The sequence below is a fragment of the Helicobacter bilis genome, assembly GCF_900198365.1.
Classification (GTDB): Bacteria; Campylobacterota; Campylobacteria; order Campylobacterales; family Helicobacteraceae; genus Helicobacter_A; species Helicobacter_A bilis_B.
This window is the reverse complement of sequence record NZ_FZMS01000041.1, coordinates 1-55,847: the sequence shown is the minus strand read 5'-3', so window position 1 is coordinate 55,847 and position 55,847 is coordinate 1. Positions and strand designations below refer to the sequence as shown.

The 55,847-nt window shown below is 34.5% G+C and carries 57 protein-coding genes and 1 pseudogene; 26 read left to right on the top strand and 32 right to left on the bottom strand.

What is annotated here, in order from left to right:
- Window positions 1-274: 274 nt before the first annotated feature.
- The 4 genes from C6H08_RS06390 to C6H08_RS06375 form a co-directional block, all read right to left on the bottom strand.
- Window positions 275-2,281 carry a hypothetical protein gene (locus tag C6H08_RS06390; RefSeq protein ID WP_034579099.1) on the bottom strand — a complete coding sequence of 669 codons (2,007 nt, stop codon included), beginning with the start codon at window positions 2,279-2,281 and terminating at the stop codon, window positions 275-277.
- Window positions 2,278-4,593 (bottom strand): hypothetical protein, encoded by a 2,316-nt coding sequence (locus C6H08_RS06385; RefSeq protein WP_034579098.1) that lies wholly within the window; start codon window positions 4,591-4,593, stop codon window positions 2,278-2,280. Before C6H08_RS06385 ends, C6H08_RS06390 begins: the two co-directional genes overlap by 4 nt.
- Window positions 4,594-4,664: 71 nt before the next feature.
- Window positions 4,665-5,012 (bottom strand): hypothetical protein, encoded by a 348-nt coding sequence (locus C6H08_RS06380; protein WP_034579096.1) that lies wholly within the window; start codon window positions 5,010-5,012, stop codon window positions 4,665-4,667.
- Between the two features lie 14 nt (window positions 5,013-5,026).
- Window positions 5,027-5,707, bottom strand: a complete 681-nt coding sequence (locus tag C6H08_RS06375) for a F0F1 ATP synthase subunit A (protein WP_004088563.1) — start codon at window positions 5,705-5,707, stop codon at window positions 5,027-5,029.
- Between the two features lie 255 nt (window positions 5,708-5,962).
- On the opposite strand from C6H08_RS06375, the gene C6H08_RS06370 reads away from it, so the two are divergent.
- The 8 genes from C6H08_RS06370 to C6H08_RS06335 all read left to right on the top strand — a co-directional run bounded on the left by C6H08_RS06370 (window position 5,963) and on the right by C6H08_RS06335 (window position 13,061).
- Entirely contained in the window at window positions 5,963-6,208 is a 246-nt protein-coding gene (locus C6H08_RS06370; protein ID WP_034565472.1) for a hypothetical protein, read from the top strand.
- A 570-nt stretch (window positions 6,209-6,778) separates the two neighbouring features.
- Window positions 6,779-7,444 (top strand): amino acid ABC transporter permease, encoded by a 666-nt coding sequence (locus C6H08_RS06360; protein ID WP_034565475.1) that lies wholly within the window; start codon window positions 6,779-6,781, stop codon window positions 7,442-7,444.
- Complete coding sequence (gene yidD / locus C6H08_RS06355; RefSeq protein ID WP_324761514.1) at window positions 7,329-7,838, top strand: membrane protein insertion efficiency factor YidD; 510 nt, start codon at window positions 7,329-7,331, stop codon at window positions 7,836-7,838. The genes C6H08_RS06360 and yidD overlap by 116 nt, the downstream gene beginning before the upstream one ends.
- Before the next feature lie 17 nt (window positions 7,839-7,855).
- Entirely contained in the window at window positions 7,856-9,568 is a 1,713-nt protein-coding gene (yidC, locus tag C6H08_RS06350) for a membrane protein insertase YidC (protein ID WP_034579094.1), read from the top strand.
- Between the two features lie 55 nt (window positions 9,569-9,623).
- Window positions 9,624-10,955: a Jag N-terminal domain-containing protein gene (locus tag C6H08_RS06345; RefSeq protein ID WP_034579092.1), complete on the top strand. Its 1,332-nt coding sequence runs from the start codon at window positions 9,624-9,626 to the stop codon at window positions 10,953-10,955.
- On the top strand, window positions 10,955-12,307 hold the full coding sequence (gene mnmE, locus C6H08_RS06340) for a tRNA uridine-5-carboxymethylaminomethyl(34) synthesis GTPase MnmE (RefSeq protein ID WP_034579089.1): 1,353 nt from the start codon (window positions 10,955-10,957) through the stop codon (window positions 12,305-12,307). The genes C6H08_RS06345 and mnmE overlap by 1 nt, the downstream gene beginning before the upstream one ends.
- Before the next feature lie 42 nt (window positions 12,308-12,349).
- Window positions 12,350-12,496: an aldo/keto reductase gene (locus C6H08_RS12310; protein ID WP_267892886.1), complete on the top strand. Its 147-nt coding sequence runs from the start codon at window positions 12,350-12,352 to the stop codon at window positions 12,494-12,496.
- A 10-nt stretch (window positions 12,497-12,506) separates the two neighbouring features.
- Entirely contained in the window at window positions 12,507-13,061 is a 555-nt protein-coding gene (locus C6H08_RS06335) for an aldo/keto reductase (RefSeq protein WP_324761515.1), read from the top strand.
- A gap of 245 nt (window positions 13,062-13,306) precedes the next feature.
- Here the strand turns inward: C6H08_RS06335 and C6H08_RS11950 are convergent, their stop codons facing one another.
- A complete protein-coding gene (locus C6H08_RS11950; protein WP_233708511.1) occupies window positions 13,307-13,507 on the bottom strand; it encodes a fluoride efflux transporter FluC in 201 nt (66 codons plus the stop codon).
- Between the two features lie 14 nt (window positions 13,508-13,521).
- A complete protein-coding gene (locus tag C6H08_RS11945) occupies window positions 13,522-13,680 on the bottom strand; it encodes a hypothetical protein (protein WP_233708509.1) in 159 nt (52 codons plus the stop codon).
- A 189-nt stretch (window positions 13,681-13,869) separates the two neighbouring features.
- Between C6H08_RS11945 and C6H08_RS11280 the strand changes: the two genes are divergently transcribed.
- Complete coding sequence (locus C6H08_RS11280; RefSeq protein ID WP_158656822.1) at window positions 13,870-14,028, top strand: hypothetical protein; 159 nt, start codon at window positions 13,870-13,872, stop codon at window positions 14,026-14,028.
- Window positions 14,013-14,297, top strand: coding sequence for a hypothetical protein (locus tag C6H08_RS06325; protein ID WP_233708508.1), 285 nt, complete (start codon window positions 14,013-14,015; stop codon window positions 14,295-14,297). The genes C6H08_RS11280 and C6H08_RS06325 overlap by 16 nt, the downstream gene beginning before the upstream one ends.
- Before the next feature lie 310 nt (window positions 14,298-14,607).
- Here C6H08_RS06325 and C6H08_RS06320 read toward each other — a convergent pair whose 3' ends face one another.
- The 3 genes from C6H08_RS06320 to C6H08_RS06310 are packed head-to-tail and all read right to left on the bottom strand — an operon-like array spanning window position 14,608 to window position 15,669.
- Window positions 14,608-15,036: a hypothetical protein gene (locus C6H08_RS06320; RefSeq protein ID WP_034579087.1), complete on the bottom strand. Its 429-nt coding sequence runs from the start codon at window positions 15,034-15,036 to the stop codon at window positions 14,608-14,610.
- A complete protein-coding gene (locus C6H08_RS06315) occupies window positions 15,029-15,247 on the bottom strand; it encodes a hypothetical protein (protein WP_138196191.1) in 219 nt (72 codons plus the stop codon). Before C6H08_RS06315 ends, C6H08_RS06320 begins: the two co-directional genes overlap by 8 nt.
- Window positions 15,248-15,252: 5 nt before the next feature.
- On the bottom strand, window positions 15,253-15,669 hold the full coding sequence (locus C6H08_RS06310) for a hypothetical protein (RefSeq protein ID WP_104686141.1): 417 nt from the start codon (window positions 15,667-15,669) through the stop codon (window positions 15,253-15,255).
- 271 nt (window positions 15,670-15,940) lie between these two features.
- On the opposite strand from C6H08_RS06310, the gene C6H08_RS06305 reads away from it, so the two are divergent.
- The 6 genes from C6H08_RS06305 to leuS all read left to right on the top strand — a co-directional run bounded on the left by C6H08_RS06305 (window position 15,941) and on the right by leuS (window position 22,189).
- On the top strand, window positions 15,941-16,312 hold the full coding sequence (locus tag C6H08_RS06305) for a diacylglycerol kinase (protein ID WP_034562645.1): 372 nt from the start codon (window positions 15,941-15,943) through the stop codon (window positions 16,310-16,312).
- An 18-nt stretch (window positions 16,313-16,330) separates the two neighbouring features.
- Window positions 16,331-17,545: an MlaE family ABC transporter permease gene (locus tag C6H08_RS06300; RefSeq protein ID WP_004085797.1), complete on the top strand. Its 1,215-nt coding sequence runs from the start codon at window positions 16,331-16,333 to the stop codon at window positions 17,543-17,545.
- Window positions 17,542-18,309: an ABC transporter ATP-binding protein gene (locus tag C6H08_RS06295; protein WP_034562648.1), complete on the top strand. Its 768-nt coding sequence runs from the start codon at window positions 17,542-17,544 to the stop codon at window positions 18,307-18,309. Before C6H08_RS06300 ends, C6H08_RS06295 begins: the two co-directional genes overlap by 4 nt.
- Window positions 18,310-18,319: 10 nt before the next feature.
- Window positions 18,320-19,087, top strand: coding sequence for an MlaD family protein (locus C6H08_RS06290; RefSeq protein WP_034580465.1), 768 nt, complete (start codon window positions 18,320-18,322; stop codon window positions 19,085-19,087).
- 10 nt (window positions 19,088-19,097) lie between these two features.
- Window positions 19,098-19,670 carry a hypothetical protein gene (locus tag C6H08_RS06285; protein WP_034580467.1) on the top strand — a complete coding sequence of 191 codons (573 nt, stop codon included), beginning with the start codon at window positions 19,098-19,100 and terminating at the stop codon, window positions 19,668-19,670.
- Window positions 19,671-19,732: 62 nt separating this feature from the next.
- Window positions 19,733-22,189, top strand: coding sequence for a leucine--tRNA ligase (leuS, locus tag C6H08_RS06280; RefSeq protein ID WP_034580469.1), 2,457 nt, complete (start codon window positions 19,733-19,735; stop codon window positions 22,187-22,189).
- A 179-nt stretch (window positions 22,190-22,368) separates the two neighbouring features.
- Here leuS and C6H08_RS06275 read toward each other — a convergent pair whose 3' ends face one another.
- The 7 genes from C6H08_RS06275 to C6H08_RS06245 all read right to left on the bottom strand — a co-directional run bounded on the left by C6H08_RS06275 (window position 22,369) and on the right by C6H08_RS06245 (window position 29,303).
- Window positions 22,369-23,094, bottom strand: a complete 726-nt coding sequence (locus C6H08_RS06275; RefSeq protein WP_080732141.1) for a GTP-binding protein — start codon at window positions 23,092-23,094, stop codon at window positions 22,369-22,371.
- 29 nt (window positions 23,095-23,123) lie between these two features.
- Window positions 23,124-23,837 (bottom strand): UMP kinase, encoded by a 714-nt coding sequence (pyrH, locus tag C6H08_RS06270; protein WP_034562654.1) that lies wholly within the window; start codon window positions 23,835-23,837, stop codon window positions 23,124-23,126.
- A 284-nt stretch (window positions 23,838-24,121) separates the two neighbouring features.
- Window positions 24,122-25,240 carry a hypothetical protein gene (locus tag C6H08_RS06265; RefSeq protein WP_034580470.1) on the bottom strand — a complete coding sequence of 373 codons (1,119 nt, stop codon included), beginning with the start codon at window positions 25,238-25,240 and terminating at the stop codon, window positions 24,122-24,124.
- Window positions 25,241-25,437: 197 nt separating this feature from the next.
- Complete coding sequence (locus C6H08_RS06260; protein WP_034580472.1) at window positions 25,438-26,412, bottom strand: DUF2393 family protein; 975 nt, start codon at window positions 26,410-26,412, stop codon at window positions 25,438-25,440.
- A 13-nt stretch (window positions 26,413-26,425) separates the two neighbouring features.
- Window positions 26,426-27,157, bottom strand: coding sequence for a bifunctional phosphoribosyl-AMP cyclohydrolase/phosphoribosyl-ATP diphosphatase HisIE (hisIE, locus tag C6H08_RS06255; protein WP_233708507.1), 732 nt, complete (start codon window positions 27,155-27,157; stop codon window positions 26,426-26,428).
- A gap of 38 nt (window positions 27,158-27,195) precedes the next feature.
- On the bottom strand, window positions 27,196-28,275 hold the full coding sequence (locus C6H08_RS06250; RefSeq protein WP_034562660.1) for a prohibitin family protein: 1,080 nt from the start codon (window positions 28,273-28,275) through the stop codon (window positions 27,196-27,198).
- Window positions 28,276-28,376: 101 nt separating this feature from the next.
- On the bottom strand, window positions 28,377-29,303 hold the full coding sequence (locus tag C6H08_RS06245; protein WP_004084424.1) for a branched-chain amino acid transaminase: 927 nt from the start codon (window positions 29,301-29,303) through the stop codon (window positions 28,377-28,379).
- A 278-nt stretch (window positions 29,304-29,581) separates the two neighbouring features.
- Here C6H08_RS06245 and C6H08_RS06240 point away from each other — a divergent pair, with 278 nt between their 5' ends.
- Both C6H08_RS06240 and C6H08_RS06235 read left to right on the top strand, forming a co-directional pair.
- Window positions 29,582-30,265, top strand: coding sequence for a response regulator transcription factor (locus tag C6H08_RS06240; RefSeq protein WP_034580474.1), 684 nt, complete (start codon window positions 29,582-29,584; stop codon window positions 30,263-30,265).
- Complete coding sequence (locus C6H08_RS06235) at window positions 30,259-31,248, top strand: sensor histidine kinase (protein ID WP_034562665.1); 990 nt, start codon at window positions 30,259-30,261, stop codon at window positions 31,246-31,248. The genes C6H08_RS06240 and C6H08_RS06235 overlap by 7 nt, the downstream gene beginning before the upstream one ends.
- 24 nt (window positions 31,249-31,272) lie before the next feature.
- Here C6H08_RS06235 and flgA read toward each other — a convergent pair whose 3' ends face one another.
- Complete coding sequence (gene flgA, locus C6H08_RS06230) at window positions 31,273-31,941, bottom strand: flagellar basal body P-ring formation chaperone FlgA (RefSeq protein WP_034562668.1); 669 nt, start codon at window positions 31,939-31,941, stop codon at window positions 31,273-31,275.
- A 160-nt stretch (window positions 31,942-32,101) separates the two neighbouring features.
- Between flgA and C6H08_RS06225 the strand changes: the two genes are divergently transcribed.
- The gene (locus C6H08_RS06225; RefSeq protein WP_004084473.1) at window positions 32,102-32,431 is read left to right on the top strand and encodes a hypothetical protein; all 330 of its coding nucleotides are present in this window, start codon (window positions 32,102-32,104) and stop codon (window positions 32,429-32,431) included.
- Window positions 32,432-32,525: 94 nt separating this feature from the next.
- Here C6H08_RS06225 and C6H08_RS06220 read toward each other — a convergent pair whose 3' ends face one another.
- The 7 genes from C6H08_RS06220 to C6H08_RS06190 form a co-directional block, all read right to left on the bottom strand.
- A complete protein-coding gene (locus C6H08_RS06220; RefSeq protein ID WP_034562670.1) occupies window positions 32,526-33,401 on the bottom strand; it encodes a DMT family transporter in 876 nt (291 codons plus the stop codon).
- A gap of 1 nt (window position 33,402) precedes the next feature.
- Window positions 33,403-33,792, bottom strand: a complete 390-nt coding sequence (locus C6H08_RS12305) for a phosphotransferase family protein (protein ID WP_104686140.1) — start codon at window positions 33,790-33,792, stop codon at window positions 33,403-33,405.
- The gene (locus tag C6H08_RS06210) at window positions 33,735-34,934 is read right to left on the bottom strand and encodes a sugar phosphate nucleotidyltransferase (protein ID WP_104686139.1); all 1,200 of its coding nucleotides are present in this window, start codon (window positions 34,932-34,934) and stop codon (window positions 33,735-33,737) included. Before C6H08_RS06210 ends, C6H08_RS12305 begins: the two co-directional genes overlap by 58 nt.
- 82 nt (window positions 34,935-35,016) lie before the next feature.
- Complete coding sequence (locus C6H08_RS06205) at window positions 35,017-35,604, bottom strand: type I phosphoribosyltransferase (RefSeq protein WP_034562672.1); 588 nt, start codon at window positions 35,602-35,604, stop codon at window positions 35,017-35,019.
- On the bottom strand, window positions 35,605-36,249 hold the full coding sequence (gene tmk / locus C6H08_RS06200) for a dTMP kinase (protein WP_034562674.1): 645 nt from the start codon (window positions 36,247-36,249) through the stop codon (window positions 35,605-35,607).
- Complete coding sequence (gene coaD, locus C6H08_RS06195) at window positions 36,246-36,749, bottom strand: pantetheine-phosphate adenylyltransferase (RefSeq protein ID WP_034562676.1); 504 nt, start codon at window positions 36,747-36,749, stop codon at window positions 36,246-36,248. Before coaD ends, tmk begins: the two co-directional genes overlap by 4 nt.
- A 16-nt stretch (window positions 36,750-36,765) precedes the next feature.
- Complete coding sequence (locus tag C6H08_RS06190; RefSeq protein ID WP_034562678.1) at window positions 36,766-37,167, bottom strand: hypothetical protein; 402 nt, start codon at window positions 37,165-37,167, stop codon at window positions 36,766-36,768.
- Between the two features lie 232 nt (window positions 37,168-37,399).
- On the opposite strand from C6H08_RS06190, the gene thyX reads away from it, so the two are divergent.
- The 5 genes and pseudogenes from thyX (at window position 37,400) to C6H08_RS06165 (ending at window position 41,661) form a co-directional block, all read left to right on the top strand.
- On the top strand, window positions 37,400-38,104 hold the full coding sequence (thyX, locus tag C6H08_RS06185) for an FAD-dependent thymidylate synthase (protein ID WP_052092644.1): 705 nt from the start codon (window positions 37,400-37,402) through the stop codon (window positions 38,102-38,104).
- A gap of 23 nt (window positions 38,105-38,127) precedes the next feature.
- Window positions 38,128-39,729: a GspE/PulE family protein gene (locus C6H08_RS06180; protein ID WP_034580476.1), complete on the top strand. Its 1,602-nt coding sequence runs from the start codon at window positions 38,128-38,130 to the stop codon at window positions 39,727-39,729.
- Complete coding sequence (locus tag C6H08_RS06175; RefSeq protein WP_034564403.1) at window positions 39,710-40,519, top strand: outer membrane beta-barrel protein; 810 nt, start codon at window positions 39,710-39,712, stop codon at window positions 40,517-40,519. Before C6H08_RS06180 ends, C6H08_RS06175 begins: the two co-directional genes overlap by 20 nt.
- Before the next feature lie 499 nt (window positions 40,520-41,018).
- A pseudogene (locus tag C6H08_RS06170) lies at window positions 41,019-41,368 on the top strand (TM2 domain-containing protein).
- A 53-nt stretch (window positions 41,369-41,421) separates the two neighbouring features.
- A complete protein-coding gene (locus tag C6H08_RS06165; protein ID WP_034580478.1) occupies window positions 41,422-41,661 on the top strand; it encodes a hypothetical protein in 240 nt (79 codons plus the stop codon).
- A gap of 421 nt (window positions 41,662-42,082) precedes the next feature.
- Here the strand turns inward: C6H08_RS06165 and hypD are convergent, their stop codons facing one another.
- The 4 genes from hypD to C6H08_RS06140 form a co-directional block, all read right to left on the bottom strand.
- Complete coding sequence (hypD, locus tag C6H08_RS06160; RefSeq protein WP_034562684.1) at window positions 42,083-43,189, bottom strand: hydrogenase formation protein HypD; 1,107 nt, start codon at window positions 43,187-43,189, stop codon at window positions 42,083-42,085.
- Window positions 43,190-43,502: 313 nt separating this feature from the next.
- Window positions 43,503-44,360: a cheVAW transcriptional regulator CheP gene (locus tag C6H08_RS06150; protein ID WP_080732142.1), complete on the bottom strand. Its 858-nt coding sequence runs from the start codon at window positions 44,358-44,360 to the stop codon at window positions 43,503-43,505.
- 325 nt (window positions 44,361-44,685) lie between these two features.
- Entirely contained in the window at window positions 44,686-46,236 is a 1,551-nt protein-coding gene (locus C6H08_RS06145; protein ID WP_104686138.1) for a flagellin A, read from the bottom strand.
- A gap of 354 nt (window positions 46,237-46,590) precedes the next feature.
- Entirely contained in the window at window positions 46,591-47,760 is a 1,170-nt protein-coding gene (locus C6H08_RS06140; protein WP_034563940.1) for a DHH family phosphoesterase, read from the bottom strand.
- A 217-nt stretch (window positions 47,761-47,977) separates the two neighbouring features.
- Between C6H08_RS06140 and C6H08_RS06135 the strand changes: the two genes are divergently transcribed.
- Window positions 47,978-48,724, top strand: a complete 747-nt coding sequence (locus tag C6H08_RS06135) for an NYN domain-containing protein (RefSeq protein ID WP_034563938.1) — start codon at window positions 47,978-47,980, stop codon at window positions 48,722-48,724.
- Between the two features lie 280 nt (window positions 48,725-49,004).
- Here C6H08_RS06135 and C6H08_RS06130 read toward each other — a convergent pair whose 3' ends face one another.
- The 3 genes from C6H08_RS06130 to panC all read right to left on the bottom strand — a co-directional run bounded on the left by C6H08_RS06130 (window position 49,005) and on the right by panC (window position 52,131).
- Complete coding sequence (locus C6H08_RS06130) at window positions 49,005-49,859, bottom strand: transporter substrate-binding domain-containing protein (RefSeq protein ID WP_034563936.1); 855 nt, start codon at window positions 49,857-49,859, stop codon at window positions 49,005-49,007.
- Between the two features lie 149 nt (window positions 49,860-50,008).
- Window positions 50,009-51,286, bottom strand: coding sequence for a hypothetical protein (locus tag C6H08_RS06125; protein ID WP_034579641.1), 1,278 nt, complete (start codon window positions 51,284-51,286; stop codon window positions 50,009-50,011).
- A 59-nt stretch (window positions 51,287-51,345) separates the two neighbouring features.
- Window positions 51,346-52,131, bottom strand: a complete 786-nt coding sequence (gene panC / locus C6H08_RS06120) for a pantoate--beta-alanine ligase (protein ID WP_034579990.1) — start codon at window positions 52,129-52,131, stop codon at window positions 51,346-51,348.
- A gap of 976 nt (window positions 52,132-53,107) precedes the next feature.
- Between panC and C6H08_RS06115 the strand changes: the two genes are divergently transcribed.
- Window positions 53,108-54,763 carry a methyl-accepting chemotaxis protein gene (locus C6H08_RS06115; protein WP_034563933.1) on the top strand — a complete coding sequence of 552 codons (1,656 nt, stop codon included), beginning with the start codon at window positions 53,108-53,110 and terminating at the stop codon, window positions 54,761-54,763.
- Between the two features lie 263 nt (window positions 54,764-55,026).
- Here the strand turns inward: C6H08_RS06115 and C6H08_RS06110 are convergent, their stop codons facing one another.
- Complete coding sequence (locus C6H08_RS06110; protein ID WP_104686137.1) at window positions 55,027-55,734, bottom strand: outer membrane beta-barrel protein; 708 nt, start codon at window positions 55,732-55,734, stop codon at window positions 55,027-55,029.
- Window positions 55,735-55,847: the final 113 nt, after the last annotated feature.

Here is a 55,847-nt window from a genome sequence, read left to right as displayed (position 1 = left end):
GGGTGGTGTTTTAGGGGATAGTGGGGTAAATTGATTTATAAGTTTGACTTGAAATAATGTTTATGTTGTGGCTGTTTTAGATTCTTTGCCATAGATGTTACAATGCAGGTTGCATTTTCGAGTAGAAATTTATTGTAAAAGAATGTGTATTTAATGGAGGGGGTGATTAGCGTGTTTGGGTTGCAGAGTTTTAATATAATTTCAGACTTAGAATAGGAAATTAGATCTACCAATGATTCTAAAACCCTCCAAAAATCTTCCACATAGTCCTTAATTATTCATTATTTATGTTTATCTCGCTTCCATTCTCAATGGCGTTTTCTAAAATCTTTGTGCCGTTTTTAAGTGTTTGACGCAAGTCCATGATTTCTCGTATTTTGTTGCGGATAGTTTTTTCATTTTCTTTTGTGATTTGTGAAAGTTGTTTTGGGATAGAATCAAAAATTGTGTGTGAGATAGGCAGGGAACAAAAAATTTGCTCAATTTTTTCAGGTAAAAACTCTAAAATGCAATCTTGTAAAAATGCTTTGTCAAGTGGGGTTGTGCGTATCTTATTATCTTGTTTTACTAAGGCTTTGTCTGCGTGAAACTTCTGGTCTATACGCAATATTAAGCATTCAAGTAATATGGTCTTTGTGGCTTCTACCCATACACTTATAGTTGTAATATCTGTGTGCATTTTTAACAGAGAATCATCTATCATTGCTTTATGTTGCTGCGTAAAATCTTGGAAAATTTTTAGCTGGAATTCTTCAAGGTTTATATAGCTATCCGTGCTAATATAGCTTGGCTTTTTTTGTAGGATAATATGATGAGATTCTTCTACCCATTCTTGCAATACTCGCTCAAAATTTTGCATAATATCTCGCATACTTTGCTTGATATAGGAATCAAGTCGCATAAGCTTTTGTAATAAATTTTTATGTTTTCTTGCTAAAAGGCTTTTAGAATCTTTTATTTCTCTTAGTAGTTCATCTTTGTTGAGTTGAAAGCTCTCATATACAATGCGGCGATTCGTCAATATATCAAGGAATTTTGGTTGATTTGGTCTAGTCTTTATTTTAATTGTTTCTAAGTTATCTAACACACTTTCTACAATGCTGTCTAAATACCTTTTTAAGCCCTTCGCAATGCTAACAAAAATTTCATAATTATAATCATTAATAAGCTTATTTAGCCTAGTGATAAAGTGCTTACTTGCCTTATGATAGGCTAAATCCAGCTTTTTATAATGCTGAAAAATGATTTTGTAATGCTTATCTATATTTTTATTTTTTTCAAGTGCTATTTTAAGGATAGCATTTCCCCTTTTTAGCTTTGCCCTTTGCAAGACTGCTTGTATGTTCTCTAAAATATCTTGCATGATTGTATTTTGTGCTGAATCTTGCTTTAATGTATCTTTTTGGGCGTAAAAAGATTCTATTAGAATCTTTGTTTGGTCGAGTGCGGATAGGATATTTTCTGGTGTTTTTATCTTGCCTGATAGTTGCTGTTTGGCAAGATTATTAAGAATTTTACATAACGCAAACTTCTCATCAAGCCTGTAAAACTCAAGTAGATTCCATAAATGCAAGTCATGGATAGATTGCAGACTATATTGAGAGATGAGTTGTTTTCTATGTGTGGATACTTGCTCTAATATTCCATGCTCTTCTTTCTCTTTTTTATCATAGGCGATTATAGCTATACTTGGCTTTTTCTTGATGATTTTTAATAACTCTTCTTTTTTGAGTTTTTCTGGCTTATTTAATACCCATAGAATGCAATCAGAATCTTTTATTGCATTAAGCGTTTTTTTACTGCTAAAATCACTCTCTTTTATAATCACGCATTCTTGCAATAAATCTACATTCACAAAGACTTCAAAATACTCAATAGATTCTAAATTACTAGAAGAACAATCAAGCGTGTGTAGATTTACATTAATGCTATTTTGTTTGTAATATGCCCTTGCAAATGAGACTTGAGAAAAACGAATGATAAATTTTTTCTGTGCTAAAGAGTTGTTTAAGGGTATAAGAGAATCTTTAAAAAGCACATTTAAAAAGGCAATCATGCTAAGATGGCAATCGCCCACAAGCTGCATTGTCAAAGGGCTTTTATATTGTTCTTTTAGCTGTTTGTAGCACTGCTTTATCTCTTGTGTGGGGTGCAATTTTGGCATATTGATGATTCTTTCTGCTTGTTTTATTTCTTGCAGTATATCGCCTGTGCCCTCCTTGCTAAGATTCTTATCATATAAATCATCATATTCTTGTATAAATTGCTTTAATAAGCTCATTTATTCCCTCCATATACAAGCATTGAAATGAGTGTATCAAAGTCTTCTTTCTCTTGTTCTTTATATTCTTCAAAATAGTGGATAAAACAAGATTCTAAGATATATTCAAGTCGCTCTAATTGGGTATTAAAAAGATTTATTTTATTATGAAAAAGTGTATTGATATTTTGTTCTAACAATAAGAAATAGTAATCAAAATTTTCTTTCAAAGGCTTTATGACAGAATCTTCTTGTATATCTGCCTTTTTAATCGTATTGGGCAATAAAATATCAAGGCGATAGGAAAGGTGTTCTACTACAATGGCGTTGCTATCATCAAAAAAGTCGGCTTTAATGCTGCTTGTATATCGCATGAAAATAAGCTCTAGAATCTTTTTATGCTCGTTTGTTTGTGCAAACTTTGCAATAGAATCTGTATTATTTGGATGCAACAAAGTTGTTATCTCATGTAATTCTTTAATCGCAAAAAAGTATTCCTGCAAGATTCTAGCAAGCTCCCTTAGTCCTACAATAAGGCTTTGTATCATAGAAGTTTTTAACTTCTGTATGTCGATATTTCCACGCTTTTTTGTTTCATAATTTAGGGCTTGTATGAATTGTGAATACAGATTATCACGCAAGTTTGCAAATGCGTCATAAAAGGAATAATATTGTGCTGGAAGTCTTTTTAAAACTTCTTTGCATAGGGATTTTATGTGATTTATTTGTGTTTTTATCTTATCTTTGTTTATGGAATCTATTTGCCTAGATTCTATAGGGAGTTTGCAAAGCTTTAATATATTTTCTAGCATTTGGATATTAAAATGTGTTGATGGGGTGTTAAATATATGTGTGAAAAGCATAGATTCTAGCTCTAAAATCCCACTCGTTGCTATATCAAATCCACTTTCAGAAGCACTTGCCCCACATCTCATTGAGTGGGCTACCCCTGCGGTAATGAAGTGAAAATGCAGCTTTGCAAGACTTTTTTGTCTTTCTTTTTGTGCGTGTTTCAACCGCTCTTCTAGTGCATTTTGTATTTTTTGGCAAAGGCTTTGTTTCTTTCGCAGGGTCATATTTGCCTTGTCAATATGCGTTACAATAAAATGAATATGAGAGATATTCTGCTTTTTTACTAAACGCAGTAATATAGCAATGATTTTATCAAAAGATAATACCGCATTTAACTCATTAAGATTAGCTAAATACAGAATCATATCGCTTTTTGCGGTATAGTCATACACTTGCAAATGGCGAAAAGTCTGGGGTATGAGTGAGGGGGTATTAATAAATCTCATAAACTGCAACAACACATAATCCTGTGGGACAATAATGCGATCTACAATAGCGATTTTATTATTCTTAAAATATGAATCATAGATTTTTTCATATTTTATTTTTTCACTCCCATTTTTTAAGCAATCATGAAAGGTTTCTTGCAAGTTCTTATAATGTTTTGCTGTATCTGTTATAGGTGATTCCTGCAGGGTTTGCAAATCATTTAAGTGCATATAGACTACACTAGCTGGACCCTTACCATAATGGTATTCAATGGGTGCTTTTGCTTCCAATGGCATGTTAGATTCAGCAGATTTTTTACCATCATAAAGCATGGTTGCTAGAAGTGTTGATTTTCCTGTTTTTTGTCCGCCTAAAACTACGACTTTTTTAGTGAAATCTTCTTCACAAAAAAAGACTAGATTCTTAGTCCATGAGAGTTTTTTTAGAATCTTCTTTACTTTCGCTATGGCATTAAATTGATTAAAAAGTGGCGTTTTGTCTGGGGATAAATGTATAAAAGAGTTTGCAAACGCTTTATTTGTGCTTGTCTTTTCTTGTGATTCTGTAATATCGCTCTGGGTTAATACCTCGATACATTTCTGCTCATGGAAGCTTATAATGCCATGTTCTCGCAATAGCTTTATATGCTTTATAACTTGCTTCATGCCTCTAGAATCAATATGGTGTAAAATACTTGCCTGTAAATATTTAATATAACTTAAATAATGTTTTGTAGGCATGGACACAAACTTTTTACAGCAGACTTTACAAAGTGTAAGAAAGCTTGGAATCATCATAAAAGTATTGAGATTATTCTCATTGCAGGCAAGCAATAAACTAGCAGCTTCGTATATATCATAGTCTTTTAATTCTTCAGCATTTTTTAGTATTTGCAAAGGATTTTCTAAAAGTATATAGTGTGGGGAATCTTGCACATAAAGTAGATTAAAAAAAGTTTGCATTCTTTTACTTGGGTCTTGTGGCATTAATGCTAGATAGTCATGCAAGATCGCAATATGCTGTGTATTTTTATCCTTCTTTTTTGTTTTCATAGCCCAACCCCTTGCTATATAACTAAAAAATGCTTACTTCACATAACCACACACAATGAGACTCTATATACCTATTTTTCCACATCTTGCGTATATGTTGCTTGTGTGGTTTGCAAAAGTCCATCTTGCGAAATGCTATCTTGTGAGATTCTATTTTGCAAATATTGCTCTTGTAAATCTTGTGTTTCTAAAGCTATGCGTAACATTTCATCAGCAAGTTTTATACACATAATGCAATAACGCACAATAGCGGCAAGGAAAATAAAAAAAGCAAAAACACATACAGCAAATAATATTGCTGGAAAAAAATCAGGTGTAATAAGAAAGGTAAGAGTTGCCCCAAAAAGTGCTACACCAAAGAGAAAACCACAACAAAACTCCATCGCCGCCAAAAAGCGTCTCATTTCGGTTTTATACATTGTCTTTGTAGCTTTTAATGCTCATCATCCAATAAAACAGCACTTGCCAAATATACATAAGTGAGAATCATAAATACAAATGCCTGCAATACAGCCATAAACATAAGGATTCCAAATGGTAAAAGTGGCACGACCCAAGGGACGAGCTGCAACATTACAAGTAAAAACATATCATCACCGCGTATATTCCCAAATAAACGGAATGATAGCGAGATAATACGAGAACAATGTGAGATAATCTCAACAGGGAAAAGCAATGGTGAAAGTAGCTTTATAGGACCCGCAAAATGTCCAAAATATTTACCAAAACCATTTGCCCTAATGCCCTCAAAGTGGTAGTAAAAAAACACTATTAGCGCTAAAACTAAAGTGAAGCTAATACTTGCAGTAGGTGCTTCAAATCCCGGAATCATACCTATAACATTACAATAAAATACTAAAATGCCTATCGTCCCGGCTAAAGGAAAATATTTGCGTGCCAACTTCTCACCTAAAGAATCCTTACCAATATAAAGCATACCGCCAATAATCCACTCATAAAAGTTCTGCATACCTGTCGGCACAGCTTGTAGCTTTCGCACAGCAAACATGCTAATGCCAATAGTTACAGCCGCACATAAAATAGTGTAAAAGATTGTAATAAACGCATGGTCGGTGCTGATTAACCCCGCAAATGTAAAGAGTCTTTCTTCCATGTCTATCCTTTTTTATAAAAACAATAAGCTGGATTCTATCTAAAAAACACTTAAGAATAGCTAAAAACTGCATAACAAGTGATGGTAAAATCACAAGATATATAATGGTTATAATTACGAAACATGAACTTCAAAACTACCGAACATATTTTAATTTAGAGTGTGATTTTGTATAGCTTGTCATTTTATATTCTTGTCAAAAAGGAATAGAATTATCTATGTTTAGCTCTATATGCAAATAGTGAGGCGATAGGTATGTATTTTGTCTATCATCTCAATATTTTTGCTCTATTTTTTGCTGTGTTGTTTTATCGCAAAAGTGCATTCTTAGTAGGGCTTCCTTTATTCTTTGGATATTGTGTTAGTATAATCATGCTATTTTTATTGAATCGCCCTATGCACTCTTATGTAAAAATTTTTAGCGTATTGTATGACTTTGGCATGGGCTTAATCTTTGTTTTATGTGCGTTTGCAAGTCATAGAGAGATTGAAAAGATATAGGGCATTAGACGGGCAGAACCTTATTGTTGAGTTTAGCTTAGGTTTTTTATTTTTATCCTTGGTGTGCTAGTAAGTCTTATATTGTTGTATGGGCTATCTCTATTGTTTAATTCATATAAGGCATTTTTGTATTTTTTGATAGTAGAATCTCTTGCTTTAGGGTTATTTTTACTTTATTTTTTTTGCAAAAAATGTTTATGTGTTATTGAATCTTTTAGGCAAAGTAAAAAAGAGAACACAAGAAAAATTTTATTGTTTAGTTTTTATAATCGGTGGTATAGCATTGGTGCTGAATTTCTTACCTTTCGTAGTGGAATGTTTTAAAAGGTTATAAGAGTTTTTATTGATATAGAATCTTTACTATCAAAACACATAAAAGACTTTTAATCTAGGCTTTTTAGCTATTTAGGCAAAAGTTTATAGAAACTAAATTACTTGATAGATTCATATTTTCACATATAACATGTATTTCATTTTTCTTCATATTTACTATTATGGATTAAGGGATATAAAATCTGTTATAATTGCATGTTTCAATTAATATTAAATTAAAAAATATAAAGGCATAAAGTGGGAGAACTCTTTAGTCTAACAACACTATGGCGGGTTTTAGATGGCGTTGGTGTTTTGCTGTTTGTAGCATTGATTAGCATTATTTTTTCAGTTGTTGGTGGGCTTATTATGGGGCGACTTATGATTGTAAAAAGTAAAATTATGCAGTATATTTGTAGATTCTTTTTAGAATCTGTGCGGATTGTGCCGCTTATCGCATGGCTTTTTATTATCTATTATGGCATACCTAGTAGCTTTGACTTGCATATCAGTGCGATTTCTTGTGGGATTATTGTCTTTAGTATGTGGGGGATTGCTGAAATGGGTGATTTAGTCCGTGCAAGTATCCTTAATATACCAAAGCATCAAAGAGAGTCTGCTCTTGCCCTAGGATTTAGCACATGGCAGATTGAATATTACATAATTATCCCTCAAGCCCTAAAAGCCCTTATGCCCTCAAGCATAAATCTCTTTGGCAGAATCATTAAAACCACTTCGCTTTTACCACTTATTGGCGTTGTCGAGCTTTTAAAAGTAGGGCAGCAGTTGATTGAGGTTGTTGGGCGACATGACACAAGTGTTAATTTTATTGTATATGGAGCAATACTGCTTATTTATTTTATGCTTTGCTATCCATTTTCTTATATTGGAAACTATCTTGAGAAAAAATTTATCACGCAATAATCCTTGCTTAAATAAACAAAAAAGCCTAAATACAATAGCCATGTATTTAGTAAGATTCTATCGATATGTTATTTCGCCTTTGCTTGGGGCTAATTGTCGTTTTTATCCATCGTGTTCTTCGTATGCTTTATTGCTTTTGCGATTTGATAATGTTTTTATTGCGAATGTAAAGATTCTTTTAAGAATCTTTCGTTGTAATCCTTTTTTTCGTGGTGGGTTTGATTTTCCAAGCGTATATTTAAGTCAAAGGGCATTTGAAAATATAAAATTGTATCAAACTAGTTTAGCAAAACCTTATATCAAATCTATACCAAAAACGACATATTTTTTTGTAGATTCACATTCTTATTTGCTTAAATTGAAAAAATTTTATATAATTTCGATTCATTTATAAAATATTAAGGGTTTTTAGTGGATAAACAAAGTAATTTAAGGCTGATTTTAGCGGTTGCCATTTCATTTGCAGTTATTGTGATATGGTCAAAGTTTTTTGCACCAGAGCCACCGATAAAAGAGCCACAAGCAGCAAATCGAGTAACAGATTCTAGTGTTAAAAGTGAAAATGAGGTGATCCCACAAAGTGCGATAAATACAAATACAATCACACCGCCAACAAATAACAGCGATATGAAGGGGATTCCAACTTCTGTGCCACAAATAAAAGAAAATCTCGTGCGTATAGAATCACAAGATTTTGATATGGATATTGATACATCAGGTGCAATTACGCAGGTGTATCTCAAGGCGGATAAATACACACAGCCACATCAAGAGGGCATTTTTACACATATTGGGCGACTTTTTGGTATGGTGAGCGGTGAGAATAAAAAGCTTGATAGACTGCCTTTATTAGCCGATAATGTGCCACTATATCCATTGCAAATGATTTTTACTGATGAGAATTATAGAAAAAAATCAAGTGAGATAAAATATAGCACAGACAGATCGCATATCGTGCTTACAGATAAAGCAGAAACTCTTACTTTAACGCAGGATTTAGGCGATTTAGTGGTAAAGAAGATTATCACTATTGAGCCAAATATGACCTATAAAGTCCAAATAGAGTTAAGCAAACAGACACAATATCTAATAAGTAATGGTATGCGTCCAAATGCAGATTCTGAAAGCTATGTATTCCACGGCGTAGTATTGCAAAAAAATAATGGCTCGATTGAAAAAATAGAAGATGGAGACGCAAAAAATAAGGGAGAAAACTTTGATGATGCACTCTATGTAGCAAGTGTAGATAGATATTATACAAGCCTTTTATTTAATATTGATAAGCCGCTTTCACTTAGCATTGGTGCTTTTAGCAAGGGACTGCCCACCCCTTTCATTAATGTAAGCAGTGCTAATGAAGTATTGCATGGCTATATAGGACCAAAAGATTATAGAGTTTTAGAATCTATTAATCCGCATTTAACAAGCGTTGTAGAATATGGCAGAATCACTTTCTTTGCAAAATATATTTTTGCATTGCTTGATTTCTTATATCAATATATTGGCAATTGGGGTGTTGCCATCATTGTTTTAACAATCATTATACGCATTATCCTATTCCCATTAAGCTTTAAGGGCATGGTGGGTATGCAAAAGCTAAAAGAATTAGCTCCCAAAATGAAAGATTTACAAGCAAAATATAAAGGCGATCCGCAGAAATTGCAAGCTTCAATGATGGAGCTTTATAAAAAACATGGCGCAAATCCGCTTGGTGGCTGTTTGCCGCTTGTATTACAAATCCCTGTGTTTTTTGCTATTTATCGCGTTTTGTATAATGCAGTTGAGCTTAAAAACGCACCGCTTATGTGGTGGATACACGACTTAAGTGTTATGGATCCTTATTTTGTATTGCCTTTGCTTATGGGACTTTCTATGTATTTACAACAAGCCCTTACGCCCACAACTTTTACAGACCCTATGCAAGAAAAAGTGTTTAAATGGCTACCTGTTATTTTTACATTCTTTTTAATCACCTTTCCAGCAGGGCTTATACTTTATTGGACGATTAATAACCTTATTTCTATTATCCAGCAACTTGCTATTAATAAAATGCTAGAATCTAAAAGGCAAAAAGAGATTGAAGAGCATACCCACAAAAAACATACACATAAAACAAAAAAATAGGCAATAATATGTTACAATATGGTAAATGAAATAACAAATATTAAGGAATTTATAAATGAAAAGATTTAGTGCAAACACGCTTGATGCTGCATTGATAGAAGCTACAAAGCATTTTGACTGCTCATTGACACAAATAGAATATGAAGTTATCCAGAATCCAAGTAGTGGATTTCTAGGATTTTTGAAAAAAGAAGCAATCATCGTTGCCACAAAAAAACATAATATCAATACCGCAAATACAGAATCTACAAAGCCACTTGAAACAAATATAGATAGTATGAATAGCACAACTTCACTCAACACCGAAACAACACAAGACACCAAAGAATCTTCTACAACAATTTCTGCAATAGATTCTAAAGATTCTAAAATCAATACTAGCGACAATAGCTTATCAAATAATAAACATATTGAAAACATGGAAAACAATAATCAAACAGACTTGAACGCCAAAGAATACACAAGTAAAGATAGTGATGAAACACCGACAAATCGCACTTACATAGCCAAAGATTTACAAACAAATAAAGACAATAACACTAAAGCTTATGCAAATGAGTCTAAAGCCGACACGCTAAATAAGGGACCACAAGAGAGTAAAGCCCAAGAGTTTAAAACAAGAGAAAGCCAAATATTAGAATCTCAAATAACAAAACCCAAAACGACAGAAATTAAAACAAGAGAATCTAGCATAACAGATTCTAAGCCCACACAAACTCATGCAAACACAAAAGAAATAAAGCAAAATACTTCCATACCACATAAAAAGTCTATTGATGAGAGGGTGCAAGGCGATTTTGATTCTACATTTTATGATAAAGATTCTAATGTAGCGTGGCAGGATAGCACACAAAGTAATGCAGAGCAAAAAAAGGATATAGAATCTATTTGTAAAGAAGTCCAAGACGAACTTACTGAACTGCTTTCTTACTTGCCACTAAAGCTTAATAAAATCCATGTAGAGCCTTATGATGATCATACGCTTTTCATTCTTATTGATGGGCTTGATGCAGCTTTACTCATCGGACAGAAAGGCTATCGTTACAAGTCTCTTAGCTATTTGCTTTTTAACTGGATTCATACTTGTTATGGTTTAGGTGTGCGACTTGAGATAGCACAATTTCTAAAGAATCAAGAAGAGATGATGAGGGCGTATCTTGGTCCTATCATTGAAAATGCAAAGGTAAATGGTAAAGCACAGACAAAGCCACTAGATGGTGTCCTAACACACATTGCATTAAAAATGTTACGCGATGCCCTGCCAAATAAATATATTGTTTTTAGAGAAAATGCCGATGGGGAAAAATATATCAGCATTAGCGAATTTATAAGCAACAATAATATGCGAAACAATATACATGGCTTTGGGAATCTTCCTAAATATTAATGAATACAATTGTAGCTATATCAAGTGCGCTTGCAAAAAGTGCTATTAGCATTATCCGCCTTAGCGGAGATGAAGCCTTGCATATTGCTTCAAAATTGCTTAAAAAAGACGCTTTAGAAAATCTATTAGTCCCCAGAAAAGCCACACTTCATAGAATCTATAATGAAAAAGGCGAAATGTTAGATAAAGCCATTGTGATTTATTTTAAATCCCCAAAAAGTTTTACAGGTGAAGATATTGTGGAGTTTCAAAGTCATGGCGGCATTTTAGTAGCAAATGAGATTCTAAAAGCATGTTTAGCCTTTGGTGCGACTTTGGCTAAAGCTGGTGAATTTAGTATGCGAGCATTGCGTAATAATAAGCTTGATTTAGTAGAGTTGGAAGCAACACTTGCCCTAATAAACAACACAAATACAAACCTAACAAAGCTTTTAACACGAAATATGGATGGCAAACTAAGTGAAATGTTGGAATCTGTGCGACAAGAGATATTAAATATTATCGCACAAATTGAAGTGAATATCGATTATAGTGAAGAGGACTTAGACAAAAATATATTATCTAAAAGTGTTTCTACCCTGCTTTCAATACAAGCGAGATTCCAAGCTATACTTGATTCAAGCAAACATTATCAAAAATTACAAGATATAAAGCTTTGCATTATAGGAAAACCAAATGTTGGTAAAAGCTCTTTGCTTAATCTCTTATTAATGCAGGATAGGGCGATTGTAAGCGATATGGCCGGGACGACAAGGGATACCATTACAGCCATGCTTGATATTTGTGGGAATCTTGTCTCACTCACTGATACTGCCGGCATACACACAAGCACAGATTCTATTGAAATGCAGGGCATAGAAAAAAGTATGAAGAGTGCAAGAGAGAGCGAGATAATCCTTTGTGTGTTTGATATTTCAAAACCTATGAATAAGGAAGATTTCGAAATACTAGACTTTTTAAAAAGCGAATGCAGTAATAAATCTGTTTTAATCGTATTAAATAAAAATGATTTAGCTAGGCAAAATACCCATGATTTTACACCCTTTCAAACAATCACTCTAAACACAAAAGATGAAAATAATGCTAAATTGTTAAAAGAGAAAATTGCCAACTTTTTAACTATGGAGATTGATAATAATACCTTTGTGCTGACAAATGCCACACAAAGCAATCTTTTAGAATCTGTGTGCAAAAATCTTAGCATTGCAAAGGAATTGCTGATAAGTGGATCACTAGAACTTGCAAGTTTTGAATTACACCAGACTTTGCAATCACTAGGCTCTATGACAAAGCCCTATGATGTAGAAGATATGCTAGATTCTATGTTTTCACAATTTTGCGTTGGTAAGTGATATTATACACACCTAATATGGAATCTAAACAATGGAATCTTTATGCCAATTCTTGGGTTTGGCACACTCAAATTAGGCAATCAAAAAGAAACACAAAAATATGTAGAACAAGCATTAGAAGTGGGATTTAGACTTTTTGATACCGCACAAAGTTATGGCAATGAATCTGGCGTGGGGGTAAGCGGTTAAATCTAGCGGGATTAAAAGGGAAGAGCTTTTTATCACTTCTAAGCTTTTTAAAGCCTATGCGACAGAGGATAAGGCAGGAAAAGCCTATGATGAAAGCTTAAAGAAATTGCAAATTGATTATGCGGATTTATATCTTATCCACCAGCCTATAAATGATACTTATGGTGCGTATAGGGCGATGAGTAAGCTTTATAAGCAAAAGAGAGTTAGGGCTATTGGCGTGAGTAACTTTAGCAATGCTAGACTAATGGATTTTGTGCAAAATTTTGAAATCACCCCCGCTGTAAATCAAATAGAGTGTCACCCGCATTTTCAGCAGATACAAGCCCAGCGATTTTGCCAAAAACTTGGAGTGCAAATGGAAGCGTGGAGTCCTCTAAAACAAGCACGAGATAATATATTGCAGGATAAAACCTTGTGTGAAATAGGCAGCAAATACAACAAAACTCCCGCACAAGTGATTCTAAGATGGATAGTCCAAAGAGGCATTGTAACCATACCAGCTAGTAAAAATATAGCCCATATGAGAGAAAATTTTAATATTTTTGATTTTTTCGTTAGATAGAGTGGATTTGCTTAAGATAGCCAAGCTTGACACACCGCATAGAATGCTTGATCACGCCAATCCAGACACGATAAAATGGCTCAATGAAAGAGAAATCGGCACAACTTTGAAAAGATAATTGCTTAATGCTTTAAAAGAGATGTTTGAGTGAAGTTTGCTTTGATGCAAATCCAAAGCAATATAAGCGAGTATAAACACATTTGCAAAAGTATGTGAAAGGCTAGAATCTTAAAGCCTTATAGAATCTAGCCCTTAAACACATAGCCTAAATACACGCATAAGATTCCACATATATTAGAGAGTAGCATATAAAGCATTGCGGTAAGGATACAATGATTTTGCAGGAGTTTTAGCACTTCTAGGCTAAAGGTAGAAAATGTGCTAAATCCCCCGAGCAAACCGATAGTAAGAAATGCAAATAAGAGTGAATCTTGCCCCTTTATCATCGCCACACATAGCCCTATGCCAAAACACGCCAACATATTGATACAAAAGTCGCTATGAAGCTATAATGCAGATATTGACTTGGCAAAATAGATACAACACCATAGCCTACATAAAAGCGTAACGCCGCCCCTATACCACCACCTAGGCTGATAAGTGCGAGTTTGGTTAGCATTTGTGTCCTTTTTGTGTGAAATTTTCATACTATAATACAAGAAAATATGCAAAAAACAGAAAGGCAAAACTATGATAATTCTAATCGGTGGGGAAAGCCATACAGGCAAAACGCTTTTGGCACAAAGGTTGCTTGAAATCTATCATTACCCTTATATGAGTTTAGATCATCTAAAATGGGCTTTATAAAATGATTAGAAAATCCACCTTTAGTGTGGAGGAAGATTCTAAAATCACCGCATTTTTATGGAATATCGTAGTTGGCATTATTGAAACTTGCATAGAAAATGAGCAAAATCTCATACTAGAAGGCATAAATTTAACGCCAAAAATGTGCGAAATTTGCTAGATTCTAAGCCCTTTGCACCTATAAAAGTGCTGTTTCTTATCTTTTCAAAGCAATATATTTTAAAGCATTATCACACAATAAAACTCAAAGAAAATACCATAGAAAAACGCAAGGAATCTTATGTGGCTAGTAAAGAGCAGCTTATAAAAGAGCATAGTGCGTTAAAAGAGCAATGCAAAAAATATAAACTCCCCTTTGTTGAGATACAAGAAGAGTATGAAAATGAAATGCAAGGCGTGGTTGTGATGTGGGCAATGAGTGATAAATAAATGTAGATTCTCAAATATATTGTGGTGGCTAAGGTGGATTCATAAAGGCAATGAACACCGACTCACTCTCGTCAAAGAAAAGTAAGAATTATTTTCCATACTACGATGAGTTTTAAAAAATTAAGTGCTTATACAATGGAATCTTAATTGGACACAAAAAAACGCTTTGTGCGATACAATATAATTATATTTGTAAAGCCCATATTTTTTTGAGAACAATATTTTCAAAAAAAATAGTCTAAAATAGATTCTACCTTATCACATATAAGTTAAATTTGTTTGAGTGGTGCTATTGCTTTGGGATTGAGATTTACTTTTTGCATACCAGATTCTTTAATTTTGCTTTTAGCTTTTTTCTAAAAATATTCGGTTCTCTTTTAGCGCTTAGAATCTTATGCCATGTGTAAGGTGATATACTTCTAAATACTGCATATTTTGTTAATTTGCCTATAAAGCTTTCTTCAATCCAAGTTTCTATACAACATGTATCATAGTATTTACTATACCATTCTAGTTGCTTATGTGTTGGGTTTATGCTTATTATTGATTTTGCTGCTCTATCTTGTCTTAGCGTAATATAGAGTGCTTGATTGCCGTATTGACTAGCTACAAAATTGCCGTATGTTTCAAACTCACTAAATCCAGAAGCACTAAGTTGGCATTCATCGATGCTTTCTAAAATCGCTTCAAAAAATAACTTATTATGTGTTTTTTCTATACGAGAAATAAGCTCACACATAAATAGAATTATTTATCATCATGTGTTCCACAATAAAACTAAAATCAACCGCACGCATTAAAATGCTTATAGAATCTTGCTTATAAATGGGTATTTGAAGTCGCTCTAATGTGTCAAAATATGGCTTATGAATATAACCGTGTTTTGCAAAATATGTAGTAAGGTTTTCTGGTTTTTCTTGTTGCAATTTTTCATGATGAAAAAACATCATATCATTTAAAGCAATACAATCTGTGTCCCAAATAAGATAATATGGAGTAAAAATAGGGCAACAATCCCCCCCCCCCCCATGTCTAACAAGGCATTACTTGTTTTATCATTTGAGTTCGCAAAAGTTGCATATCCCATTTTAAGAAATTGCTGTAAATACCAGCCGCTTCGCCATATAGCCGCATTTTTGGATTCCATATATTTTTGAATGACTTCAAGACTTAGATTCTTGTAGATTTTATCCTCATCAAAAATATAGATTTTTTCTTGTATATTCTGCGATAAATTTAAAATAAGATTTGCGTTATTGCTACTTGTTATGATATGTATCTGTTGTGGTTTCGTGTGGTTATATAATCTTTCTAGCATAGGTGCTAGATTGATATTATCTAATTGTTTTAGGCAAATTAAAACATTAAACATTGTGTTCCTTATGTGTAGAATAGAGTTATATTATATCTGCATATTATGTATTTTTAAGTTCTCGCTTTGTTTTTACAACCTTAATACCCAATTCTAAACCTTACTATTGCTGTTTTGTTGTTTTAAAATCTCTTAGAAAACCTGTCATACCATGATAACCTTTTCGCAATACTACATTGCATTTTTATAAATTATTTGCATAAACATGTATTTTTTTTGTTAAGATACAGCCTTTATAGAATCTTCGCAAATCTAATAATAAAGGCATATAGTGAAAAGCGGTAAAAAAGGGGTGAGGCGGATTATTGGGGCTTTCTTTTTTTCTCTAGCGGGATTAAAGGCTTGTGTGAGTGAAGAAGTCTCATTTCGACAAATCCTTATTGTGTTTGTATTGTTTTTCATTATTGCGTGTTTTTTGGGGCGTGATTTTTTTGAGATTGCTTTTTTAGTTTTGCCTTTGTTTTTTATGGTATTTGCGGAGTTAGTGAATACAGCTATTGAAAAGATTATTGACCTAGTCCAGCCTACATTTCATCCACTTGCACGAGATGCAAAGGATATTGGCAGTAGTTTGCAGTTTGTTTGTATGTTGTTTGCTGCTTTTATTTGGGGTGGCTACTTGCTTGTTCGTTTTGTGTTATAGAATCTTTAAGGATAATTTTTGTTTGTTTCAGATGATGAGAGTAAAACGATATGTGCGCGTTTTAATACTATAAAGCCGCCCTCAAATGCCATTATTATCGAGGGGCATTGGGATAGCTTCGTGCAGCAAGCCTATATTACTGCTTTGCGCGCTCAAGTGCAAAAATACACAGGCGATATTCATATTGTATTTCAAAATGCAAGGGTTGGCATTATCTTCATGCTACTTTTGCGTAATACTTTAGAATCTAGTCAAATAGAAGATGTGTATATCTATGTTGATAGTATGCAGACTACGCGTCTTACTTCTTTTCTCTTATCAGAGCGTTACACACTGCTTCTTAATGGTGAAGTCTATAACGCCATAGAAAATAATGACAATGCCATAATGAAAGAAGTATTAAGCACTCCATATAGACCAAAAAGGCTTAATATTTTTTCTAGCTTTTTTAGCTTTATAGGGCAGTGGTGTGTGAGTTTTTATCAAACCGCTTTATCGTTTTTTAACTTCATGGGTATGTTTTTACATTTCTTTATGCTTGGTTGTTTAAAACCATCAAATTTTCGTTTTAAGTCCCTTATTTATCATATCTATGAGCAAGGCTTTAAGGCGTTGCCTGTTGGGCTTATGACCTCACTTATTATCGGCTATGCAATTACTTTGCAAGGGGCGTATCAGCTAAATTCTATGGGTGTGCCGATTATGAGTGTCGATACGACTGCAAAGCTTGCTTTGCGTGAGATGGGACCATTTATCCTTGCCTTAGTGATTGCTGGTAGAAGTGCATCAAGCTTTACCGCACAGCTTGGGTCTATGCGACTTACAGAAGAGTTATCTGCTATGAAAGCTATGAATCTTAATATATTCTATTTTCTCATTATCCCTAGAATCTTAGCCCTTATTATCGTTATGCCTTTAATGGTATTTGCCGCTGATGCGATCGCACTTTTTGGTGGTATGGTAGCGATTAAGACAAGCATTAATATTGGCTTTGAGACTTATTTAGAAAGATTCTATGAAACGGTGTCAATTACGCATTTTTGGATAGGCGTGGTAAAAGCCCCTGTGTTTGGTGCGATTATTGGCATTGTTGGGTGCTTTCGCGGATTAGAGTGCAGGGGTGATACACAATCTATTGGTAAAATGACAACCATGAGTGTTGTGAATGCGATATTTTGGATTATCATGGCAAATGCGATTTTCTCTTTCATTTTCACGAGGTATAATCTATGAGTAATATCGTTGAAGTTAATAATCTCACTACACATTATGGCAATACGCTGATACATGATTCTATAAGCTTTCATGTGAAAAAGGGTGAAATTTTCTCTATACTTGGTGGCAGTGGAAGTGGTAAAACGACGCTTTTACATACGCTTATATTCTTGCATAGACCAACTTCTGGGAGTATTAATATCCTTAATACTGATATTTGGAAGTTAAAAGATTCTAAAAAGCATACTATCATGCAAAAAATGGGCGTTGTATTTCAGTTTGGCGCTCTCTTTAGCTCTTTAAATGTGCTTGAAAATGTAACAAGTCTGCTTGAAGAATACTCATATTTTCCATCAAACCTATATCCTGAAATAGCAAAGTTTTGGCTACATAATGTGGGGCTTGATTTAAGCGTATGTAATAAATATGTGAATGAATTAAGCGGTGGTATGAAAAAAAGAGTGGCACTTGCTCGGGCATTATGCACAGAACCTGAGATTCTATTCTTAGATGAGCCAACAAGTGGGCTAGATCCTGCTAGTGCATGTAAATTTGATGATTTAATCGCTTCTTTAAAAGAGAGGTTTGGCGTAACGATAGTTATGATTACACATGATTTAGATAGTATAAAAGATGTTACTGATAGATTTATCTTGCTTGGTAATAAAAAGATTGAGTTTAGTGGCACACTAGATGAGTTTGCAAAAGAAGCAAATAATGGTTTGCATCAAAATAGCCTTTTTCATTCTACGCGTGGTGAGAAATATTGGAAATATAAATAAAGGATTATGTATGGAGAGAAGTATTAATTATACGCTTATTGGTCTTATCTTCTGTGTTTTAACGATTGCAATGATTGCGTTTATCTTTTGGATTGGTCGCTTTGGCATTGATGATAGAAGAGTGAAAGTTTATCATGTTTATACGCAAGATGAGGTAGGGGGCATTAGCGTAAATACACCTGTGAAATATAAAGGCATTAGTGTGGGGAGTGTAACTCACATGGGATTTAAAAAAGATGATGTAAATGTCGTGCAAATTGATGTTGCGATTAATAGAAAAATACCTGTGAGGGAAGGGTCTGAGCTAGTGATAGATTCTGATGGATTTGTAGGTATGAGCTATCTAAAACTAAAACAAAATGAAAAAGGAAATATCATTAAAGATGAAGATGAAGCGACACTCTATCTAGCAAAAAATACTATCGGTAAATTGCTAGAAAACGCACAAGGCATGACAAATGATATACAAGATATTGTAAGCAATGTGAAAAATATCACAGATAGCAAAAACATTGAAGACATACGCAATATGCTTATTTCACTGGAGGGCACAAAACAGAATCTTGATAAGACTCTAAATAGTGCAGATAAGCTTTTAAGGGATTTAGATAGGGCATTATTACGCGGTGATTTTAATGTGAAAGAGATTCTAACGCCACTTATTAATAAAAGCGGATATAGTTTGCAAACGCTAAATTCTTTCCTTGAGAAAGCAAGTCTGTTTATGGATAGAATGGAGCGAGACCCTTATGAGACACTACTTGGAAAACGAAACTAAAGGAGTAAATATGCGATTAAATCTTATGCAAGGATTCTATATCATCTTAGTTGTAGCCTTACTGCAAGGTTGTTTAAATGTGAATCTAAAGTCAGTCCTGCCAGACCAGACTTTTTATAGCCTTGATAATGTAGAGTTAGAAAATCAATGCAAAAAGAAGCAAGATAGCTTTGCTTTACAAGTGAATGCCCTCTCACCCTATGATAGCAAAGATATTTTACTCTATAATGAGAAAAATGAGATTAAGGTATTGCCAAATTATAAATGGATTGATTTACCAAAGAATATGACAAGAAATGCTTTCATAAAGATTGCGTCAAATCATTGCTTACAAATAGATCAGAATCCACCTTTAAGTCAGCGGCTAAACACTTTACGAATTAGCATTAATGACTTATATGTTAAAGGCACAAATGATTATGAAGGGCGTGTATATCTTACTTATGAGCTTTTGGGCTATGATATGAAACGCATAAAAGAAGGTAGTATAACAACCTCTGCAATGGGAGAAAATCCAGCCATAACCCTGCAACATGCTATGAATGAAGCACTACAAAAAATCGCTAAAGAGGTAAAGAAATAGCATTTTAAAAAAGTATTTAATAAATAACAATAAAATTGCAATTATTTTTGAAGGATTCACAAATGACACATGAAAACTATAATCCAGCCGCAATAGAATCTAAATGGCAGAAAATATGGCAAGAAAGTGGCGTGTTTGAGCCAAGCAACGACTTTTCAAAACCTAAAAAATACATTCTATCAATGTTTCCATATCCAAGCGGGGCAATCCACATGGGACATGTGCGAAACTATTGCATAGGCGATGCAATGGCTAGATATTATCGCATGTATGGTTATAATGTATTACACCCAATCGGCTTTGATGCCTTTGGTATGCCCGCTGAAAATGCCGCTATAAAGCATAAAATCCACCCAAAAGATTGGACTTATAGCAATATGGAGGTTATGCTAAAAGAATTACAAACTATGGGATTAAGCTTTTCAAAAGAGCGGGTGCTAGAGACTTGTGATCCAATATATAGCAAATATGAGCAAGAGTTTTTCATAAAAGCATGGCAAAAAGGCTTAGTCTATCGTAAAAAAGCCTTTCTTAATTGGTGTCCAAATGATTTAACCGTGTTAGCTAACGAGCAAGTTATCGATGGGAAATGTTGGCGTTGTGATACCCCCGTGGTGCAAAAAGAAATGTATCAATACTATCTTAAAATCACAGATTATGCAGAAGAATTGCTCAATGATTTAGAATCTTTAGAGGGCAAATGGCCCCCACAAGTCCTAAGTATGCAAAGAAATTGGATAGGTAAATCTAGCGGCTTATCTTTTTCATTTGAGTTATGCAAAGATTCTAAAAACCTACTAGATAATAAAATCAACACGCTTGATGTTTATACCACAAGGGCTGATACAATCTATGGTGTGAGCTATTGTGTCATCGCACCGGAACATAGCATAGTCGATTGTCTTATTGAAAAAAATGTATTAGCAAAAAATGATATTGAAATAATCAAAAATATCCGCAATCAAGCTGAAAAAGAGCGATCAAAAGCTGATAAAATAGGCATATCTCTCCCCATTTTTGTTCTGCATCCACTCACACAGAAAAAGATTCCCGTATGGATTAGCAACTTTGTGCTTATGAGTTATGGAAGTGGTGCTGTTATGAGTGTGCCAAGCCATGATGAAAGGGATTTTGAGTTTGCAAAAAAATATAATCTAGCCTTACTGCCCGTCATAGAAGCAAAGGGCGAAAATGATGGCATAAATAAGCCAGATACAGAAGATGGAATCTTATGTAATAGCGATATGTTTTCAGGGCTAAATAGCAAGGAAGCAAGGGAGAAAATCATCGCTCTTTTTGAAGAAAAAGGCATAGGCAAAAAGACTACAAACTATAAATTAAGAGATTGGGGTATATCACGCCAACGCTATTGGGGGACACCTATACCACTTATCCACTGCCCACAATGTGGCGTGGTAGAATCTAATGTTTTACCCGTTGAATTACCAAATGATATTGAGATAACAGGGGAAGGCAATCCACTTGAAAAACATGCAACTTGGAAATATACAAAATGCCCCAAATGCAATACAGATTCTATAAGAGAGACTGATACTATGGATACTTTTGTAGAATCTAGCTGGTATTTCCTGCATTACACAACACCAAAAGAATTGCGTAAAGATAAAGCCTTTTGTGCGGAATCTCTGCAATATTTTATGGAGGTAGATGAGTATATCGGTGGAATTGAACATGCGATTTTACACCTTTTATACGCGAGATTCTATACCAAAATGCTACGAGATCTAGGCTATATTAGCTTTAGTGAGCCTTTTTCACATTTACTCACGCAAGGCATGGTGCTAAAAGATGGTGTTAAAATGTCAAAAAGTCTAGGCAATGTAGTAGAGCCGCGACATATTATAGAATCTTATGGAGCAGATACCGCAAGATTATTTATCCTTTTTGCTGCACCATCTAGCTATGCACTTGATTGGAATGATAATAGCGTGGTTGGTTGCTATAAATTTATCTGCCGACTTATTGATAGAAAAGTGCGTGTAAAAAAGTGCGAGACATTACCAAAAATAGACACACAGAATCTAAGTAAAGATTCCAAAACCGCAAGATTAAAAGTATATGAAGCCCTGCAAAAACAGCAAAGTATATTTAATAAAAAGATTGAGGGCTATCCATTTAATGTCGTAATTGCGGCATGTATGGAAGCACACAATGCCTTGTCTGCACAAGATGATGATTTGGTCTTTACAGAGGGCTACTTTATCCTACTTCATATTTTAGAGAATTTTATCCCACATATCGCAAGTGAGCTTAGTCAAGAGTTGTTTAATCTAGCAAATTTCGCACCTATTGAGATTGATAAAGATGCATTTAAACAAGATGAAATCACCTATGCGATTAGTGTCAATGGAAAAAAACGCGCTGAAGTTATGATGCCTACAAATGCCACAAAAGAAGAGGTGATAAAAGCGGCTAAAAGCGTAGCAGAAAAATGGCTTACAAGCGACATTAAAAAAGAAATTTTCGTGCCGAACAAATTAGTCAATTTTGTGGTGTAGGGTTAGATTCTAATAATTGTCATGTTTGAATAAAGCAAACTTAAAAGAGATTTTTGCTTATAGTTTAAAGCCTTAACCTCTTGTCTCTACCATCACTCACATGTTTTGCAAACACATGTCTAGTAGGAAACTAGACTGAATAAGTGGTATCTCTGTCTGAAAATATCATTGGCTTAAATCTACCAATTAAGGCTTGCATGTAAAATTGCATGATAGAGTTGCTGTGTGGCTTGTGGGGTTTTTTTGAGTGTAGATATTGTGAGTTTGTTTTGAGTTTTTAGCTTGTGGTAGTCGCTCTTGTTTAACTTATCGGCTTTTGTGTAAATTTGCAGAAGTTTGCAATCTTGTCTAGATTCTACAATCTTTTGCAAAAATCTTTCAATCTCTGTATCTATCGCTAGATTTGTATGACGGGAATCGATTAAATGGCAAAATAATTTAATACTTTGTCGCTTGTAGATAAAATCAGTCAAATACTTATCCCAAACTCTCTTTGTATCTTTACCCACTTTTGCATATCCAAAGCCCGGAAAGTCGATAAATATAAGTGGGATTCGCATAGATTCTGTTTGTAGTAAATCTTGGCTATTTTGTATAGAATCTGTTTTGTTTTGTGGTGCAATGCTTTCATTTACATTGGGTATAGAATCTTTTTTACTGGTAGTTAGCTCCCAAGTGGTGCTAAAAAAATTAATGAGCTTTGTTTTGCCCGGTGTGCTTGAGCTTTTTGCAAGTTTGTGATTGAGTAAAAGATTTATAATCGAGCTTTTGCCTACATTGCTTCGTCCTAGCATGGCTATCTCAGTGCAGTTTTGCGGTGGGCAATCTTTTATTGTCTGCGCTGATTGCATAAAATGCGATTGCAAGACTTTAATGTGAGTGTTTGACTGAATGTGTGGTGGCATAGATTCTATACTTTTTGCTTTGTGTAAAATTACTTCACAAGCGAAAATTCACCTGTCTCATGAACTAATACATCAATGAGATTATTAGGCTTAAACATATTGCATACTAGAATTGGCAACTTATTGTCTTTAGCAAGAGCTATCGCAGTATCGTCCATCACTTTAATATGATCTCTTAGTGCTTCATCATAGGTTAGGGTAGGCAGAAGTGTCGCATCATTATATTTATTGGGATCTTTATCATAAACGCCATTTACTTTTGTAGCTTTCACAATCACAGCAGATTCAATCTCAATAGCACGCAATACCGCTGCAGTGTCGGTTGTAAAGTATGGATTTCCAGTGCCAGCACCAAAGATTACAATCCGCCCTTTTTCCAAATGTCTTAAAGCGCGTCTATGAATATAACTCTCGCAAACTTCTGTTACATCAATGCCGCTTTGCACTCTCACATCAAGCCCTAAGCTCTCCAAAGCTTCTTGTATTGCTACGGCGTTAATAATAGTCGCAAGCATACCCATATAATCCCCGCTTGTGCGTTTGATAAGTCCGCCTTGAGCTGCATTCACACCGCGAATGATATTGCCACCACCAACAACAATGCCAATTTCCAATCCGCACTCATAGAGATTCTTAATCTCTTTTGCAATAAACTTTAAAATATCTAAATCAACACCAAATCCACCAGAACCAGCTAAGGCTTCACCAGAAAATTTAATCAAAACGCGTTTTTTCTTTTGCATAATAAACCCTCATAAAAGTAACATAAACATATAAAATCGCATTATAAATAATTTATGTATATAGGACTTTAACAATAAAGGGAAAATATTTTGAAATAGTATGAATTTCGCATTGTGTTACTTGCCACTTCTTATAAATAAAAACCTTTATAATAATTGAGAGTAATTTGTTCGTAAATATGAAAATATGAAGTATGGCTTAAGATTATAACAAAAGGCTAAAAGCCCTTAATGTTTTAAGAAGAGATGCAAAAAAGCACAAGTTAGACTAAATATTTAGAATCTTATTGTGCTTCTTGCTGTTGTATATTTCCACCACTTGCGATAATATCAGCAATTTTATTAAAATCCATGTGTAGTGCAAAATTCTCTTGAAAATCTAAGAAATGATAGAATCTATCTGTTGTCGTGTAGATATATCCAAGCATTTGTGTTTTATCTCTACGCATAAGATTCTCTTTAAAATACTTCTCAACATCAGGCAACATCTTATCAAAGTCATCTGTGCCCGGGAATCTGCGTCCGCTTGCAAAAACAAGTCGAATCTTATTGCATTGCACTCCTTTTACTTTAAGCATATAGAGTACTTCCAGCCATGTTGTGCTACTTGGCTCTATGGATAATAGACGAATGTCATACTTCAATAAGTCTTTTTCATAGTTAGTATTCTCTACAACTCTGCCGATAAGCCCCTCTTCTTCATATTCCTTATTAAACTTATCGATCTCATCATGGATAATCTTTAGCGTAGTATCAATGCTTTTTCTCTTCATTTTATACTTTTCTTCTAAACTCATATCAGTTGGATCTAACACGGCTTTTGATAATGCGACATGCAAACCGCAACGATCTTCTCTGCAAAAATCCAAATAGCGATAAATATTGTTCAGTATATCATCTGTGTGCGTGTTCCAATCAGGGATATAAAAGGCAAATGGCGGTTCTTTTCTTGCTGGATTCTTCTTTGATTCTGCAACGAGATAGCGTAAATATACATAACGATAGGAATCAAGCATACTATAAATCGTTTTATCTTCAATCGGCAATATCTTGTTATACCATGCTGGTTCTACTTTGACTACTTTATTTTCCCATTCTACAGGGGTTTTGATAAAGGGGCGATTAGTCCTAATGGGTCCTGCCACGGAATTACTCATTTCAATAAAAGGGATTTTTGGGTCATTTTTAATATAGCGATAATGTCCATCAAAAGACATGACATAATCTGGTGTTTGGGAGCAAAAATGCGTTAAAAGCTTTGTGAATGGAATCTTAGCAAGCACATAAGGCTCAATCTCTGCGTAATCATACTCGATTGAATCATGCTTAGCGATATATTGCAAAAAGGCTTTGGCGAATGGACTTGTGTTTGCAGATGATAGGCATAATAGTTTCACAGCCATATTGTATCTCCCATTTGGTATTAACTTATTTTCAATGTAAAAATAGTTTATTATAACATGATTTTTATTGTTTTAAAATAATTCATTCAAAATATGCAAAAATCCTAGCTAAAACGCACAATGAAATCGCATAATTTAATAGTCATCTCACATATAACAAACATAATGAATCTGAGTCTAAAAAATCCACAAAGACTTTACCTAGGCATTTCTTTTAGCAATGGTGGGTTAAACTTATCCCTTTCTTCACGCCAATTTGGTGCTAATGTTTCTTCTTGCGGTGGCAACATGATTTGTGGTGGTATGCCTTGTGATTGCGGAGTGTCTGTTTTTGGCGATGTATTCATGCTATCTTGTGTTTGATTATCTTTAGAATCTAGGTTTGCAGATTCTGTATTTTGTGTATTTATATTAATATTTTGTGATTGCTTTTCTGTGCTTACCTTTTGGGTTTGTGAGGCTATATTTTTAGCTTTTTTATCATCATCTAGCTTTTTTATCTCATCAGTGTATGCACTCATATCATCTTTTCCTGCTTCATCTGCCACTTTTTTAGAATCTGTATTTTCACTATCTTCTGTTTTGCTATTATCTTTATAGAATCCTTGTAAAACTTTTGCATTGTCTTTATGTCTAGCTTTACCATAACACTCTATTTTTGTGATATATTTTTCCCCTTTATGCGCGTAATTCTCTATAACTTCTGAAATCTTTACACTTTGTCCTACCTTTAAATCCATAGGAATATCTCTGTTATAAACTTTTTTAGGCTTGATAAGATTAAGTATCTTATACTTATATTTTGTTATACCTTGTTCGTTATCTGTATCATAGAGAATCTGATGTGAAAACACGCAACCAGCAATATTTCTTTTACCAACATTCGTAATTGTCGCAATATATTGATACACATCAGAATAATTATAAGTGCGATCGTAAGCAATCTCTTTTTCTATCTTATAGAATCTTTCTTCCATAAAATAACGCATCGCAAAAGGAATGGCAATAATAATACAAAATCCCAACAAAAATAGGGGAATAGAAATGATTTTTCTGCGAAATGAAATAAAAGATAAAAACACAAAGCACATAGCAATCAATGCAAATGACGCAAATAAAATCAAATCATACAGATGAAAATATGAGATAAAATTGAGTATTTGCTCTTTCATGCCTACTTATCCTTTACTTCATTGCGTGTTGTGCTCTGCTTTGTTTTTCTGCAATCCCACTCACACCCATGCGTCTTATAAGCTCTTGATAGATTCTATCTGGATGGATATTCTCACTCGCAAGTCCCACTAAAATATGATAAAACACATCAGCACATTCATAAATGATCTCTTTAGAATCTCTATCTTTTAATGCAAGGCAAAATTCCCCTGATTCTTCAATAATCTTTTTTGCAATAGTATTCGTGCCTTTTGCAAAAAGTGAGGCAGTATAAGAAGTTGTGCTATCTGCATTCTTACGCTCTAAAAGCGTATGATAAAGCGTATCTAGTGTATCATAAGTATTTAGGCTGTGTGTTAGAGAATCTTTTGTAATCTCTAAGTTATTATTGGCACAATCTTTATTTATAGAATCAATATTCTTAAAAAAGCATGAAAACTCACCAGTATGACATGCCACACCTTTTTGACGCACGCGAAGTAAGATGGAATCGCTATCACAATCAAGCTTTATCTCACACACTTCTTGTATATTACCACTTTGCTCCCCCTTTTTCCAAATCCTTTGCTTTGAGCGTGAAAAATAGTGTGCTATCCCTGTTTGTAAAGTAAGATTTAGTGCCTCTTCATTCATATAGGCAAGCATAAGCACTTCATTACTTATAGAATCTTGTGTTATGCAAGGGATTAATCCTTTATTATCCCAAGCAATATGTAAGCATTTCATACTATCCACTCGCTTCATAATATTGCCTCTACAAGATTCATACAATGCCCCAAATATTAGTGATTGCTAATTGTTGTGCGTTGTTTTGACTTAGAATCTACCCAAATGTTTGGCACAGAACCACCCGGTGTAAGGAAAATTTGTGCATCTTTGTTCTCTTTCAATGCTTCATTAAATTTACCTTGCACTTCTATTTGACGCAAGTCAAGCAATCGTTGCGATAAGCTCTCGCTTAAAAGCTGGTTTGCTTGTGCTTGACCTTTTGCCTCAATAATTGCCGCATCGGCTCTACCTTGCGCTCTCTCTCTCAAGGCATTTGCTTCTTGTTTTGCTCTATCTGCTTCTTGTTTTGCAGCTTGGACTTGCTCAATTCTCTCTTTTACCATAGGTGGCAATACAATCTCTCTTAACTGAATAGAATCAAAAATAACAGGTTGATTTGGTGTAGCCTGCAATTTGGTCTCAAAACTTGAAGTGATAAGTCCTGCTATCTCATCGCGTTTATTTGGTAAATCTTCTGCTGGGTAATTACCCACAACACTGCGGACAACATCTCTTATAACCGGATTAATGATTTTTTGTTCCCATGATATGCGGTAGTTTTTAATAGTCTCTGGGACTTTATCGGGGTCTAGTCTATACTGCACGGTAAGCTCGATAGACACAGGCAAACCACGAGAATCCATAACGCTAATCGCATCATTTCGCAATACACTCTGATCATCTCTACCCACACTTCCCATATCTTCATTGCGTGAAAAATGCAACACTCTCATTCTAGTATCTACAACGATGACTTGCTGAATGATTGGCACAAAAAAGTGTAAGCCCGGCGTTAAAGGCACATCATCATATTTACCTAGATTGACCTTGATTCCAACTTCACCAGAATTAATAATGACAAATGGTCGTGCTAACACAAAAATCACTATAAAGATAACCGCAAATATGATAAAGGTTAGAAACTTGCCGCTTGGCATATTTGGCATCGGCACAGAATCCATATTGAATCCACCCTTATTGTTTCTACCATTGTTATTGCCATTTCCATTATTTCTATTTTCATTATTTGGCGGTGTTTGCTTTGGTGTATTATTTTGTTGTTTGCGTCTATGTTCGTTTAAATCTATTGGCATTGAGTTCCTTTGTATAGTCTAGATTATAGTCAAAGCGTGATTATAACACAATATTATAGAATCCATTGTTTGCATTCATAGCTTCATGCAAAATGCAAACATTATTCGTTAATGTATGTCAGCAAATGCTTGTATTTTTCATGTTCCCCCATAACAATTTTGAAGAATTCATCTTGCAATCTCTTTGTTATCTCTCCACGACTACCTGCACCAATAGTGCGGAAATCTACTTCGCAAATAGGGGTAATCTCTGCGGCAGTCCCAGTAAAAAATGCTTCATCTGCAATATACACTTCATCTCGTGTAATGCGTCTTTGCTCAACTTTTATGCCCAAATCTTTTGCAAGTTCAATAGTCGTTTTTTGCGTAATAGATTCTAAGGTGTTATCATAAGGTGGTGTGATTAATACCCCATTTCTAACGATAAAAAAGCACTCACCACTACCCTCTGCTACAAAACCATTATCATCAAGCAATAAAGCCTCTTCAAAACCACTTGCGATAGCTTCATGCTTTGCCATTTGTGAGTTAAGATAGTTTGCCGCTGCCTTTGCCTTACCCATTGTAGATTTTACATTATTCCTTACAAAAGAGCTAATTTTTACGCGAATGCCTTTTTGCAAAGCCTCTTCGCCCAGATATGCACCCCATTCCCACGCAGCTATTGCGGTTTCAACAGGCGAATTTAAATGATAAACACCCATAGCCCCATAGCCAAGATAAATAATCGGGCGGATATAGACATTACCCTTAAAATCCTTGCTATTTGCTTTTAATAAATCAATTTGTGCTTGTTTGAGTTCTTCTTTTGTATAAGGGCATTTGATTAATAGAATCTTTGCACTATTAAGAAGTCTTTCTGTATGATCATCAAGGCGAAATATCGCCAATCCCTTTTTTGTCATGTACGCTCTTGTGCCTTCAAACACGGCATTACCATAATGCAGAGTGTGGCTTAAAATATGCGTGGTTGCTTCACTCCAAGCGATAAGTTTGCCATTTTTCCAAATATATGTTGATTCTTTCATGTTAGCCTCTTTCTCTTAGATACAAATTTACAAAATAAAGTAATCATTCTATCATAAAGTTGTCAAAAAATAATATATTGGGATCAAAACCGAGTTGTAAATGTTTTATGTAATCTTTGCTATAAATTTTAAGATTCTGTGTTGAAATATTTTACATATAAATAGCCTTATATTGCCTAATTATGCTGTATAGATTTGGATTATTTGGTTACATATTATTGAAAAAAAGGTAGAATCCAAAATTGTGTATTGCTAACTAAAAAAGCAAAGGATAGCTAGTGAATGAAGTGATTTTGTGTATTGATGATGAAGAAGATTTGCTTGATTTAATCGAGCTTAATCTAAATGCTGCCTTAAACGCAAGTGGTTATGAGGTTGTAGGCTGTCTCAATACTGATATGGCAAAAAGATTCCTAAGAAAAGAGCATGTAGCCCTTATCTTAGTAGATAGGAATCTCGTGGCAGAAGATGGGTTAGACTTTATTAAGGAAGTAAAAGATTTAGGCTATGATATACCCTTTATTGTAGTAAGTGCTTTATCTTTGCCTATGGAGCGGGTCAAAGGGCTACATTATGCTGATGATTATGTAACAAAACCTTTTAACTTTGATGAGCTTGTGGCACGCATTCAAGCAGTGCTTAGACGATATAAAAAAGATTCTGTGCGATCTGTGTTGAAATACAAAAATATAACGCTAGAAGTGGATACAAAGGAATTAAGCATTGAAGATATTAATATCCAATTAAGCCCACTTGAAACACGCATTATGCAGTGTTTCATACAGCATGCAGGCAAGGCATTGAGTAGAGATTTTTTACTCGAACACGCATGGGGCAATAAAGATGGCTATCATGAAAATAGCGTAAATGTCGGCATAAAACGACTGCGTAAAAAAATAGAGAAAGAAACTAAAGAAGTAAAGATTAAATCCATACGCAATGAGGGCTATAAACTATGCTAGTTTATGGAGTTTTTTTTGCAATATCCATTCTTGCAATCTTGCTTGATTTTACAAGCATAGCCATAGTTTGTAATCTACTTGGCTTACTTCTTGTATTAGCACATTTTTTACGCAAAAAAGAAATAGATAAAGATAGCTACCTTATAGAATCTACAAAAAATGCCCTTTGCAATCTAAAAGAAAAAAAGTTTCAAGATATTAATTTTAAGGCATTAAAAAAAGATAATAATCCCTATATTAGCGAGTTAAAAGCCTTAAGTGAAGCCATGCAAAAACAACAAAATAGAATCCAAAAACGCACCAGAAAACTGCATGAAAAAAATCTCCAAACAACACAACTTCTAGCAAGTATCTCACATGAGATAAAAAATCCACTAAGCATTATTCAAGCAAGTATTGAAACCATTATGATTCACAAGGAAATGGAAGAAGAAATGCGAAACAAGCTTTTGCATCGCATTATGATATATAGTAAAAAGATTAATGCCCTTTTAAATAAGCTTACTTTAAGCGAGAGTTTAGAACATAATGTCATTGCCATAAAAATGGAGCAATTTGATATTTTATTGCTTTGTGAAGAGCTCATAGAAGGATTCCATAACTATCTTTTAAAAGCGGTATATCAGGATAAAAAGATTGTGCTAGAGGGTAAAAACCGCCTTATATTTGCAGATAGAATCTTAATAGAGCAAGTCCTAAACAATCTCATCTATAACGCACTAAAATACGCAAATACAAAGGTCATCGTGCAGATACAAGATGATTGTATTGCCGTTATTGATGATGGCTTGGGTGTGTCAAAAAATGAACTTACAAACCTTACAAAAAAATATTATCAAGGCAGCAATACAAAGCAGGGCAGCCACTCACTTGGACTAGGACTTTTTATCGTCAAAGAAATTGCAAAGATTCACAACACAAAGGTAGAATTCTTCACAAAACGCACAAAAAAAGAAGGTTTATGTGTGTGCTTTAGGATATAGAATCCAGATAGCAAACACTCAAGACTAATATATCTGCACGACATTTTCAGCTATGACTTTTGCATTGATTGTGCGTTTGCTTTCAAGATTCTCAATCTTAATAGTATCGCCTTGCACGCCATTTTCTAATGCCTTGCCACTTGCACTTGCTTCAATGCCATTATCACGGAATATAATTTTGACATTAGAATCTTTAGACACAAGCATTCTTTTAGCAAGTTTATTGCGATAGATTATCGTATTTATGGGGATATAGACTTTCGCACTTGACTGCAGTATCTCATATCTACTAGCAGGGATTAGGGCGAGTGATGAGAAATCTTGTGTTTTAGTCATAAAGCTATTTGCACTCATATTACTACCTGCTCTAATATTCTCTGTGGCAGTGTGGATCTGTATAGAACCATTTATACTATAGCGTATAGAATCTTGCAGGACCTTTCCATTCTGTCTATACTGCAAAGTGAGATAGCCATTCGCACTTTTTGTTGTATTTAGCTGTTTTGATACAATGCTCACTGCATAAAGATCGAGTGTATTTCGAGTAACAAGCGATATAGATTCTATGGTGAGTTCTGGATATATGCGTTTATATTCACTAGCAATATAGCTTTTTAGTATAGAGACATTGTCATTAGCAAAAGCATGAAGAGAAAAAGCAATATAAAAAAATAGGAGAATCTTTTGCAACATTCTACTTCCTTGTCTAAACTTTTACACAATTATAATGCAATAAATACAAAAATAAAACTTTTGTGTTTTATCTTTTTTATTTTTTGCTACAATGACTATGTTGTGTGGTTTGGGAATCTATTTTGCTTGACTTTATTTACATTAAATGTAAGGAGACATTATGAAACTTGATACGACTAGCACTATGAGTTCATTAGCACAATCAAAAGAGAGTGGCTTAATCAAGGATTTAAAAGCAAAGGTTGATGGCAAGACGCTTGAGAGTGATAAAGCGTTGCGAGAACAAACTGATAAGTTTGAGGCAATCTTTATTAAAACCCTGCTTGATACAGCATTAAATCTAGACAATCCATTGTATCCTAAACAACCCGGTAGTGATATTTATAATGCTATGTTTAAAGAGCAGCTTTCAGAGAATTTGAGTGGTAGCTTTGGATATAGTGAATTACTTTTTAATTATCTTAAAGACCAGCAAAAGTTGAAAGGTTAGAAAGCATTGTAGCAATCTGCTAAAATGCTTTAAGTTTAGCTTATATTTAAGCATGTAGTTTTAGATTCAGTCAAATGCTTGAAGTTAGAATAAACTATACTCTCTTATTCCTATACTCACCAATAATAACACCACAAAGGGTTAAAACAACCCCTATGATTCCGTAGAATCCAAGTCGTTCATCAATGGCTATCATCGCCACGATAATCGTAATAATAGGCGTAAGATACACATAAATATTTGTCTTAATCGCACCGATAAGCAAAGTCGCCTTGTTCCACATTAAAAAGCAAAGGGCTGATGGAAAAAGCACAATAAAAATGAAATTAAACCCTATCATAGGTTCTAAAAGTTCGTGCCATTGCGGCTTAAAATCAAATATAAAAAAGCCCGGGATTAAAAATAAGATTCCATAAAACACTATCTTTCTTGTCGCAATAATGATGTTATATCCCCTATCCATAATGCTAACAATCGCCACAGAATATGCACCCCAGCCAATAGCCGAGATTAAAGCCAACATATCGCCAAATGGGTTAAATCCTACCGCTTCACCATCGCCATAACTCAGCAAAATAATGCCTATAATACACAGCATAAAGCCTATAAAAAAATTTCTATAAGGCTTTTCAATCCTAAGCATAAAAGCAAAAATGCCCGTAAAAAGTGGGGCGGTAGCGATGATGACACTCACATTTGAGGCATAGGTTTGCTCTATGGCTAGATTCAAAAATAGATTATAAATGCTAATCCCACATAAACCCGCAATGGCAAACATTGCTTCCTCTTTGAGTGAGATTCTAAGAAAAGTTGGCTTCATCATAAATAGCATAATATAGCCGAATACAAACTGCAACATAAGCAATTCAAAAGGCGATAAATAATCTAGTAGAATCTTCACAGAAACATAAAGAGCTGACCAAAAAAACACGCTGCTAAAAGCTAAAATATGTCCGCTTATTTTCCACATATCATACCCCCAAAGACTTATTTTTCGTAAGATTCTGTAATAAAGTAAGATTGTTTTGGAATCTAAAAAGATAATCTCTTCCTAAATCAATGCGATTATAAATCCACCCCCATAACGCCCAGATATAGTTTGCCATAAGTGAGCCTTCAATCACACTTTGAAAGGTAAGTGTTTGCAAACTATTTTTATTGGAGTTGTTTTTATTGCAGTTATTTTTATTGTAGTAGTGTATGATATGCTCTATTTGTGCTTGAGTGAGTTCTAACTCTGCGACTAGATTCCCAAACTCCCATTCAATGCAGCTAAAGCCAGCATATTCAAAATCAATGAGTTTTATCTCACTTCCATTAAAAAGGATATTGGGTAATTGCAAATCTCTATGGCATAGCACCCCCCCCCCCCATTGTCAAGCCTTCTTGCCACTTCGATGACATATTTATGCTCTTTTGGCGTTGTGAGTGAAATTTTTGCTAATTTCTCATATTTTAGAATCTCATTGTAAAGTTTTATGGGCTTATATTCTGTATTATCTTTGTGCGGTATGCTGTGAAGTTTTAAGAGTGAATCAAGGAGTTTTTCTAATACTTTTTCTGTGATTTGGGCTTTTTCTAAGCTTTTATAATCGCATAAAAAATCACTCATTTTTATGCCACTACCATAAAATTCACTCTTAGGCGTAATATCTAGATTCTCTATAAGTTCCAAAATGCTTCGCTCACCTTGTCTGTCAATCACATTTTCTGTCCCACTGCCCGGGATTCTTATCACTTTTTGTTTGCCTTGAAATGTAATGAGATAATTAATATTTGTAATACCTGCTAAACGCACTGCTTTTTTATCATCGGCACATTGAATCGCAATCTCTTCTGGCGTTAAAAGTCTGTGATAAAGCGCATCAGCAAAGCTATCAATCTCTGTGTATAAAGTATCGCAAGGAAAGGCATAATAATTTATAGAATCTAAACTTCTTAACACCGCATATTCCCAATATTCATCACTACTGCATTGCTCTAGTTCTTCTTTAAAAATTGCTACATCTTGCGTATTATCAAAATACGCAATGCCATCTCCATAGCCACTTGTCGCATTTGTATCAATATCTAAGATTCTATAATTTTCATCAACGATATAGCCCCACGCAGTCGTATTATCTGGAATCTTTTGTGCTAAAAATTGCGATACCCCACTTTTAAAAAACCTACAAAAATCTTCTGTAATATATAAATCACCATTTAAGATGATTGTGCCTTTTTGGATTCTATGCTTTACATATAAAAGCGATTGAGAGCTATTGCAAATAGCATAGTCATCAAATATAATTTTTTCAAAATGAAGCTTTTTGGAGAGAGAATCAAACAAATGATTCTTATAGCCTGTTACAACGATAATATCTTGCACCCCACCTTTTCTTAAGATAGAAATCATATTTTCTAAAATGCTTTTCCCGCGAATCTCTAAAAGCGGTTTTGGCTTATTTAGGGTCATTGGCTTAAGCCTTGAGCCAAACCCTGCTGCTAAAATGATGGCTTGCATACATATCCTTTTACAATTTATCCTAGTTTTTATGTGTAAAAGTTATTATACAATATTTTAATACCGAAGTTAAATCTATGATCTAATACCTAGAATCACAAAGTGTCCATGCAAAGAGCGGTGTGTAGCTATTTTGCTTAACAATATCACTTGCTTCAAGCAGGGTTTGTCCTGTCGTTATAATATCATCAACTAGAATCACAGCTAAATAATCATGCTTAAAATGAAATGAAAAGTTTCTACCAAGCGTCCGTCTCTCTTCTTTTGTAAGATGAGAGAAGTGGCTATTATTACCTATGATTAAGGCGTTATGAAAGACTTTGAATCCGTATGTCTTAAAGCATTGTGCTAAAATCGCACTATGAGAATACATGCCAATAGCTTTATTGCGTATAGATAGAATGGCTACTTCTTGCTTCTTTAGTTTAGCTAAATCTTTATATCTTTCAAAGAAGTTTGAGATTCCATAGATACCTAGTCGTTTAAAAATGCGACTACCGATAATATTATTTTTACTTGCTAGTAGTAGTTTTAACTCACTGAAAGCAAAGCTGCTAAAAACTTTTACTCCATTATCAAGCACTCGTTTAGAATCTATGTATTCTAAATGTTTTAAACACTCTTTGCATATAATATGCCATGTAAGCCTTCCACACATTGAGCAATACATTTAGATTCCAAAAAAGCTACAAATTCTTTTGTGTATTTCTTCTTTAGGCATGGCAGAATCTAGTGTTAAAATATCTGGCTTTTTTATGTTGGGGTTAGATTCTAGAAAGTTTTCATCTTGTAAATACGCTAATATCTCTTTAAAGTAGCTTTGCGTGTCAAGTAGGTATTGTATGCCTTTTTGCTCTATGTTATCAAGGCTTTTTTCATTAAGACGACTTTTTAGCGTGTCTTTTGAAGTTTCTAAAAAGACTATTTTTTGTGGTAAGATTCCCCCCGTTGCAAAGAGATTTAGCATTAGGGCTTCACGCATATTTATCGTTTTAGCATAGGCTACACCAGAGATAAGGCTTCTATCAGCGATAATTGTATTTGATATATTTTTTAGTTGTAAAAAGAGTTCAGCCCTTTGAGCTAAAAAGAGTAAAAATGAGCTTTTTTCATTTATCTGTGTTTGGCTATCTAGTAGAATCTTTCTTACAATATTCCCAAGATATGTGCTGCCGGGCTCATTTAATACGATGATAGAATCTTTTATGGAATCTTTATAGTTTTCTAAACTCACGCAAGGGTAGTTTTGCTTTATGAGATTACATTGCGTTGTCTTTCCACTCGTATCAATGCCTTCAATTACATAGTATTTCATTGCGACTCTTTTGTGTGTAATTGCTGTATATAGGAATGAATGCTTTCTGGCACAAGATGGCTAAATTTACCACCATGCACGATAATGCTACGCACAATAGATGAGCTAATAAAGGCATTTTGCAATGTTGGCATAAAATATATTGTATCAAGCGAGTCATTCAGCGAGGCATTTGCATAGCCCATTTGTAGCTCATATTCAAAATCACTCACTACACGCAATCCCCTTATAATCACCTTTGCTTTCATATCAGTAGCTAAACTTGCAAGTAGATTACTAAAGGTAATGCAGCTTACATTTGGAATCTCATTTTTATGTTCCTCTAATGCAAGGTTTATCATTTTCTCTCTTTGCTCCAAGCTATAAAGTGGATTCTTACTTTCAGAGTTTGCTACTGCAACTACTACTTGTTGAAACATTTTGCTACTGCGTTTGATAATATCTAAATGCCCGTTTGTAAGTGGGTCAAATGTCCCCGGATAAATTGCTAATTTATTCATATCTACTCTTAGAATCTTATTTTTTCTGATCTTTTGTTTTAAGCACTGTGGCTATGGCTACGGCTATTTTCTTTGCATGTGCTGCATTTTTATCTTCTAATTCTTGTCCAAACTTTGCTATCGCGTCTGTATCCCAATGTGTTGAATTGGCTAATTCTTTAATACACTGAATCCACAAGTCAAAGTTTTTTTCATCAGTTAGCACACCATATTTGCCCTTAAATTGCTCTAGTGAAGCGGTAAATGCGGCTTTTGTCTGTGCGCCTTTTATGATATTAAACATGATTTGCATTGTATTTTCAACTTTTTTTGGCGGCTTATTACTCATAAATACATAGATAACGCCCACAATAAGCACAGGTATAACAAGCACAAAGCAAACTGCCCACATGATGATATAAAACAAGTGTGAATACATACAAAGCCCTCTAGTCCAAATATAGTTTGAATATAAAAGCTTGATTATACTTAAAAAATAATTTCTTTTAGAAATTTTTCTCACAAATATGAGAATCTAGCAAGAATATGAACGCATTATTTTTGGCAATTTTTTGCTATAATTTCGCTGATTTTTACAAAATTTAACGCATTAAAATCATATTCTAAAACATAATCAATACAGCATGATAAAAGACAACAAGAGGGTGGTAATGGCACAAGAGAGTTTAGAAACAAAAGAGATTCACACACGAACTAGCATACAAGTAACGCTATTGCATTTTACCCCTTTAAGTGTTTGTAGCAGGGCTATACGCACTTGTTGGGATAGTCATAATAAAAGCGATAATGGTGGCGATATTGATAAAGGCTTAATATATCGTGTAGGAAATGTAAATAAGCATAAATCTACGCTAGAGCATTTGTATTATAACTTTGAGATTAAAGGTATAACAAGGGCATGCTTGCAAGAATTAGCCCGTCATAGAATAGCAAGCTTATCAGTAAAAAGCACAAGATATACGCTAAAAGAACTCAATAAAGAAGAAAGCTTTTTGCCCCTATGTGAAGAAAACTATAAAAGAGCAGAAAAATATATCATGCTTTCAAGCAATGAAAGAGTAAAAGACCAAAGTATAAAAGCCTTAGAAAATCTGCGTTTAGCGGTAAAAGATGGCATTGCTAATGATATAGCAAAGTATTTAATCCCTGAATGCTATAAGAGCGAATTAGCATGGAGTATAAATGCTAGAAGTTTGCAAAACTTTTTAGAGCTAAGGACCGCAAAGGCAGCATTAAAAGAGATTCGAGAGTTAGCCTATACCATTTTTAAAGCCCTGCCAGAAGAACACAAATATTTATTTGAAGAATGTTTATGTAAAGACCCTTTATTTATGGAATCTCTAAATAAGAATTAAAAGAAGCAATATAGGCAAACATTATGACACAATCTCTTATCACAGAATCTTTACACACTAATCCCTATATTCAATCACAAGACTATTTTAATACACTAGATTCTAAATCCAAAAAAGATTTTTTAGAATCTCTTTATACATTACTCACCACGCAAAAGGCAATAATCTTTTCTAAATTTATAGAATCTCACCCCTACTTTGAATCCTATCTTATGCAAAAAGACTTGAGCGATAAACATTTATCTCTATTATCAAGTAGCTATCATATTATCCATGCAACCTTGCAAATACCGCAAAACTATCTCCCAAATATAATTTTTTATGATAAGCATAAAAGCACAGATTCTATATATAGACTTGGTGTATTACCTTATGAGCCTTTTAGTGCGAGTTATAGAGATACACTTACAAAAAAACTGCAACAAAGCTATAAAGAAGAATTCATCTTTTATCTATGCAAACAAGACTTTTTAAAAGAAATAAGCCTTGCTTTGCAATTACAACAATATTGTCAAAGAGAGGAATTGCAAAGCAATTTTGTAGAATCTTTAGTTAGTTTTGGGCTTACTATGCAAGCAAGTGACATTCATCTATTCTTGCAAGATTCTAAAGCCTTCTGCCTATTACGCATTGATGGAATCTTGGTGCATTTTTTGGATATAAATACTACATTATTTGCAAAAATCTCACAGAAACTAAAGCTTTTATGCAAACTTGATATTAATGAAATGAGATTACCACAAGATGGACATCTAAAGCTAGAGAATCTTATCTATAAAAACGATAGGAGAGATTGTGATGTGCGATTATCTTTTATGCCGACATTGCGAGGTGAAAGCATTGTATTGCGTATCCCACATGCAAATAGACGATTTGAAAGCTTAGATACTTTAGGATTATCAGTAGAGATTCTAGAGATTCTAAAAAAAGCTTTGCTTACAAAAAGCGGACTTATCCTTATTAGCGGTCCAACAGGAAGTGGCAAAAGCACACTGCTTTATAATTGCCTTAGATTCCTACACAATGGCACAAAAAAGATTATAACAATAGAAGACCCCATCGAGCAAGAAATACAAGGTATAACACAAACGCAAGTCAATGAAGAGCTATCACTTGACTTTGCAAAGGCATTAAAATACATATTGCGTCAAGACCCAGATATTATTATGATAGGCGAAATACGCGATAATGCGACATTAGATATTGCTTTGAGAGCGGCTTTAACAGGGCATTTAGTAATAGCTAGTATCCACTCAAGTGATTGCAAAAGTAGCCTTGCTAGATTATATGATCTTGGTGCAAAGGAATACATTTTGCAAACCACACTAAAGCTTATAATCTCTCAACGATTAATACAAACACTCTGTCCTGCATGTAAGGAAGAAATACAAGGGAGATTTCACGCACGAGGCTGTCATGAGTGCTATGGACAGGGCTATGGGAAGAGAATCTTATTGCAAGAAGTATTTGATTTTAGCATTCATAAAAAGTTAGATTCTAAAACTTCAATGCTTGAGAATGAAGTTTTTATAGAATCTCTTTATCAAGGCATACCGACACTAGAGAAACAAAGTGAAAAATTATTTAAAAATGGAATTATTAGCTATGAAGAAAGTTTGCTTTAAAATGCGTTTGTATAAGGTTGTTAAGAGAATGGATTCTATAAAAAAGCTATTATATTGCCTTAGTTTTAGTATATGCTGTGCTAATGATTTTAATGCTTTTCCAAAAGATAATACCGCTAATTATCTACAGCCACTAAGCACCGCCCAACAACAAACAAATATTTCTGTGCAAAGAAAGACTAGCTTACCACAAAAAAGCCCAAAACAGCTTTCACTACTCAAACAAGCAAATAAAGAGAGAAATGGCATGTATGTCATGGTCGCACTCAATATGATACCCACTCAAAGATTGCTGAATAATAAACCTTCTTATGTATTTAGCATGGGAATGGGCGTTAGAGGTGGGGTGATTAGCTACCTTGATGAATACATAGGTATGCGTGGATATTTCGCCCTAGATTTTACAAATGACAATCTTTCACCCATACGCACAGATGCAAATGCTTACAATGGCACTTTTCTCATGGCAAGTCTTGGGCTAGATATTATGGTGGATTTTTTCATTGATAAAAATTATAAGAATACGCTAGGATTTTTTGCTGGTATCGGGGCTGGTGCATTTATCTATTTTGATATGCAAACGCCCATTATTACGCCATCATCACAAGAAGTAAGCAACTTTAAAGCAAGCGGTAATGTAATGGTGCAAGGTGGATTTAGTGCATTAATCGCCCATCATCATAGGGTAGAAATCGGCGTAAAATTCCTACCAACTCCATCACTGCGCGTAGAGCAAGATGGCTTGGTAGCAGACTATAATCCCTACATTGCGTATAGTTATAAGTTTTAAGTGTTAAGTTTTTAAGGACGATTTAGGTTTGAATCTATGCAATAAAGCTATATTGTATTTACATGTTGAATCTTATAGATTGTGATACTTGGGCTTTTAAGAATCGTTAGCATTTAAGGGTTATATTTATTACACTTTCTGTGAATTTACTTTTAATCATGACAGGCTAAGATTCTATGGGCAATACGCAAAATGCAACAGAATATATCCAATATGGATTCCAAAAAGATATTTTATTCTAGCTACATTGCAACACAAAATAGAATCTGTATTTTTAAGATTTTATGTTGTCTATTTGGTATCAGGCTTTACACTCCATTGCTTGAGAATTTCTACACAGCATATTTACTTCATATTTTTGCATTCTTAGCAACTCTATTTCATAAAATTTTTCATATTTTTATTATGTTTTATAATAATTGTAAATAAATGTTTAATAATGCTTGACTCGTTTTTTTTGTAAAATCAACTTTCAATTTAGTTTAAGTAAGGAGAAACAATGGATCAAGGTCAGCTTATGGCACTTACTGCTACATGGGTGAATCTCTTACCTGAAGGCACACTTGTTGGCATACAAAAGCGGCTCGAAAAGTTACCTGACGATAAGGCAAGTATGCTAGCTACAATCCAGTTTAAAACCCCTATGACAGGATTAATATGTGGCATAATTGGTGGTGTAGTTGGTGTAGATAGATTCTATAAGGGTGATATAGGTATGGGTATAGCAAAAATATGCACTCTTGGCGGACTTTATATTTGGTGGTTAGCGGATTTATTTTTCGTGCAAAAGGCATTAAAGTAGATAATCTCAATAAGCTCAATATGATGCTTATGCAGCTTGGCGTGTAGTTTTTGTTAGGTTTTTTGTTTAATTTTAATTTTTTGATTTGAAAGGATATAGTATGAAATTATATAAAATTGCGAGTTTATGTGTAGCAGGATTTTTTATCGTTGGTTGTGGTAATAGTATGCCAAATTGTAATGATAAGCAAGTTGAAGACCTTTTGCAACAGATAGTTAAAAATCAATTTAAGCAGGTATTTGGCAATGAAAGTAAGGATTTGAAAGTAAGCTTCAGTGGTTTTGCAACAAATGAGAAAAATGAAACAAAAAAAACAAGTTACATGTCAAGCGATGGCTAAAATAACACATACGCCAACGGGTCGAAATAAAGAGGTTACCGCACATTATACAGCAAGACATACAGATGATGGGAAAATATATGTAGAATTGCTTGATGACTAGAACCAAGATAAATTTCACAGCATAAGTCTCTCTTCTTCCCTTCCTTCTTGCATATTGTGGCAATGTTTGCCACAATATTATTCTTGTATTTCATATAATAGATTTAGTTGTATTTACATGCCATTATGAATGCCGTATTGTATTGTGTGATTTGAGATAAGTTTTCTTTTTGAAACCTTATTTATTTCATATTCTTTGAATCTATGTATCAAAGATTCTTTAAATAACTCTGCTATAAAAGATTCTAAGTAAGAACTTTGATATGCAAGGAAGCGATACAAAAGACTTCTTAATATACAAAGATTCTATTTATTAAAATCACTGCAACGCACCATATTTATAATACGCCGCACAAGCACCCTCGCTACTTACCATGCAGCTTCCCATAGGTTTTGTTGGCGTGCAAGATTTACCAAAAACTTTGCAATCTTTTGGCATAGCAAGTCCTTTTAGAATCTCACCGCAAAGGCAATGCTTTGACTCTTTAGCTTCCACTTCTTCAAGATTAAAATGAATCTCTGCGTCAAACTTTTGATATTCTTTTTTTAATCTTAAACTTGAGTTAGGGATAGCCCCTAGCCCCCTCCACACAAAGCTTGGAGCAATTTCAAAATAAGTATTTGTCATCTCTTGAGCTTTAAGATTTCCCTCCATGCTTACAGCACGGGAATATTGCATAAAGACTTCATGCTTTCCTGCGAGTTTTTGCTCTACAATATGCAAAATACTCTCAAGCATATCCACTGGCTCAAAACCGCTTACAACGATTGGAATCTTATAATCATTTGCAAGTGGCACATAGATTTTAGACCCACTTATCACACTCACATGAGATGGAGCGATAAGGGCATTTACCTTTGCTCTTTTATCATCAAGGATAGCACGCACAGGTGGAGGCACTAAAACATGGTTGATATGCAAGAAGAGATTCTCTAATCCCATGCTGATAGCACGATTGAGTAATGCCGCAGTCATTGGCGTTGTCGTTTCAAAACCTATGGCAAAATACACGATTTTTTTATTTGGATTTTCTTTTGCAATTGCTAGGCAATCAAATGGGGAATACACAAACCTCACATCAGCACCCCTTGCACGCGCATCAGCTAAAGAGCCAGAAGCCCCCGGCACTTTAATCATATCGCCTAATGTGAGTAAGATGACATCAGGCATCATGGCGAGTGTGTAGGCTTGTGAAATGCGTGATTTTGGCATGATACACACAGGGCAGCCCGGTCCATGTATGAAAGAAATGTTTGTAGAATCTAAAAGGCTTTTTAAGCCGTATTTCATAAGTGTATGTGTATGTCCGCCACAAACTTCCATAATGTAGAGTTTGTCTTGCAGGTTTGATGAAATCTTATTAATTTTACTGCTTAATGCTTGTATATGTTTTGTATCTCTATAAGGATTAATAAAATCTTGCATGATAAACCTTGTAAATAGGAATAGAATTAGATTCTGTGTTAGATACTTCGGCTAATGCCTCAGTATGATAATTTGTTATGGATCTAGATTCTTGTCATTTTGAGTGCGCAAACACGAAATATCTTTTCTAGATTCTATATTAGAATCTTGTTTAGACTCTTTTATCATTTCCAAGTCTTTAGATGTTTCGCTACGCTCAACATGACAAATATTAGAATCTAGACTCTATAAATTGCACCCTAAACCCCGCAACCCACCCAAATTTGGTTAGGAATATAGAATCTTATGCGGTAAAACCGCTAAAAAGTGGGGATTAATACACGGCGACACTTAAATTGATTTTTGCTTCATGTGGTAGTTTGCTTTTAAAATTATCAAGGTCAAATTTAATACCTTGTGATGCTGCCTCTTGTATTAAAGCGACTGCTTCATGCACATTATATGGGCTACCACCTTGATATGGCTCAAAGATTCTATTTGCAATAGCAAGTGCATAAGAGTTTTTCTTAACATGATCGGAAGCTGCATGTGGTGCGGTAATATAGGCAAGACTTTCAATCAAGTCTTCATCAAATTTCCAATGATTGAAAAGAAAACCTGAAAATGATAAATGATCAGTGCCAAAAAACTCGTTTTCTACAAATGAAATATTTTGATAATTATTTTGTTTGATGAGTTCTAAAAACTCTTTATCTTTTTTTTGTTGTATAAGCATACTTGAAAATAGAATCATACCAAGACGCAAAAGCATAACGCAGGGGACAAGCTCCTGTGCTAATTTCTTATCTTCATCGCCTAGCCATTCGGTAACAAAATTTGCCTCTTCGCTAGAATTGCGTAAAAATGTCTGTGTATCCAAACCATAAGGGGCGACATTAATCGTTAGCTTACCTTTTAATGAATTAGCAATGGCAATATTTTTTATATTTGTTACACCTAAAAGTGCAACTACTTGATTGATTGTAGAGATTTCGCGTGAGAATCCATAATAAGGGGAGTTTGCCAAACGCAATAAATCAGCAGTCAAAAGAGGGTCTTGTGAAATGATATTAACCACTTCTTGCACACGCACATCAGAGCCAGACTTGTCGATATAGTTACGCAATTTCACCACGGTTTCTGGCAATGGCGGCAAGTTTTCGATAGTCTTGCTTAGTAGTTCATTCATCATGATAAGTTCCTTATGATTCTAAAATCCCATAAACTTTTAGCCTAATATTATAGCATAATTTATTTATATCAAAGTGTTTAGACCTATTTTTTTAGAAAATTCATTTTTCCCAAATCGCATAGCATAAGCATTCGTATTTTAGGCATTTTTAACAATCTTATATTGTATAGCTTGTAGTATTTTTTGAGTAAATGATGGTTTTTAGCGGAACAAAAATGTTACTTCGTTTCCATATTTGTGGGTATAGCATTACCCTTTTAAAAAGGGTAACTTATAAGGAGACAAAGTAAAAGTTAAGCAGGCTTAAGCCAAGCCCTAATAGCTACTATTGAAGCAAGCGGATAACATGTTGTTGCACAGCGTTTGCTTGACTCATCGCATAGCTACCAGATTGAGCTAAGATATTAAGCTTATTAAAGTTTGCAGATTCTTGAGCGAAATCCACTTCTCTAATTTGACTTTCAGCCGCTTTAACATTTACTTGTGTTACAGAAATGTTATTCACGGTTGAAATCATTTGCCCTTGAACAGAACCTAAATCCGCACGGATTCTATCTAGAATCTTAGTCGCAGATTCAGCAATATCCATAACAACCATCGCACCTCTTAAAGTCATAACACCAGCACCAAGGGCTGCACCACCACTCGCAACAACAGAGTTAAAGTTTGCACCAGCTGCTGATTTAACATCCTTGTTAAACTCACCCATAGTATCACGCAAATTCACAACAGTTTTAGCAACCTGCTGGTTATCAAAGCCAATCGCCTTATAAAGTCCTTTTGCATCAGCAGCAGACATTACCACAATATCCCTTGCATCAAGTCGTGTCAAAGATAATCGTCCATAGTTTTCAGAACCTTTGCCTTCAAGCTTTTGACCGCCATTCATAGAGGTAATTGAGGTAGGTGGGACTTTACCATCTTGCCCTTTTTCATTCGCACCCATAGAGATTTTAATACCACGACCATCAACACTTCGCAAGTTTAGTCGCCCTCTCTCATCTGTGTAGGCTTCAACACCTGTTTGGTTTGTTACCGCGTTGAATGCTTGCACCAAACGACCATCAGAGTCCCCAGCTTTAATGTCATTAATATCACCGATTGTAATACCATTAATGATAACCTTTGACATTGTCCCAGACTTTACCATAGCATCAGAAGTTGAGATAACATTTGCAACTGCTCTAATACCTGTTTTATCAGAGTTCTTATTGATAACGTCAGCTAACACACCAATACCTGTGCCAACGCTTGTAGAGATTTTAACAGACTGCAATGACACATCATTCACACCATCTACATTTTTAAATGTAAGCTTAACTGTGTTTGCTGCTGTAATTAGCCCACCTGTTGCAACTCTTACTTGCCCGATTTTATCACTTGTTGTTGCACCAATTGAAGCTTTAATAGATTCATTTGAATAAGCACCAACTTGGAATTCTTTGTTTGTAAAAGCACCAGATAGTAACTTCTGACCATTGAAGGAAGTAGTATTTCCAATCATATCAAGACCTTGGATAAGTCTTGTAATGTCTGATTGAATCGCTCTTCTTGATTCAGTAGTTTGTCCATCTTGTGCCGCTTGTGTAGCTTTCACTTTCACAGTGTCAAGAATTTTAAGCTGCTCGTCCATCGCTTTATCAGCAATTTGGATAATCCCCATAGCATCATTTGTGTTGCTAATTGCTTGTCCCAATGCACTTGCTTGACTACGCAAACTATCTGCGATAATCATACCAGAAGCATCATCTGCTGCCTTGTTGATTCTCAAACCTGAACTTAACTTTTCCAAAGAATCTTTCAAACCTCTTTGGGTAACAACTGTATTAACATGTGCGTTTAACGCATTTATGTTAGTATTTACTTGAAAAGCCATCTTATGCTCCTTAAATGTTAGATGTCTTTAGGTCTTTCTTGTCTTGTTGCAAACTAAATCGGCATTTTTTATTTTTTTGTTGAGTGTTTTTTAAAAATTGCATGTTTGACTTACGCATAATCCAAGATTTAGCCCATAAATAGCGAGTTTCTGAGATATGTAAATAAGGACTTTAATTGTGAAATAATTTTTTGCAAGGATTTAGAAAGCATGAAAAATGCAGATGTATAGCTATTTTAAGAAAGGGGTAAAATATGATTGCAGCCTTATTGGTTTGAATTTAGTTTATGAATTAATAGTTCCAGTGTATTGGTAGCTATTCTCTAAAAGCCCCATCATTAAAATACAATACCCCTACAATTCCCACTCATCTTTCATTTGCAAATGTCCTTGCACTTGCGTTTTAATATCATCATATATAAAGCTCTCTCTAAAGCTATCGATACGACCACCACTTGCATTCTTATGTCCGCCGCCATTAAAGCACATTTGACTTAATGCACTTACATCGCAATTCCCATTTGATCGCAAACTCACATTACCCCTATTGCTTACATCCATGTAAAAATCAAACTCTTCATTCTCTTGCAAAAACTTATTTGCCACAACAGAAATGCCACCCATGCCATAGCTTAGAAAGCCAACCTTATCTTCAAAATACACCTTGCATTGCTCTTTCTTTGTCTCAAGCAGTTTGACTTGTGCGCGTGAGATGATATTATCCATTGTCTCACTATCCTTATTTCCGCCTAGCACTTCTTTTTTGATAAAAAATAGTGCATTATCAAAGCCCACCTCATCAAAGGCTTTTCCATCAATCAAACCGCCGCTTTTTTCTGTGCTATATTCAATGAAAAAGTTACGCGCAAAATCTAGCAATTTAAGCTTATAATTTCTATTTTCATCATCAAACATAAAGCGATTAAACTCATTACTTGATGCAATAAGACTCATAGCCACTTTGCCAAACTCAAAGCCAAAGCCATCTTCAAGCCATATATCCACAGAGTTAATCATCTCAACGATAGGCTTTAGCCACTGCTGCACAGAAGTATCTAAGCCAAAGCGATCTAGCAAATATTCATAAGTAATCTTTGTCGCACAGCGATTAATATCAAGATAATACCAGCTATACAGATTTGCACTCTCTTCGCCTGTAGCATGATGGTCTAGCAGCACAATCTCAACATCTACTTGTGCCATTTTTAGCTCTCTTACTTGCTCACTTAGAAATTTTGATTCATTTAGCGTAAGATTTAAATCTGTGATAAGGATTATAAACTGCTCTTTTTGCGGGGTGCTACTTTTTTCTCGCTCAACTTTTACTGGTTTGCCAAATAACATGCTTACACTTTCTGTTTGTGCCTTGTGAGATTCTATATCACGCAAAATAGCTTGTAATCTCACCATGACTTCTCTGCCATAGTTTGCATTATAGAATGTAATGTCTTTGAAAAATTCACGCGAAACAAACTGACAGCCATAGCCATCTAAATCAATATGTGATAAATGATAAACTTTCATAATAGCTCTTTTTGTAGAAAATATATTTAATCAATCCGTGAAATTATAGCAAAAAAGCTTACTATTGCAAACGAAAATAAGCGTTAAGTAAAAGTTCATTTATATGTGCTCATTCAAAGATTTTAACAAATATTAGGCAAAATTTCATGTATCATTGTGAATAGAATCATAGTAACAACAAGTAGATTCTCACACTATAACATGGAGTAATACAATTATGATAGCTATCTTATTTGATTGTGAAAATGTGTCATCTACGCATATTCCCTTTATCCTTCAAAGATTAAAGCGATTTGGTAAAGTAGTCCTTAAGTATGCCTTTAAGGATTGGAGTAGGCAAAGCGATTGGACACAACAAGTGGTTGAAGAATATGGTATGATACCCATTCAGGTTTTTCGACATAAAAGTTTTAAAAATACAAGTGATTTAAAAATCCAAGCAAGTGCCTATAAGATTCTGTATGAAAGCAATATAGAGCATATCTGTATCGTCTCAAGCGATAGTGATTTTAGAGATATAGCCCTAGAGATTCAGGCAAAAGGTAAGATTTCAATTGGTTTTGGCGAGATGAAAACGCCAGAATCGTTGCAAAATGCCTATACGCATTTTATCTACTTACAAAGCAAAATAACGAATAATAACCAAGCAACTACCAATAAATCCGCCACAAATAAAACCCCCACTACTAATAGCAAACAAATATCTACAAAAAGTGCTATACCACCAAAACCTAAAGAATTAGTGATTTTAGAAAATGCCATTCAATCTTTGCAGGATAAACAAGGATTCTGTCAAGTCGCTAAACTTGCAAGGTATTTAGCACGGCAAGATAGCACCTACACGCTACAAGGAATCTTTAGGGCAAAAAAATGGGCAGATATTTTTGATAGATACTCCTCAAATCTACATTACGAGCTTACCGGTAAAAATAACAGCACTCTTATTGTGTGTATTAAAAACTAAGAGTTAAAAGATTTAAAACACGAGAGTTTGTTGGGGTTAAATTTTGATATAAGCTAGTAAAGATTCTAATAGTTGGGGAGTTATAGATAAAAGGTTGCAGCAAATAAGTTGCTTACCTTTATTGCATTGCATGAATACCTAAGAATCTTTTAGAGTGAGACAAATATTATAAACTTTTTTAGAATATTGTGAGAAGTAGTTTTATTGGTGGTGTGTAACCCACAACGATACTAGATACCCTTAGAATCTCTAGCGAACATTAAAATTCTAAGACCTAAAATTACTCTGCAAAGATAACCATATCAGCCGTGATTTCACTGCCAAATTCACTTGCTAAAGTTGCATCATAAGCTTCTTTAAAAAAGCCTTCTTTTTGTAAAGTATCAATTTCAGCATTAAGCCAATCTAGCAATTCTTTATTACCTTGTTTAACTGCTGGGGCGATTACATCTTGCTCACCGATAGATTGGATTCCCACTTTATAGTCTGGATTATGCCTTACCCACGCATAAAGCATTGTAGAATCATGAGAAAGTGCATCGCCTTTTCCTTGCTGGAATGCTTGGAAAGTCTCTGTATTCTGCTCGAATTTAAGTAAGTTTATGCCACTTTGCTTACTGAAATAAATGTCTGCGGTTGTGCCTTTATTGACTATCAAAGTTTTACCTTGTAATTGCTCTTCACTTGTGATAGCACCATCTTTGCTAACCACACCTAGCGTTACTTTCATATAAGGCTTTGCAAAATCTACTTGCTTTTCTCGCTCTGGTGTTTTTGTGAAGTTTGCCATGATAATATCTACTTTATTTGCTTTTAAGGCACTAGCCCTAGCTGCCGCTTCAACAGGCACAAATTCAATCTTATTCTCATCGCCTAGCAAATCTTTTGCAAAACGCTTTGCGACATAGACATCAAAACCTTTGTATTCATTATTTTCATAATATCCAAATGGTGGTTTATCACTGAATACACCGACACGAATCTTGCCATTATTTTTGATTGTCTCAATGGCACTCTCTTGCTTTTTTGTCTCTTCTTGCTTAGAATCACCACATGCAAGTAGTCCAAGCATAATCGCACCACCTAAAACTAATGCCGCACTAGAACGAAAAATCCCTTTAAAATTAAAAGCCATTACTGCTCCCTTTCTAATATAAAATAAAGTTGCAAGTGTAGCATATTCTTGCCTTATATGCAACAAAATTATAAAAATATTGCATTGTTATAGAATCTTGTATATAAGTATATAAAACCTTCATATTTTAGAGTTTATTTACAATATAGTTAGAACATAAATCGCAATCCGCCATTAATCTCAAATGTGCTTGGCACACCCCTGCTAAAATGCGTGCTGCTTATATGCGTGATAGCACTTAGAGTTTGTGTGATACCAAACTCAAGCATGGCGTTAAACTCACTTTGTGTAAGATTTTTTCTATTACCACCATAATAATTTGAGCCATTAAAGAAAGTCGCACCATAGGCAAAATACATATTGAGCTTATTATCAAGCAAACCAAGCCTTGTTGCCGCATAGATTAAATGTGCGTTATTTCCCATTTTAATGGCACGACCACCCCATACAAAAAAGGGCTGAATATTTGTATAAAAAGTGTTTGATATATCTGCTTGTGTGCCATTACCCACACCCAAGATTCCAAGACTACCCATTCCTGCGTTACCACTTGCAACATAGCCAATCATCGCATCAATATTTTTATATCCAATGGTAACTTTAGAATCAAAAAGGAATGTGTTATTATGAAAAGACTTGAGACTTTTATGATCTTCAAAACTCCCAGCAAAACCCAAGTCAGCACCAAACCACCACACATTGCCACCATTAAATCTTGTGGCAAAATGCCCTCTTATGCCCGCAGTCGCAAATACACTTGGTATAAAGGTGGTAAAACCACTCATATATGCACTATTTTTTATATCTTTTTGATCACCATTAAAGTAGTATTTTAACCCAAGATTAAACCAGCCTGTTTTATCAAGGGGCATAAATCGTGTCATTTCATAATAGCTTACACGACCAAAATTATACGCCCATATTGCCTCAATCACAAGATTTCTCACACTCCCATTTCTTACCCAGATCCCATCAATTAAGTGATTAATCCATGGGCTAATAGGCTGAAATCTCCCCGCTTTAATCGCTGTATCACCATCAAAATATTCTATAAAAGATTCCCCCAATGCCACACTGCTACCACCTAAGACTTCATTACCTGTATTGTTATAGAAGTATTTTTTCACTCCATCGTTATAATTTAGTAAGCCTTGAGCGGCACGAAAAGATATTGCTGCACGCAGATTGTAATAAAAACCAGTCGTATAGCCAAGTCCAACGGAAGCATTAAGTAAGCCTGTATTGCCTAAGAATCTACTTGAGCCATAAAGATTATTTGTATAATATCCACCGCCACCACTTGACATAAAATTCCCATATAACACAATATCTACTTGCTTTGTGCCATTAAGCAGGGCAGAATCAAGTGTTTTATACTGCCCAAAAGCTAAAGCAATCGTTAAAAAAAATAAAATAAAAATACGCATAACATTCCTTGTTGCATAGAATCTAGGTTGCATAGAATCTAAAAGTGAAAATAAATCCGCTATTCTATCCAAAGATTATCAAGCAATCGTATCTTTCCAATGCGAACTACAAGTAAAAAAATGCAATTTTGTGCTTTTGTAGCAAAAGTTAAATCATGATTGTAAAAATCCATATAATCTATGTTTAGATTCCCTAGAATCTTTTCTGCTTCTTGTTTTAGTATCGCAATATCTCGTATATTTTGCTGTGTGATGAGGTCTTGTAAATGAAATATTGTTTTGGGAATCGCAAGGGCTAGTTGTCTCTCACTCTCACTTAAATATACATTCCTTGAGCTTAAGGCTAGATTGTCATAATCACGCACTATTGGCATACCTATGATTTCTATCGGTAGGCATAAATGTTGCACCATTTTTTTTATGATGAGTAGCTGCTGTGCGTCTTTTTGCCCAAAGTATGCCCTTGTAGGCGAAATGAGATTAAAAAGCTTTAGCACAACTTGCAATACCCCCCTAAAATGTGTTGGGCGATAGTATCCCTCAAGAATGCAGCCCATCTTTTTGGGCGGCTCTATTGTTATTTCATCATCATCTGTGTATAGAATCTCACTCGTTGGCGTAAACACAATATCAACGCCTACTTCCCTACACATTTCAATATCTCTCTCAAGTGTGCGTGGATAAGTGGATAAATCTTCTGTTGGGCTAAACTGCGTTGGATTCACAAAGATAGATACAACGGCTATGTGATTTTGTGCGACATTAGATTCTATAAGGCTTTTATGTCCGTTATGTAAAGCCCCCATAGTCGGCGTGAAACCAATATCAAGCGAAGTGAAATGCATATTAGAATCTATATTTTCATTATGCAATTTTGCATGACTCATGCCCGTTTGGATACATATAGTTTGGTTTGGTTTGGTTGTTTGATTATGATTTAAAACTCGTTTTGTATTGTCTGTTTGGCTGTAATGTAATAGTTGCTTTGTGTCTTCTGTGTGATTGTCTTGCAAAGTTTGTTTGGTGTTTTTTATGTGATTATTGTACGGGGCTTGTTGTGTTTCATCTACTTGATTGTAACTTACAACTTGTTTTGCTTCATCTGCTTGTGTGTCGTGTAAAGCTTTTTCTGTGTTGCTTGTTTGCATATGGCATGGAGCGTGTTTTGTGTCATTTATGTGATTGTAATTTAAATCTCGTTTCGTGCTATCTGTTTGAATATTTGTTTGTAAAAAAGCAATATATTCTTGTTGCTTTACTTGCAAGGCTTCTTGTAGCTCCTCTTTTGTCGTTGCTATAATGCAATTTTTATGTTGTTGCTTAAATGCCTTATAGTCGTAGTTTTTATAATCGCAATCTCGTTGGTTTTGTAACATAATATTTGCCTTTATCGCTTGTAGAAATAAAATGCTATTGTAGCGATTTATTCAAATCTTTTGTGGATTCTACGATAAAAAGTGCAAGATTTTGTTGCGTGGTTTAGTTTCTAAATTCTTGTCATATTAGGTGCGTAAGCACGAAATATCCCTTTTAGATTCTATGCTAGTATTTACTTACGCTCAATATGACAATTTGTTAAAGTTTCTAAAAGCGTTATTATAACAAGTAAAGCTTTAATGATATAGAATCTAGAATAAATGGATATGAAAAACACAAGACAACGATATATTCTTACATTCAAAGCCCCAAAACTTTATAGAATCTAGTCTATACGCTATAAAATTTATTTATAAATGCTAGAATATTGCGGTTAAGTTTTAATGTGATATATTATAAAGTTTGCAGAAAGCAAAAGTGTTTTAAAAGTTTAGGGAGGTAATCATGGAAATAACCGAAAAGAAAAAAATGAGTGTTAGCGTCATGCTTGGCATAGGCTTTGGTGTGCTACTTCTTTTTACATGTATTATTGCAGTTATTAGTCTTATTAATGTGGATCATATTATTAAAAGTTTGCGTCAAATCAATGATGTTAATGCCCTAAAGCAAAGACATGCCATAGATTTTCGCGGCAGTGTGCATGATAGGTCTATTGCTATTAGAGATGTTATGCTAACAGATAGTAATAACATGACTTCATTATTAAATCTTGAGAAAGATATAAACGCATTGCAAGATTTTTATATGAAAGCCGTAAATGGCATGGAGCAAGACTTTTTAGCAAAAAATATGTTTGATAGTGAAGAGAGTCGCATTTATGCTTCTATCCGTCAAACGCGTATGGTAACTCTACCTATGATTGATAATATTATCGCTATGAAAAAGCGTGGGCAAAATGAGTTGGCAGAGAAAGAATTACAAGCGATTGCACCGCATTTTGTTACATGGCTAGCAAGGATTAATGAATTTATTAATTTAGAAGAATCAAAGAATCAGAATCTTACAAAAGAGCTAAGAGATGCAGTAGATTCCTTTAAGGCAATATTATTTGTGCTAGTTGGGGCAAGTATTCTTTTTGGCGTATTGATTGCTTTATATATTATGCGTAGCTTGTTAAACTCACTTGGTGGTGAGCCACATTCTGCTTCTCGTGCGGTATCTCGCATAGCAAATGGTAATTTGCAAGAATGTGTAACCTTTAAAGGTGAGGGCAGTATGCTTGCATCTATTGCGGCTATGCAAAGGCGACTAAAAGAGGTTATACAAGCTGTTATAGAATCTTCAAATCAAATCAATGAAGCAACGCATAAAGTCGCACAAACTTCAAATGAAGCACAACAAGCCTCTACCATTCAAACGCAAAGCTCTTCAGTGATTGCTACAAAGATTAATGAGATGAATGAAGCTATTTCAGAGATTTCTAACGCGGCAAAGCTATCTGAACAAAATGCATTAAAGAATGTGGAGCTATCCCTAGAGGGCGTAAAAGTGGTGAATACAACCGCAGAAGAGATAGGCAAGATGACTATGCTTATTAATGATTCAACAAATAATATGCGAGGCTTACAACAGCAATCACTTGAGATTAGCAATAGCGCTAATCTTATCGCAGAAATTGCAGATCAGACTAATCTATTAGCCCTAAATGCAGCCATTGAGGCAGCAAGAGCAGGGGAGCATGGCAGGGGCTTTGCAGTCGTAGCCGATGAGGTAAGGCGGCTTGCCGAACGCACGGCAGGTAGCACAAATGAGATTGCAAAGATTATCCAATCAATCCAGCAAGGCATTGAAACTTCAGTAGAATCTATTGAAGTCATCGTGCCACAGATTGAAAAGGGACAAGAGCTTATCTCAAATTCTGTTTCACTGCTTAGTCAAATACAAGAACAAGCCCAAGATTCTCTCACAAAAGCCCAAGAAGTCGCACATTTATCAAGCCAACAAGAAGTCACAATGGAGAGTATCGCTAAAGATATGCAAAATATCTCAAATCTATCAGTAAGCACAGGGCAATCCTTGCAAAATACAAATGAAACCATTCATAAGCTAGAACAAATCTCTGATGGCTTAAAACAACACATGCAATATTTTAAGATATAGTTGTTTATGGTTATTTGTGTTGTGAGAGTTGGTTAAGTAGGGGGATCTAGAATATATCTATGAAATACAAAAGATTTCCACTTTAAAAGTGGGAATGGAATTTTAATAATGTAAGGTTGTAAGACTGAACAAATAGGTTGAAACAAAAGGGCTTATGCCCTTAAAACACTGGGCAATGTAAGAATAGCCCTATAAAAACATTAAAGGATATAGAAATATCCTAATAAAAACACTAGATTATGTAAAAACAATCTAATAAAACATTAGAAAATGTAGGAATAGCCTACATTAATCACATGTGTATTCATTAATATTTCGCTTTTATCATTCTTAGTCTTTGAGCTATATCCAGCTGATAGAGCTTGGATTTTTGCACCGATTTCTACTTTATGAGAACCTGCAAAAGTCGCTGCAATACCTACATTGATAGGGATATTGAATCCATTGTAGTTCTTATCGCCAAGAACCATATCAATCGTTGCCTTTGGACCCGTAATACCAGTGATACCATAGCCAAGTCCAAAGCCTACATACGCACCAAGCGTGAAGCTATCTGTATTTAGGAAATTCACCATTACATCAGCGTTTAATGTAATATTGTGGAATGACATATTAATGTCTTTCATTCCCGCTACAAATTTTGAGCCTTTTATAAACACTCTACTACCATTAAAATCATAACCAAGATAACCCCTCGCACCAACTATTGACATAAAGAAGTATTGATAACCAGCTTTTAGACCAACATGAAATGAAGCAGTTGAGGCATTTACACCAAAATTATCCTTTAATTCCCTGTCGGTTGCTTTTTTACCTGTTTCATTATATATTCCCACACCAAAAAGTGAAACACCACCATGCACACCTACAAATAGACCGCTTTTCTCTCCGCCATCATCTGCTAAGGCAGTATTGCCAAGCCCTATTGTAAGCAATGTGCTTACAGCCATTATGCTAAGAGTTTTTCTCATTATTTATCCTTTAAAATAATTTAAATTTTCCTTTAACTTTATAAAAAGCTCAAAGGATTTAAAATTTTAATAAAAACAAACAAATCGCAAACTACAAAAAAAAAAAAACGATT

What these genes read in the sequence shown, in the direction of transcription:
- C6H08_RS06390 (WP_034579099.1), bottom strand. Translation starts at nt 2,281, where the DNA reads ATGAGCTTATTAAAGCAATTTATACAAGAATATGATGATTTATATGAT.
- C6H08_RS06385 (WP_034579098.1), bottom strand. Translation starts at nt 4,593, where the DNA reads ATGAAAACAAAAAAGAAGGATAAAAATACACAGCATATTGCGATCTTG.
- C6H08_RS06380 (WP_034579096.1), bottom strand. Translation starts at nt 5,012, where the DNA reads ATGTATAAAACCGAAATGAGACGCTTTTTGGCGGCGATGGAGTTTTGT.
- C6H08_RS06375 (WP_004088563.1), bottom strand. Translation starts at nt 5,707, where the DNA reads ATGGAAGAAAGACTCTTTACATTTGCGGGGTTAATCAGCACCGACCAT.
- C6H08_RS06370 (WP_034565472.1), top strand. Translation starts at nt 5,963, where the DNA reads ATGTATTTTGTCTATCATCTCAATATTTTTGCTCTATTTTTTGCTGTG.
- yidD (WP_324761514.1), top strand. Translation starts at nt 7,329, where the DNA reads ATGACACAAGTGTTAATTTTATTGTATATGGAGCAATACTGCTTATTT.
- C6H08_RS06345 (WP_034579092.1), top strand. Translation starts at nt 9,624, where the DNA reads ATGAAAAGATTTAGTGCAAACACGCTTGATGCTGCATTGATAGAAGCT.
- mnmE (WP_034579089.1), top strand. Translation starts at nt 10,955, where the DNA reads ATGAATACAATTGTAGCTATATCAAGTGCGCTTGCAAAAAGTGCTATT.
- C6H08_RS12310 (WP_267892886.1), top strand. Translation starts at nt 12,350, where the DNA reads ATGCCAATTCTTGGGTTTGGCACACTCAAATTAGGCAATCAAAAAGAA.
- C6H08_RS11950 (WP_233708511.1), bottom strand. Translation starts at nt 13,507, where the DNA reads ATGATAAAGGGGCAAGATTCACTCTTATTTGCATTTCTTACTATCGGT.
- C6H08_RS11945 (WP_233708509.1), bottom strand. Translation starts at nt 13,680, where the DNA reads ATGCTAACCAAACTCGCACTTATCAGCCTAGGTGGTGGTATAGGGGCG.
- C6H08_RS11280 (WP_158656822.1), top strand. Translation starts at nt 13,870, where the DNA reads ATGATTAGAAAATCCACCTTTAGTGTGGAGGAAGATTCTAAAATCACC.
- C6H08_RS06320 (WP_034579087.1), bottom strand. Translation starts at nt 15,036, where the DNA reads ATGTGTGAGCTTATTTCTCGTATAGAAAAAACACATAATAAGTTATTT.
- C6H08_RS06315 (WP_138196191.1), bottom strand. Translation starts at nt 15,247, where the DNA reads ATGATGTTTTTTCATCATGAAAAATTGCAACAAGAAAAACCAGAAAAC.
- C6H08_RS06310 (WP_104686141.1), bottom strand. Translation starts at nt 15,669, where the DNA reads ATGTTTAATGTTTTAATTTGCCTAAAACAATTAGATAATATCAATCTA.
- C6H08_RS06295 (WP_034562648.1), top strand. Translation starts at nt 17,542, where the DNA reads ATGAGTAATATCGTTGAAGTTAATAATCTCACTACACATTATGGCAAT.
- C6H08_RS06290 (WP_034580465.1), top strand. Translation starts at nt 18,320, where the DNA reads ATGGAGAGAAGTATTAATTATACGCTTATTGGTCTTATCTTCTGTGTT.
- C6H08_RS06285 (WP_034580467.1), top strand. Translation starts at nt 19,098, where the DNA reads ATGCGATTAAATCTTATGCAAGGATTCTATATCATCTTAGTTGTAGCC.
- leuS (WP_034580469.1), top strand. Translation starts at nt 19,733, where the DNA reads ATGACACATGAAAACTATAATCCAGCCGCAATAGAATCTAAATGGCAG.
- C6H08_RS06275 (WP_080732141.1), bottom strand. Translation starts at nt 23,094, where the DNA reads ATGCCACCACACATTCAGTCAAACACTCACATTAAAGTCTTGCAATCG.
- pyrH (WP_034562654.1), bottom strand. Translation starts at nt 23,837, where the DNA reads ATGCAAAAGAAAAAACGCGTTTTGATTAAATTTTCTGGTGAAGCCTTA.
- C6H08_RS06265 (WP_034580470.1), bottom strand. Translation starts at nt 25,240, where the DNA reads ATGGCTGTGAAACTATTATGCCTATCATCTGCAAACACAAGTCCATTC.
- C6H08_RS06260 (WP_034580472.1), bottom strand. Translation starts at nt 26,412, where the DNA reads ATGAAAGAGCAAATACTCAATTTTATCTCATATTTTCATCTGTATGAT.
- hisIE (WP_233708507.1), bottom strand. Translation starts at nt 27,157, where the DNA reads ATGAAGCGAGTGGATAGTATGAAATGCTTACATATTGCTTGGGATAAT.
- C6H08_RS06250 (WP_034562660.1), bottom strand. Translation starts at nt 28,275, where the DNA reads ATGCCAATAGATTTAAACGAACATAGACGCAAACAACAAAATAATACA.
- C6H08_RS06245 (WP_004084424.1), bottom strand. Translation starts at nt 29,303, where the DNA reads ATGAAAGAATCAACATATATTTGGAAAAATGGCAAACTTATCGCTTGG.
- C6H08_RS06235 (WP_034562665.1), top strand. Translation starts at nt 30,259, where the DNA reads ATGCTAGTTTATGGAGTTTTTTTTGCAATATCCATTCTTGCAATCTTG.
- flgA (WP_034562668.1), bottom strand. Translation starts at nt 31,941, where the DNA reads ATGTTGCAAAAGATTCTCCTATTTTTTTATATTGCTTTTTCTCTTCAT.
- C6H08_RS06225 (WP_004084473.1), top strand. Translation starts at nt 32,102, where the DNA reads ATGAAACTTGATACGACTAGCACTATGAGTTCATTAGCACAATCAAAA.
- C6H08_RS06220 (WP_034562670.1), bottom strand. Translation starts at nt 33,401, where the DNA reads ATGTGGAAAATAAGCGGACATATTTTAGCTTTTAGCAGCGTGTTTTTT.
- C6H08_RS06210 (WP_104686139.1), bottom strand. Translation starts at nt 34,934, where the DNA reads ATGCAAGCCATCATTTTAGCAGCAGGGTTTGGCTCAAGGCTTAAGCCA.
- C6H08_RS06205 (WP_034562672.1), bottom strand. Translation starts at nt 35,604, where the DNA reads ATGTATTGCTCAATGTGTGGAAGGCTTACATGGCATATTATATGCAAA.
- tmk (WP_034562674.1), bottom strand. Translation starts at nt 36,249, where the DNA reads ATGAAATACTATGTAATTGAAGGCATTGATACGAGTGGAAAGACAACG.
- coaD (WP_034562676.1), bottom strand. Translation starts at nt 36,749, where the DNA reads ATGAATAAATTAGCAATTTATCCGGGGACATTTGACCCACTTACAAAC.
- C6H08_RS06190 (WP_034562678.1), bottom strand. Translation starts at nt 37,167, where the DNA reads ATGTATTCACACTTGTTTTATATCATCATGTGGGCAGTTTGCTTTGTG.
- thyX (WP_052092644.1), top strand. Translation starts at nt 37,400, where the DNA reads ATGGCACAAGAGAGTTTAGAAACAAAAGAGATTCACACACGAACTAGC.
- C6H08_RS06180 (WP_034580476.1), top strand. Translation starts at nt 38,128, where the DNA reads ATGACACAATCTCTTATCACAGAATCTTTACACACTAATCCCTATATT.
- C6H08_RS06175 (WP_034564403.1), top strand. Translation starts at nt 39,710, where the DNA reads ATGAAGAAAGTTTGCTTTAAAATGCGTTTGTATAAGGTTGTTAAGAGA.
- C6H08_RS06165 (WP_034580478.1), top strand. Translation starts at nt 41,422, where the DNA reads ATGAAATTATATAAAATTGCGAGTTTATGTGTAGCAGGATTTTTTATC.
- hypD (WP_034562684.1), bottom strand. Translation starts at nt 43,189, where the DNA reads ATGCAAGATTTTATTAATCCTTATAGAGATACAAAACATATACAAGCA.
- C6H08_RS06150 (WP_080732142.1), bottom strand. Translation starts at nt 44,360, where the DNA reads ATGATGAATGAACTACTAAGCAAGACTATCGAAAACTTGCCGCCATTG.
- C6H08_RS06145 (WP_104686138.1), bottom strand. Translation starts at nt 46,236, where the DNA reads ATGGCTTTTCAAGTAAATACTAACATAAATGCGTTAAACGCACATGTT.
- C6H08_RS06140 (WP_034563940.1), bottom strand. Translation starts at nt 47,760, where the DNA reads ATGAAAGTTTATCATTTATCACATATTGATTTAGATGGCTATGGCTGT.
- C6H08_RS06135 (WP_034563938.1), top strand. Translation starts at nt 47,978, where the DNA reads ATGATAGCTATCTTATTTGATTGTGAAAATGTGTCATCTACGCATATT.
- C6H08_RS06130 (WP_034563936.1), bottom strand. Translation starts at nt 49,859, where the DNA reads ATGGCTTTTAATTTTAAAGGGATTTTTCGTTCTAGTGCGGCATTAGTT.
- C6H08_RS06125 (WP_034579641.1), bottom strand. Translation starts at nt 51,286, where the DNA reads ATGCGTATTTTTATTTTATTTTTTTTAACGATTGCTTTAGCTTTTGGG.
- panC (WP_034579990.1), bottom strand. Translation starts at nt 52,131, where the DNA reads ATGCATTTCACTTCGCTTGATATTGGTTTCACGCCGACTATGGGGGCT.
- C6H08_RS06115 (WP_034563933.1), top strand. Translation starts at nt 53,108, where the DNA reads ATGGAAATAACCGAAAAGAAAAAAATGAGTGTTAGCGTCATGCTTGGC.
- C6H08_RS06110 (WP_104686137.1), bottom strand. Translation starts at nt 55,734, where the DNA reads ATGAGAAAAACTCTTAGCATAATGGCTGTAAGCACATTGCTTACAATA.